The sequence below is a fragment of the Kaistella jeonii genome (assembly GCF_000812865.1).
GTDB classification, from domain to species: Bacteria; Bacteroidota; Bacteroidia; order Flavobacteriales; family Weeksellaceae; genus Kaistella; species Kaistella jeonii.
In genome coordinates this window covers 115,344-173,014 of sequence record NZ_JSYL01000007.1, presented here as the reverse complement: position 1 = coordinate 173,014, position 57,671 = coordinate 115,344, and the positions used below count along the sequence as shown (strand labels likewise).

Below are 57,671 nucleotides of genomic sequence, written 5' to 3'. Positions count from 1 at the left end.
TGATTCTCCAAGTATTGTGGCGAATCAGCTGAAAATGATTCTGGAAAAACACCATCTCTTAAATGAGAATAATCCAAAACCGAAATATCATTTTTATCTTTCAGACATCACTAAAAACTTCGAAAAAATCTCTAAGAAATTCTTTGGAAAAAGCATTGATTTAGAAATGAAGGTGCTCTAAAGTCTTTTAACCACAAAAGTCACAAAAGATAAAATTGATCAAAAGTTTAAGGTCAATCTTTAAAAAAGAACAAAAAACATTGGAAAATCTATAGATTTTCACTCTTGTACAAATTCCGTTTATAAGGTTGTCGAATCTTGTTCTTCTTCCGGATTGTTTGTTTCTGGTTGCTGTTCATTCGGTTTAAAGAAAGAAAAACTCACATTGCCATATTTTCGGGTGTCGATTAAATTGGAATGTTCCAATTTCGTGCGGCTTTGATGTTCTAAAATAAATACGCCATTTTCTTTTAGATAATTATTATTTAAAACCAAGGAAATCAATTCGTTGTACTTGATGATCTCTGTTTCGAAAGGAGGATCGGCAACGATGATTTCGTAAGATTTTCGCTTTCTATTTTTCTTTAAATACTCAAAAACATCAGCTCTCTGCACATTGATCTGCGATCCCATTTCCAATTCAGTTGCCGTAGAATTGATAAAAGCCGAATGTTTCGGATTCATTTCCACCGAAGTCACATCTTTACACTCTCTCGACGCAAACTCCAAAGAAATTGAACCAATTCCAGCAAACAAATCGAGCACGGAAATCGAACCGAAATCGAGTCGGTAACGGTTTTCAATAATACTGAACAAAGCTTCTTTTGCGAAATCAGTTGTTGGTCTCACATCGAAATTTTTCGGAGCGGAAATTCTTTTGGCTTTCCATTGGCCACTGATTATTCTGTACATGTTTTAGGTGCTGGATGTTAGGTGTTTGATGCTGGATGTTGGTGATTGATGCACGAGAAAGCAAATTTAATTTAATTTATTTCTAAAGGCGACGATATGATTGATAATTTTATATGATTCATTATACAGTTCTGTAAATGTTTCTTCTGTAATATATTTTCTGTATTTTGCTTTGTAAAGAAAGGTTACAACTTCTGCGATGGAACGAATTGAATATCCTAAAAATCTTCTAAACTCAGGATTACTTTGCAAAATGCTGCCTTCTGATATGTTTAAAGCGATAGAATCGGAAGCTCTTCTGATTTGTGAAATAAGATTAAAAACTTCATCTTTCGGAAATTTTGAGGAGCAATGGTAAATCTTTTCAGCGAAACTCATGGAGTCTTGCCAAATAATCAGCTTCTCAAATTTGAAACTCATCTTGTATTTTTATATAAAATTACAAAATCAAATTTAATACTCCGAAATTGTCACCCATCACCCATCACCCATCACCCAGCATTCAGCACAAAGTTCTTCCGCGGAATATTATCATAAACGATCTTCAGATTCTTCACAAACTTCTTTAATTCTGAAATAAAAGTTTCATTTTCTGTCGTTTCGCCATAGACAAAGAATTGGGTTTCGTCCGTTCCAAAACTGATTTTACTTAAGGTAAACATGATGAAATATAAAAAATCAACTTCCGAAGTCACGTCCAAATTGTTATAAAGAATCACTTTTCTCTGGTCAAAAGCGAAAAATTCACATTGATGGTGATAGAGGTTAATGTGGATCTCTTTTTTATTTTTTACAGAAATGTTATTCAGGAATTGTTCGCCTGAAAAATTAAACTTCGTCGGAATCGCCAGACTTTTAATTTGGTCATAGACAGATTTCGGAAAAGTATAATAAAACTGAACGCCAAATTTCTTATTGACGGATAGCATGAGCTCCTCTTTTTCCCGATCAACAGGTGCATTGAAAGCAATTAGATCGAATCCTAGATCATGCTGGGAAAAACCTTCCGGCATTAGCGTAAAATGATTCAGTGCAGAGATCACCGTAATTTCATTGAAATTTTTCTGCGCCAAAATTCCCTCCAGTTTTTCGGACAGGAAATTTTCAGGAGATTCTTCCTCTCTAAAAAAAGAATTTTCAGCGGAAACATTTTTGTTTCTTAAAATTTGGTTTTGAATACCGTCTTTTGTAAAAAGTAATTTGAGTTGTTCCATGCTTTACGAGCGCAAATTTATTAAAATTAATCGGCTTTTGAAATTTTCTCAATTTTAGATGCTTATGAGCAAAATCATTCCCTCTTTCAACAGGTAATTACTATCTTTACCAAGGACTAAAAGAAGTTGTTTTTTTAAATTATTACTAAAATTTATAGATTATGAAAAAAGTATTTTTTGTTTTTTTACTGATGTTTTCGGTAACCATTTTTGCTCAGAAAATCGAAAACCAAACTGTTGACGCGGCTTGCGGAATGTGTCAGTTCAAAGTGAAATCTGAAAAAGGTTGCGCAGTATTTGTAAAAATCGATGGCAATCTTTATCCTGTAGAAGGAATGGATAAAAAAGTTTTTGGTGATGCTCACGCTGATGACGGTTATTGCAAAATGATTAAAAAAGCAGTTGTAAGCGGAGAGATCAAAAAAGGAAAATTTTACGCAACCGCTTTTAAATTTGTGGAAAGTTAGAGGAGGGAAGAAGGGAGATGGGAGATGGAGGATTGAAGATCGTGAAATTGTCTGGTGAGAAGGGTTGCTTCGTCGTTTCTCCTCGCAATGACAGGTTTTTGCGACCCGAACCTCGGAATTCAACGAAAATAAACCAATACTGTACCTGATTGATGGTGCAGTATTTCTTTGTTATGAAACTCCAGATTGGTTTGGTTTTCTAAGACTTCATGGACCATTTGTTGCAATACGCCGTCACCAATTCCGTGGATGATTTCTAATTTTTTCAGGTTGTTTTTCCGGCAATAATCGATGGTTTGTATCAGTTTTTCTTTTTGGAGAAAAAGCCTTTCGAAAGAATCGTAATCAGCGTCCTTTTTTACGACATTTTCGAAATGGAGATCCAGAACGAACGGCTTTTTATCGTGTTTTTTAGAAATCGATTTTGAAACTTCTTTTTTCTGGATGGTTTTTATCTGGTCATAAATCGCTGCTTCCTGCAATACCAATTCCGATGAATGATATTCATATTCAAAACCATGTTCATCTTCGATGATCACTTTTTTTGCGTTTACCGCTACGATTTTTCCTTTCAATTGATCGTCAATAACGGAAACCAAATCTCCTATCTTCATGCTTAGCATTATTTCGCGAAAATAAGGAAAAAGCAAGATTTAAAACCACGAAAGTATTAAAACTTAATCCATATAAGAATTATTCACAGTGAAACAATCCTGGGGAATTTTCAGATCGCATTGATTAATTTTAAAAAACAACAGATCAAAATAATTGATCCAATCCTTGGTAATAGGTAATATTTGGTTGTAGCATCATCATCCATCATCCATCATCCATCATCCAACATCAACCATCCAACATCCATCATCCATCATCCAACATTTTCCGGCCTACTCCAAAATCTTCCCGAAAATTTCCATAAATTTGAATCTTCATTAAAGAAATTTAAAATAAAACATCAATTATACACTATGGATCCAATTTTTGACCTTATCGAACAGGAAAGACAAAGACAAACTCACGGCATCGAACTCATCGCCTCTGAAAATTTTGTTTCAGATAACGTGATGAAAGCAGTCGGAAGTGTGCTGACCAATAAATATGCAGAAGGATACCCGGGTAGAAGATATTACGGTGGTTGTGAAGTTGTAGATGAAGTGGAAACTTTGGCCATCGAAAGAGCAAAAGAACTGTTTGGTGTAGATTATGCCAATGTTCAGCCTCATTCCGGTTCTCAAGCCAATGCAGCGATCTACCTTTCCATATTGAAACCAGGTGATAAAATTTTAGGACTTGATCTGTCCATGGGAGGTCATTTAACTCACGGCTCATTTGTAAACTTTTCTGGAATTCAATACAGTGCAAATTTTTATGGTGTAGATCGCGAAAGTGGTTTGATAGACTACGATGCGATGCGTCAGAAAGCTTTAGAAGTAAAACCGAAAATGTTGATTGCAGGGTATTCTGCCTATTCCAGAGATTTAGATTTCAAAAAATTCCGTGAAGTTGCAGATGAAGTTGGAGCGACATTATGGGCAGATATTGCACATCCAGCCGGATTAATTGCTAAAGGATTATTGAGTTCACCCTTCGAACATTGCCACGTCGTAACGACTACGACTCACAAAACTTTGCGCGGACCAAGAGGTGGATTGATCATGATGGGCAAAGATTTCGAAAACACGTACGGACATAAAACTCCAAAAGGTGAAATTAAGATGATGAGTCAGGTTCTGGACAGTTCTGTATTCCCAGGAATTCAGGGTGGACCATTAGAACATGTCATTGCCGGAAAAGCGGTCGCATTTGCGGAAGCCATTGATCCGAAATTTGAAGTGTACGCGAAACAGGTTGTTGCCAATGCAAGAGCTTTAGCAAAAGCCATGATCACCAACGGATTTGATATTGTAAGTGGTGGAACTGATAATCACCTCATGTTGGTTGATCTTCGCAATAAAAATGTGAATGGTAAAGAAACTGAAAAAGCTCTGGTAAAAGCTGATATTACGTGTAACAAAAATATGGTACCGTTTGATGATAAATCAGCCTTCACCACATCCGGAATCCGTCTCGGAACTGCTGCTATCACGACAAGAGGTTTAAAAGAAGCCGATATGGAAATTCTTGCCGGCTTCATCAATGATGTCGTAATGAATATCAATGATGAGAACAAAATCGCTGAGGTTCGCAAAAAAGTAAATCAGATGATGGAAGGGAAAGCGTTGTTTAATTACTAGATTGAGGCGAGGTTGAGGTTAAGGTTGAGGTTGAGTGGGGAAGTTTTTTAAATTAAATTTTGGTTTAATTTACTTCAGCTGTTTTTTTTTGTGCATGATTATTAGATTTTTCAGTTTTCAACTCATTGTTTTATGTAAAAGTAGAGAGATTATCAATTGCTTTTGCAGGGGCTTCAAATATGGTATAAAGAATTGGGATTTGGAATTTTTATGTAATCCTTTAATTAAATAGGATTATTCTAAAATCTTATTAACCTTAACTTTATAACCTAAACCTAAACCTAAACCTAAACCTAAACCTAAACCTAAACCTCAACCTCAAATTATGTACACCGATTTTACTCAGATGCCGGTCTGGAAGAAAGGGATGGATATCGCTGTTGACGTTTTTTTTATTTCTAATTCGCTTCCGAGAAAAGAGGATTATGCCTTAACTTCCCAAATCAGAAGATCCGCGGAAAGTATTTCTGCCAATATTTCGGAAGGATTTGGCAGAGCTGAAACTAAGGATAAAACCATGTTCTATAAATTTTCCCGAGGTTACGAAACTAAAAATCACTTGATCTATGGGAATTTGGTAAGATATTTTGAGTTAGAGAAAACGCAAATTATTATCGCACAAATTGAGCGTTTAATACACGAACTTAATAAAATTATTAAAACCCTGGAAAGTAATCTCCCGCCCACTTCTCACCCTTAACCTCACCCTTAACCTTAACCTTAACCTCATCCTCAACCTTGGAAAAGAAATCCTACACTTTCCTGGAAATCAAACAGAAAATGGTCAACTACTGCGTTTACCAGGACCGTTGCCATCAGGAAGTGGAGCAGAAAATGTGGGATTTTCTACTGATCCCCGAAGCCAAGGAGGAAATTCTTCTCTATTTGATGAAGGAAAATTATTTGAATGAGGAACGTTTTACGCGAAGTTACATCCGAGGGAAATTTTATATCAAATCCTGGGGACGTAATAAAATTCGGAATCATCTTAAATTTAAAGGCGTTACGGAGAAATTAATTAACAGCTGTTTTGATGAAATTGAAGACGAGGATTACCATAAAACCGTGTCCAAACTCTATGATAATTATTATTCAAAAATAAAAGGGTTGCAACTCTATCAAAAAAAATCAAAAACGATCAAGTATTTGTTAGGTAAAGGATTTGAATATGAGGAGATCACGCAGATCATTAAGGAAAGAGAAGAGGAGTGAGGGGAGTTGGATGCTGGAAGATGGGTGTTGGAAGAGCCAAGGAAAAAGAGCCAAGGGAGGCAATGGTCAATGGTCAATAGTTGATAGATGTTGCATGTTGGGTGATGGGAGATGAAAGAGTCAAGGAAAAAGTAAAAAGAGCCAAGGGAGAAAAAAAAGTTGTGTTTTAGCAGCCCTGAAAGGGCGATGATCAAAAGCATAGGGCGCAGTCCTATGAGTCAATGATCCAGTAGTTAAGTAGCCCTGAAAGGGCGGAATCAAAAAAACACCCGTCTCCTTTTCCCCGATCTTAAACGTTAAGGTATTTAATTTTTTAGACGTGATTTATAAATTTTGTGTTGAAATGATTTTGGATTTATTTGAGCAAAGAAAAATCGAATTCCTTTTCCCCGACCCTAAAGGGAGGGAATTTTATTTTTTTTAGAAAAAAAAGTTGTGTTTTAGCAGCCCTGAAAGGGCGATGATCAAAAGCATAGGACGCAGTCCTATGAGTCAATGATCCAGTAGTTAAGTAGCCCTGAAAGGGCGGAATCAAAAAAACACCCGTCTCCTTTTCTCCGATCTTAAACGTTAAGGTATTTAATTTTTTAGACGTGATTTATAAATGATAGGGTTGAAATGATCTCGGAGTTATTTGCTTAAAGAAAAATCAAATTCCTTTTCCCCGGCCCTAAAGGGAGGGAATGTGATTTTTTTTTAGAAAAGAGGGGAGTTTCAGCAGCCCTGAAAGGGCGATGATCAACAGCATAGGATGAAGTCCTATGAATAAAAGAGTATCCTATAATTAGGAAGCCCTGAAAGGGCGGAATCAAAAAAACACCCGTCTCCTCCGATCTTAAACGTTAAGGTATTTAATTTTTTTTTAGAAAAAGAGGGGAGTTTCAGCAGCCCTGAAAGGGTGACGATCAACAGCATAGGATGAAGTCCTATGAATAAAATAGTATGCTAAATTGGGAAGCCCTGAAAGGGCGAAATCAAAAGAATAAATCTTGGAGATTTTCATATTAAGCCTATTAGTAAGTTTATAAAAAGGGTGAGAACGTTATTATTCCTAATGTTTTTAAATTAATTTTTAGAAAGGCTCTTCCATATTTAACCGGAGATTAAAAAAAATACCCCTTTAATTGAATAATTTTAATTAATTTGCACCGATATTTTATCCAACTAATAGCCATATCGATTAATCAATGAAGAAATTTAATATAATCATCGCCGTTTTCCTAATGATGATGGTAAGCGGACAGGAAACTTTCAAGTATGGAGTAACCGGTAATTTTCACAAGGGTTCTATTGTTGGCGTGCACGATGTTTCTAAGGGAGCTTATGGAGGCAGCTTAGGAATTTTTGCTCAATGGTCTCTCGTAGAAAATGATGTTTATGATTCTGCATGGCTTTATATTATGCCGCAGATCGAGTACAGCATGCAGGGCGAAATCGCAAAGGCTGAAGAAGACAAATTTGGAATTCAGGAATTTGATCACGATTATGTTGCTATGCAGGTTTATCTAAGGTATTTTTTCCACCAGGGAAATATGAAGAGGGATGTCTATCTTTTTGCCGGACCCCGAATTGAATACCTGGTCAGAGAGAAAAGAAAAGTAGATCCTGCCTACGATCTGGCTTACTTTAAATATAATTTAGATAACAAGTTAAATAAGTTTGGATACGGCGTATCTTTCGGTGTAGGCTTAAAACTGAGTCTGAAAATGGAAGCTTTTATCCGGTATGATCAAGGCTTTAGCAAGGTATATCCAAACAATAATAATAATTTCACCTACAACCGACTTTTAGCGGTGGGACTTAATTATTATCTGAATGAAAACTGGTGGTAGAAGTGAATTTGAGTTAAGATTACGCCCACCTAAATTATCTTTACTTTTGTAGTCTTAAAAATAAGAAATGAAAAAATACTTTCCAGTATTTACTGCTATAATTACAATCCTTCTCTTGTTCTCCTGTAAGCCGAAGAAAAATATCATTTACCTATCCAACAATAATTTTGAACAGGAGGTTTCTCAGGCCAAATATTCAGGACTTCATATTCAGGAAGGCGATAAGCTGCAGATTTTGGTATCAGCATTTGATGATATTGCAGTTCGTCCTTTTAATATGTCAACCGTTACTACCACTACAACCGCGGGAGCAGTTGGTAGTTCAGGGTCTTCTGGCACCAACGATTATATTGTCACTACAGATGGTACAATTATATTCCCGGTTTTAGGATCCATTTTTTGCAAAGGCATGACTAAACAGCAACTCAAAGCGGATTTAGAAAGCCGACTCAAAAGGTATCTGACTGATCCAATGGTTACCATCACCTTATCTAATTTTAACTTCAGCGTTTTAGGAGAAGTGGGAAGTCCGGGTCAGAAAACCAGTCCTTCCGAGAAACTTAATATTTTACAGGCTATGGCTTTATCGGGAGATATTAAATACGAAGGTAATAAAACCAATGTGAAACTGATTCGATATTCCGAGGAAGAAGCTAAAGATAAAGTGATCTCGCTTGATCTTTCAGAGGTCTCCATTGTAAACTCACCTTATTATTATCTTCAGCAAAACGACATTCTTTATGTAGAACCCGACCGCAACAAGCAGGTTTCTGTAAATACCAGTTCCAATGTTGATAACTGGATCAGGTATGGCGGTATCGGTTTAGGATTGCTCACTTTGATCTTTACATTAACCCGAAAATAAGAACTGATGGAACTGCTGGAAAATTCTGCCTCGCAGAAACGAACGAAGACGGTTAATATAAAAAAGGAAATTGGCAAGTATCTGAAGAAGTGGCCTTGGTTTCTTCTGAGTCTCGGGCTTTTTTATGGTGGGGCTAAAATCTATCTTAAATATACCCAGTCCCAATACAGTTCTAAAACCTCTCTCAAACTCCGCGAATCCAAAGGAAATGGGTCTGCTGCCCTCAGTGATCTGAAAAATCTGGGAATGGGCGTGAGTGGTGATAATGAATTGCAGGGTGAAACCACCATTATTGTTTCGAAACCGATTTTAGAAAACGTAGCACAAAACCTCAGTTTAGGCGTTAGTTTTTTCAGCCTGGGTAAGATCATAGAAGTGGAACTGTATAAAGACAGTCCCTTAACAGGTAAAATAATTAAAATTAATCAACCTGATCAGTTTGGTTCTGCGACTTATACCATTATCCCGGTAGGAAAAAATTCCTTTAAACTGGATGGTGCCAGTAGGCAATACCGTTTTGGAATGCCGGCTCAGTTTCCTTTTGGCACGGTGCAGATTGATGCAAAACCGGGTGTTAATTTAGCAGATCCTATTAAAGTGGTATTCAGAAGTTTGAAAAACGCCGTTGCGACTTTGGAAAACAGTATTTCTGTGAGCTTGCCAGAGAATAAAGGACTCCTCATGGACGTCACCATGGTAGGTCCTATCCCGAAAAAGTCTGAAGATATTTTAAATGAACTCGCGAAACAATACATCATCGATGGCGTGAATGATAAAAATCAGGAAGCGCAAAATACCCAAAATTTCATCAATGAACGATTAGAGGTGATTACGACTGATCTTTCCGGAATTGAGGGCGAAAAGGAAAGGTTTAAACAGACGAATCAGATCACCAATCTGGAAGCACAAGGTGGTTTAGCTTTGAGCAAAGCAGATGAAAGTACGAAACTCATTTTAACGCAGTCGATGCAGTTAGATTTGGTCAATTCGGTGCTCGCAGCAAGTGCAGGTGAACAACTTTTACCGTCTGGTATGGGATTATCAACGGGTGCAGAAAGCAGTATTGCAGAATATAATGCTCTTTTACTGACGCGCAACAGAGTCTTGAAACAGGCAACAGGCGAGAATCCGGCCGTTATCGAAATGAATAAACAGATCTCGGTGATCAAAAATTTACTTCGCAAGAATTTAGTCGAATCCCGCGAAAATTTACAGCTTCAAATCGCCCAGGCAAATGCGCAGCTCAATCTGGCCAAAGGAAATATCAGCAAATTTCCGACACAGGAAAAGATGTTCCGAAGCATTGACCGGCAGCAAACCCTAAAAGAGCAGCTTTATCTTTATCTATTACAGAAAAGAGAAGAAAACGCCATCACCTTAGCAGTGACTGCACCAAAAGCAAAAATCATCAATCCTGCCTATACGACAGGTATTGTAAAGCCGAATATCAAAAGGATCATGAATGGTTCGCTTACTGCAGGTTTTCTTTTGCCCCTCATCTTTTTCATCCTGTGGAATTCCTTAGATACGAAAGTGCATACGAAAGAACATATTTTAGCACTTATGCCTTCGTCCGCCGTGGTACTCGCAGAAGTTCCTGAAAAAAGTGAGGAAAATGAAGTCGTACATCCCAACGATTTCTCCACTTTTGCGGAATCGTTCCGAATTCTGAGTTCCAATCTCAAATACTTATTGAAAGCAAAAAAAACGGAGCAAGGTGATGTTGTTCTGGTCACTTCCTCTATTAAAGGGGAAGGGAAAACAACCATTTCTATTAATACTGCGCTGACTCTTGCTGGAAAGAATAAGGTGATCATCATCGGAGCGGATATCCGAAATCCGCAATTACACCGTTTTGTGAAAGGAAAAAATATCGGTTTAACCGATTATCTGGTCTCCGATAAAAATGTTCCGGATTCTTATATTATTAATTCCCGTGTGAATGAAAATCTGGATGTTCTGTTCAGTGGACAAATTGCGCCAAATCCAAATGATCTTTTAGACATGCCGAAATTTGCTGACATGATCACCTATTTGAAAACTAAATATGACTACATCGTTTTAGATTCCGCTCCCGTAATGCTGGTGAGTGATACTTTACAATTGGTTGATAAAGCTGATGTTTTAATCTACGTGGTCCGTTCTGAATTTACCGAAAAAGGAATGATCGATTTTGCAGCCGGATTTCAGATCGAAAATCAAATCGATAATATGGCCTTCGTGCTCAATAGTGTGAGACCCGAAAATACGAAATATGGCAAAAAATACGGCTACGGATATTATTCTTATACGCATGATGAAAAGCCGAAATGGTGGAAGAAATTTATTTGATGTGTTAATTTGATGATGTGCCGATGAAAATACGAAGTAGTAAATGGATAGCTAAGAAAACTAATGTGTTTAAAAATATTTAAACAGGCTTTAAATAGTGAACAATTATTTTTACAAGTTCACAACCACCATTCACTACCAATTTTTATATCAGTTATTGCGCAGAAAATGACCAGCGAAATGAGTAACTAGATATACAGCTAAGGGTGATTTCAGCTCTGCTCAACCACTATCAAAAGCAATTTTCCTTCACCGCCAAAAGTATTTCCCCGATAACTACTAACAGTTATTTCCCAATCAACACCAACAGTATTTCCTCTTCACCACCAAAAGTATTTAACAATCCACAATAAAGGATTTGAAAAATGCTGCCAAACGTCGTTCAGCAAAAAAATTAATACATAGAAATGCCGGAATAGAAAAAATAAAAACTATTAGGTTAACTTTCCTTACTTTTGCACAAAATAATAACTTTTAAGTATTGAGTGCTGTGACCTTCTAGAAAGTTGTTGAATTTGATTAACAAAGAGTAAACTAAGTCAGGCTTTCTAGCCTTTATAGAATGAAACAAAAAATCGCAATCATCGGTCTTGGTTATGTTGGCCTTCCTTTAGCCCGCTTATTCGCCACAAAATATCAGGTAGTTGGTTTCGATATCGACTCAAAACGGATCGCAGAGCTTAACAGCGGAACTGATAAAACCCTAGAGGTTGAAGACGAAATTTTGCAGGCGGTTCTGGTATCTGATTTTAAGGCTGCGGAAAAAGGTCTTATTTGCTCTTCTACGGTAGGAGATATTGCCGATTCTAATTTTTATATTATTACGGTCCCAACTCCTGTTGACAAAAATAACCGTCCCGATCTGACCCCTTTACAAAAAGCCTCACAGACCGTGGGAAAAGTTCTGAAAAAAGGCGACATCGTCATTTATGAATCTACCGTTTACCCCGGAGTTACAGAAGAAGAATGTGTACCTATTTTGGCAGAATGTTCGGGTTTAACCTTTAACATCGATTTTTTTGCCGGATATTCTCCGGAGCGGATCAATCCAGGTGATCGTGAAAAAACGGTGGAGAAAATTATGAAAGTTACTTCGGGATCCACTCCTGAAGTTGGCAAAATTGTAGATGATCTGTACCGATCCATTATTTTGGCAGGAACGCATTTGGCACCCACCATTAAAGTCGCTGAAGCTTCCAAAGTCATCGAAAATGCGCAACGCGATATCAATATAGCCTTTGTGAATGAGTTGGCGAAAATATTCTCCCTTATGGGTATTGATACCCATGAAGTCCTGAAAGCTGCGGGTACGAAATGGAATTTTCTTCCGTTTAAACCTGGCTTGGTCGGTGGACACTGCATTGGCGTAGATCCTTTTTATCTGGCCCAGAAAGCACAGGAAATCGGGTATTATTCTGAACTTATTTTAGCCGCGCGCCGTCTTAATGATTCCATGGGATCTTTTATTGCTTCCCGTGTGGTGAAACTCATGATCAAAAAAGGAATTCAGGTGAATGGTGCAAACGTTTTAATGCTCGGAATTACCTTTAAAGAAAACTGTCCCGACATTCGGAATACCAAGGTGGTCGATGTCATCCGCAGTTTAGAAGATTACGACATCAAGGTCACCATTTACGACCCATGGGCAAATCCTTCGGATATCAAACATGAATATGAACTTGAATGTCTCTCCGCTATTCCAGCCAATCAGTTTGATGCCATCGTTCTCGGTGTTGCCCATGACGAATTTCTGAAACTGGATGTGGAATCCCTAAAAAAAGAAAAAGCAGTTGTTTTTGATGTAAAAGGAATTCTTAAAAACGCAGATGCAAGACTTTAAATAAGTGAACGAGTAAGTAAGTGACCTTGTGAACAAGTCGTTTCTTTACAAAGTCTTAGCTTCACCCAATAAGAGAACAAGTGAACGGGTGAAAAAGTGAACTTGTGAACCAGTCGGAACTTTACAGCTTCACAAATCACAAAAAAGAAACCAAATCCTCTCCCATACTAATCCAAAAACGTAATCCAAAAACGAATTCCAAACCGGCCTAGGAGTTATTTGCGTAAAGAAAAGATGATATAAACTCAAATTCCTTTTCCCCAACCCTAAAGGGAGTGAATTTGAGTTTTTGTTACATTTGCATCAACGCAAACCATTGAAAAAGGTGTGCTGATTCAATTAGAATAATAAAAAGATGAAACAAAAGTAATTAAGAAAGAATAATTATTAAACGATAAGACTTACATAAACTAATTTCAAACCGACCCAGGAGTTATTTGCGTAAAGAAAAAATGAAATTTCTTCCATCTAAAATCTTCGATTAAAATAAAATAAAAATCCCCAGTGTTTGAGCGCGGAGAAATTTAAATTAGAATACCAACGTTTAATATCGCGCGAGTTTTGGGAATTTTCTCAGAAGAAATTTTATTTTTTTAGCTAATAAATCCAGTCTTGAAATCGAAGATTGGACGATTCAAATAAAAAGATAAAAATAAGGGAGTCAATTTTTGTTACTTTTGCATCAAGGCAAACCATTGAAAATGGTTCGCTGATTCAATTAAAATAATAGAAAGGATGAAGCAAAAGTAATTAAGAATGAAAAGAAGTAAAAATTTTTATTACAATGAGATTCTTCCTTCGTCATAATGACAAACCCCTTCAATATTTAAAAGCATTTCTAATCGACTTAGGAGATTTTTACGTTAAGAAAAAAGAAAAATTCTTCCAACAGTATTGATCAACTAACAAAAAATAAAAATCCCTTTTGTTTGAAGCGCGGCAATAAACTAAATACAAAAGCACAACTCTAGTATCCGCGCAAGTTGAGGGATTTTCTCAGAAGGAATTTACTTTTTTTAGTAAAAAGATCCAGGTCTTGATTTTTTGTTACTTTTGCATCAAGGCAAAAGTAAAAGAAAAAAAAAGAGATTAATTTTTATTAAATAGAGATTCTTCCTTCGTCAGAAATCGAAGATTCGGCGTAGCCAATGATAAATTCACCGCATGACAAACTCGGCGAAGCAAAAAAACCTTCCTTTAACTTTCCTTACTTTTACACCAAGCTAAAAGAGAAATAAGAAACTGAATTTCCTTACTTTTGCAACTCAGCAAAAAACTAATGTCAAAAGAAAACCACCCAACCTATTTCATCAACTCCAAACAATCCGTCTTTTCCCTCAATTTAAAAGAAGTTTGGGATTACCGCGATTTGCTGCTCATGCTGGTGAAGAAAGACTTCATCACCTTCTACAAACAAACGGTTCTCGGTCCGCTCTGGTTCATTGTACAGCCTTTGATGACCACGGTAATCTATATGATTCTTTTCGGAAGTATTGCCAAATTATCTACCGATGGCGTTCCTCAGGTTTTATTTTACCTCTCCGGAATTACGGTATGGAACTACTTCTCCGAAAGTCTCACCAAAACCTCTTCTGTCTTCACCGCCAATGCCGGAATGTTTGGCAAAGTCTATTTTCCGCGTTTGATCATGCCACTGTCTATCGTTGCCTCTTCTTTAATGAAATTTGCGGTGCAGTTTGCAATATTTGTTATTATCCTTTTATATTACGTGATTTTTACCAATACAGTGCATCCCAACTGGTGGATTCTTTTTACCCCTGTTTTAATTCTTTTGATGGCGATGTTTGCTTTAGGAATGGGAATGATCTTCTCTTCTTTAACCACCAAATACAAAGATTTAACTTTCCTCCTGACTTTCGGAATTCAGCTCTTTATGTATATTACACCGGTTGTGTATCCTGCGTCAGCATTACCCGATAAATTAAGATTTCTGGTTTTTTTAAATCCTTTATCCTCTATTTTTGAATGTTTCCGTTATGCTTTTTTAGGTTCCGGGAGTTTTGATCTCATGAATATTCTCTGGAGCAGTATTGTCATCACCGTACTTCTCATCGCAGGAACTGTAATTTTCAATAAAGTGGAGAAAAGTTTTATGGACACGGTGTAAAAGAGCCAGGTAAAAAGTAAAAAGAGCCACGTGGATGGAGTGCTTGGATTTTTGAGTATTTGGGTATTTGAGTAGAATTGGTACCGCAATTAATAAAATCAAATCCCTTTTCCCCGACCCTTACTTCGACAGGCTCAGCATAAAAAAGGGAGGTAATTTGATTTTTATAGAAAAGAGAGTGATTTTAACAGCCCTGAAAGGGTAGTCAGCAGCAGCATAGGATGCAGTCCTATGAATTAAAAATGATCCAGTAATTGCATAGCCCTGAAAGGGTGAAATTAAAAAGTTAAATTTCTTTTCCCCAACTCTTACTTCGACAGGCTCAGCATAAAAAAAGGAGGGAATTTGATTTTTATAGAAAAGAGAGTGATTTTAACAGCCCTGAAAGGGTAGTCAGCAGCAGCATAGGATGCAGTCCTATGAATTAAAAATGATCCAGTAATTGCATAGCCCTGAAAGGGTGAAATTAAAAAGTTAAATTTCTTTTCCCCAACTCTAAAAAGAGGGAATTTGATTTTTGTAGAATTGAAAGATTAGAATGATATTCAGTATTGAAAAGATAATGTGCGTTTCTAATTTTTCTGAAGGAAATCTTAATCATCTTACCACCTTAACCAAAAACCTAATGGTTAATCAAATTTGAATTTTTATCTTTGCGCTTAATTGTTCAAACCGCACCACTGAACCTCAACCTTAACCTTAACCCCACCTTGAACCCCAACACCGCTATCATCGCCGAAAACATTTCCAAACAATACCGTCTCGGTGAAGTCGGTACCGGAACAATTTCGCATGATTTAAATCGGTTTTGGGCAAAATTACGGGGCAAAGAAGATCCTTTTTTAAAAATTGGTGACAGTAATGATCGCAGTACTAAAGCAGAGAGCGATTATGTCTGGTCTTTAAAAGATATTAATTTTGAAATTGAAAAAGGCGATGCGGTGGGAATTATAGGCCGAAACGGGGCGGGAAAATCTACCCTTTTAAAATTATTGAGCCGGGTGACGAAACCTACGACGGGACATTTTGAAGTTCAGGGTCGTATTGCTTCTTTATTGGAAGTAGGAACGGGCTTTAATCCTGAAATGACAGGACGGGAAAACATCTATTTAAATGGAGCGATCTTAGGAATGCGCCGCCAGGAAATTAAAAGAAAATTTGATGAGATTGTAGATTTTGCTGGTGTAGAGAGATATATCGATACGCCTGTAAAACGTTATTCTTCGGGAATGTATGTTCGTCTGGCTTTTGCCGTTGCAGCGCATTTGGAATCTGAAATTCTTATTGTAGATGAGGTTCTTGCCGTAGGAGACGCCGAGTTTCAGAAAAAATGTCTGGGTAAAATGGGCGATGTTTCTAAAGGTGAAGGGAGAACGGTTTTATTTGTGAGTCATAATATGGCGGCGGTAAATGAACTTTGTAATACCGGAATTTTATTAGACGAAGGTTTGGTCACAATGCAGGGCGATATGAGTAAAATTATCGTTGAATATCAGAAAAAAAGTGGCAATATCTCTGATTATAATAATGCTGTAAATGATTTTAATATTGAAAATAAAAATATTACCGTTAATAAATATTCTGTTTCCCCAATTAATGGCGATGTTTTAAACATCAGTTCGGGAACTAAAATAGAAATTAATTTTACGAGCAGAATTAAAAATGAATCCCTTGATATTTCCTTCTATCTAAGAAATTCGCATGAAATTATCGTTCTAAGCACTGGATTTTTGGTGAGTGAAAAAGGAGAAATTGGTAACTATGATGTCTGCTTTGAAATCCCAGCAAATACTTTGAATGAAGACGGTTATTATTTCGATATGTTTTGGGGAGTTGACCGATCAAAAATTGCCTTTAAAACAGAGTTATTTGGTTTTGAAATTCATGGCGTAAGAAACCATAATGGTGCAGTTATTAAATCGCCCGGAGTAATTTTCCCTGAGATAAAATCTACAATTTCGAAAGTGTCTTAAAAGGTTAGACTACTAAACAAAATTTCACAAGATGCTTTTAAATATTATTTTTTCCTACAATCGTGTTCTTCAATTGGATTATTTATTGAAATCTGTAATAACGCGTCTTAAAATAGATTACAAAATAGTTATCCTCTACCACACAACAGGAGATCATAAAATCGGGTATGAATTACTAAAAGACAAATATTCGGATTTTAAAAACATATCATTTGTAGAAAGGAAGAAAGTGTTTTTCGATTGGGCGTTTATTCGGACTTTATACTCTCGAGAAAATATAGGTTTTTTCCGTACAAGGAATTTTTTTAAGCCAAAAGCAGATAATTTCAAATCTCTTTTACAAAATACGATAGCAAGAAGTGGTTGTGAGTTTGTAATGTTTAATACGGATGATGGATTTTTTTTTAAAGATGTAGTAATTGAGGATGAAATTTTTGAAATTATTAGAAATAATTCTGAAAATTCTTCATACAGATTGTATGTAGGTGAAAACTTAGAAGGTCAACCGAATTATGTTCACAAAAAAAACAATTATTATAAGTGGGACTATTACGCAGAGAAAAGTATTCATCATTGGACATTTCCTTTCTCTGTAGATGGTACAATCTACAATTCTTTTGGACTTCTAAAACATCTAAAAAGAATGGTCTACACTAATCCAGTAACTTTAGAAGAAAATGGTGTTCAATATATAATGCGAAATAAACTTTTTCGAATCGGTTTAAGTCCTATTGAATCACAATTAGTTTGCACCAAATTAAATAGAGTATCAGTAGATACTTTCAATCCGACAATCCACATTAAACCGAAATACTTAAACGAAAAATTTATTGAAGGGTATTCTTTAGAGTTAGTTATCCCTAAATATATTGACAATGCTAATATAGTTCCTACTAAAGTTTTCATTGTAAAAGGGAGTAAAAAAGAATTGATTTATACTTTAGACGATTATGGAAAAAAAGTTCAGGGTTTACTTGGTATTGAAGGAGCAAAAGAACAATTAGAATAAATCATGAAACCACACTTTATCTCCTTCAACAAAATAGGTGACCCAAGTTTGGGTTATATTTCCGTAGCAGAAATTTCAGATACTATTCCTTTTGAAATCAAAAGAGTTTATTGGACTTATTACACGCCGCAAGATGTTACGAGAGGCGGTCATGCTCATTACGACTTAGAACAAGTAATTGTGGCGGTTTCTGGAACAATTACTTTTACCACCGAAGATTTGGAGGGAAATAAAGATGAATTTATTTTAGACAGTCCAGACAAAGGATTATATCTGCCAAAATTGATTTGGCGGGATATCAAATTTTCACACAGTGCAGTGTTGCTTTGTTTGGCTTCTGAAAAATATATAGCTTCTGATTACATTCGTGAGTATAAAACTTTTTCAGCATTGTAAATATGGCAATCAATATTCATCAACTTGCAGAGGTTCAAACGGATCAAATTGGGGATCATACTTCTATTTGGCAATTCTGTGTGATTTTAAAGGGCGCCCAGATCGGTAATAATTGTAATATCAACTGCAATGTCTTTATTGAAAATCAAGTAGTAATTGGTAATAATGTCACCATAAAACCGGGTGTTCAAATATGGGATGGTATTACTTTGGAGGATGATGTTTTTATAGGACCAAACGTTACTTTTGCAAATGATCATTTTCCTAAATCACAAAACAAAGATTTTATATTGCGAAAAACACTTGTAAAAAAAGGGGCATCGATTGGTGCAAATGCTACAATTCTAGGAGGGATAACCATTGGTGAAAATTCGCTAATAGGAGCAGGAAGCGTGGTGACGAAAGATATCCCGGCAAATGAAATTTGGGTGGGGAACCCTGCTAAATTTTTAAGAAAACAACATGATTAAATTCCTAGACCTTCAAAAAATAAATCTTCAATATCAAGAAGAAATTGAAGCCAAACTTATAGATACCTTTCGCAGCGGTTGGTATCTTTTGGGGAATGAAGTGAAAAATTTTGAAACTAATCTTTCTAATTACATTGGTTCTCCAAATGCAATCGGTGTTGCAAACGGTTTAGATGCACTTCGTTTAATTTTTAAAGCCTATTTAGAATTGGGGCAATTGAAAGTTGGAGACGAAGTCATTGTTCCCGCAAATACTTATATCGCTTCACTTTTGGCGATTACAGACAACAGATTAAAACCTGTTTTTGCAGAACCCAGTATTGAAAACTACAATTTAGATATTTCCAAAATAGAAGCTTTAATTACACCGAAAACAAAAGCGATTATGGTGGTTCATCTTTACGGTCAAGTTTGTTGGTCAAAAGAGTTGGAAGCTTTAGCGAAGAAACACGATTTAAAAATAGTTGAAGATAATGCTCAAGCAATTGGGGCAGAATGGAATACTATTAAAACTGGTAATTTGGGTGATGCCGCTGGATTTAGTTTTTATCCCGGAAAAAATTTAGGTGCTTTAGGAGATGCAGGTGCTGTAACTTGTAAAGATGCACTTTTGGCAAAAACCATTATAACTTTAGCTAATTATGGTTCCGAAGAAAAGTACATCAATAAATATCAAGGAATTAACAGTCGCTTAGATGAAATGCAAGCTGGCGTTTTAGATGTGAAATTAAAGTATGTTGATGCTGATAATGAGAAGCGTCGAAAAATTGCGGAGAGATATTGTGCAGAAATCACCAATCCTAAAATTATTCTTCCTCAATTGCCAAAGAATTCTGAAGAACATGTTTGGCATTTATTCGTAATCAGAACGTCAAAAAGAGATCTGCTTCAAAAATACCTTCTGGAAAATGATATTCAGACTTTAATTCATTATCCAATCCCACCTCATAAACAGAAAGCTTACAAGTACTACAACCATCTATCTTTTCCAATTACAGAAAAAATTCATAAAGAAGTTCTAAGTTTGCCGATCAGTCCGGTGATGGAAGAGGGTGAAGTTCAAAAAGTAATTGAGGTGATTAATCAATTTTAGAAATGGAGCAACCATTAGTTACCGTTATTTGTGCTTGCTACAATCAAAGTAAGTTTTGCATAGAAAGTTTGGAAAGCGTTAAAAACCAAACTTATAAAAATCTGGAAATTATTATTTGGGATGATGCTTCAAAGGATAATTCAGTACAAATAATTGAAGATTGGATAAAGCAGAATTCCCACTTAAATATTCGCTTTATAAAGAATGAGGAAAATCAAGGAATTTGTAAATCATTAAACAAAGCATACAGTTTTGCAACAGGGAAGTATCTTCAAATTTTAGCACTGGACGATATTTTATTGTCTGATAAAGTAGAAAGACATGTCTCAATTTTAGAGAATAGTGGAGAAGAGGAAGCTTTAGTTTTTACAGACGCTTATTTGATGGATGATGAAAGTATTGCCTATCAAAATAAATTTATCGCACGTTACAAAAAATATCTAAGTTACAAATCTGGAAATTTTTTTGAGGAATTACTTATAGGAAATTTTATACCAGCAATGTCTGTACTTTATAAAACGACAGCTCTTGAAAAGGTTGGCTTATGGGACGAAAATTTAGTTTTTGAAGATTATGATATGATGTTGCGAATTGCGAGAGAATTTAATTTTATTTTTGATGAAAATTTATCGGCGAAGTATAGAGTTCACTCTAACAATACTCATAAAGTATTGTCTTCTGAAATAACAGATTCAATATTTAAGATGTATCTTAAATATATTGGTGCTAACGAAAGAATTAATAGTTTCTTAAAATACTATATTTTAGACAAATATAAAGTGAACCAGTTAAAAGGTGAGCAAATTTTATATTTTAAATACATTCCGCCGAAAAATTTCCGAGAAAGATGGATCATGAAAAATGAAAATATTAATCTTTACAAAATAGTCGATGTTTTTGTTAGAGCAAAAGATTTTCTAATCAAAAAATCTAATTTAAACAATTTCTAAAATATTTTTATTTTAAATTCATATTCAAAAAAATGCCAAATAAAATAAAGTTTCTCGCTTACTATCTTCCGCAGTTTCACGAAATTCCCGAAAATGATAGATGGTGGGGAAAAGGTTTTACAGAGTGGACCAACGTAAAAAAAGCGAAGCCTCTTTTTAAAGGTCATCAGCAACCAATTGAACCAGGTGAATTGGGATATTATGATTTACTTCATACACCAGATATCCAAAAAAATCAGGCGAAACTTGCGAAAGAATATGGTTTGCAAGGTTTTATCTATTACCAATACTGGTTTGGAAATGGAAAAATGCTCCTCGAAAAACCGGCAGAAAATATGCTGAAAGACAAAAGCATTGATATGCCATTTTGTTTTTGTTGGGCAAATGAAACTTGGAAAGGTATTTGGCACGGTTTGGATAATCCTGATACTTTAATTGAGCAAACTTATCCGGGTGAGAAAGACTATATTAATTATTTTAATTATTTATTGCCCTTTTTCAAAGATGAACGGTATATTAGAATTGATGAGAAACCCCTTTTTGTGATTTATGATTCAGTTGCACTTCCTGCCGGGTTTATTGAGCTATTTCAAAACTTAGCATTACGAAATAATTTAAAGGGAATTTATTTTATGGCAAGTAACAGAGGTCATAATAGTTATGATTATCAAGCAAAAGGCTTTGAGGCGAAAATCTCTGGTGATTATAATGTTTTACTTGATAAAGAATTATTTAAAATTAAAAACCCTGCTTTTATAAACAGAATTGTAAAAAAGCTTCGCAAAAATAGTAATCGACCAATGATATTGGATTATGAAAACTTTTTTAAAAAATTACATTATACAAATTCTAATGTAGAAACATTTCCAATGATTTTACCCAATTGGGATAATACACCAAGAAGTAAATATAAAGGATTTGTATTTGCGAATTCTTCACCTATTTTATTTAAAAAAGAAATACAAAAAGCGATCAAATTTGTTGCTGCACAAAGCTTTAAAGAAAAGTTTGTAGTCATAAAATCTTGGAATGAATGGGCAGAAGGGAATTATATTGAACCTGATGAAAAAGAAGGTAATGGTTTTTTAGAGGCTCTAAATATTTGAAAAATAAAAAATGAAACAAAATATTAAAGTAGGATATTTATGCTTTCAAAATCCTGAAAATAAAAGAATTTGGTCGGGAACGCATTATACTTTAATGATGGCCATAAAAAATGTTGGATTTGAAGTAGTAAATTTATCCCCGATCGAATTGCCCAGGAGTTATCATCGTTTATTGACCGTATATAATAAGATTCATCGCATTTTTTCAAAAAAACAAATTAACGAGGAGTATACTTTTCTACTTGCTTATTTTTCCTCACGTCACTTTCACAAAGTAATTGCGGCAAATAAGATAGATGTTTTGTTTTGTCCTGCAGCTACTGCTGCCATACCATTTTTAAAAACAAGAATTCCAATAATTTTTTTTAATGATACTACCTATGATCAATTAAAAAATTACTATTCAAATGAACCAAAATTCTCTAAATTTTCGGACTTTGAATCTTCTTTAGTGCAAAAACTTGCACTAAAAAAAGCTGATCGTGTATTGTTTTCATCAACTTGGGCTAAAAATTTTGCGGTAAGATTTTATAATTTACGAATTACTAAAGTTGATACAGCAATTCTAGGTTCTAATTTGCCAATTCCACCCATCATTATCAAAAAAGATTTTACAGAAGAAATTGTATTTCTTTTTGTTGGTGTGGTATGGGAAAGAAAGGGTGGTCAGATTGTTTTGTCCACATTAGAACACCTTTCAAATAAAGGCTACAATGTAAAAATGATCGTAGTTGGAGCTAAACCGCCGGTTGAATCACCATTAATTAAGTATGTTGGTTTTCTTGATAAAAACCTACCCGAAGACGAAAAAAAACTTTCAGAATATTTTAGAACATCTCATTTTTTATTTGTTCCAAGTAGAGCAGAATGTTATGGAATAGTTTTTAGTGAAGCATCTGCTTTTGGGCTTTTGGTGATCTCCACAGATACTGGCGGCATAAGTTCAATTATAAAAAATAAAAAAAATGGTTTTTTATTACCAATTAGTGCTGATTTTGTTGATTATTCACATTTAATTGAAAACCTTTTAACAAATCCGGTAGAATTACAAAAATTATCTTTGGAGTGCCGTGAAATTTATGACCAAAAATTAGATTGGCGAAATTTCGGAGCTACATTTACTACTTGCTGTCATGATATTTAATAAATGAAATGAAAAACTATCTTTACTTTATTTATTGGATTTTTAGAACCTGGCCTCTGCGCTGGAGTTTTCCTAAATATAAAATCCTGAATTTTGAGGAAACCATTGATGAAATTATTTTATCTAAAAAAAGCATCAGCCGTTTTGGGGACGGTGAGTTTCGTTTGCTTATAAAAGAACGAGGTATTTATTTTCAAAACCTAAGTAATACTTTAGCAGATCGTTTAAATGAAGTTTTAAATTCAAATTTGTCTAATCATTTAGTTTGCATTCCTTCAAGTTTTAGCCGACAGAAAAATTTAAAAAGGGAGGTCAAGATACATTGGTTGAATTTTATTAATCAAAAAGGGAATGCTATTAAAACAACGATAGAAAACCGTAATATATTTTTTGGAGATGCCCTGATTTCAAGATTCTATATGGATTATAAAAACAAACATAAAGTGCCATGGAAAGTTAATTTATTAAAGAAAATCTGGGAAAATCAAAACTTACTTATTATAGAGGGCGCAATGTCCAGATTAGGTATTGGCAATGATTTTTTCACTAATGCAAAATCAATCGAAAGAATTTTGTGCCCCTCCACAAATGCTTTTGAAAAATATGAAGAAATTCTAAGTGTATCAAAAAAGCATGGTAAAAATAAATTGATTATTATTGCATTGGGACCTGCGGCTACTATTTTAGCATACGATCTCGCAAAAGAAAATAAGTGGGCTTTGGATTTAGGTCATATTGATATTGAGTATTCCTGGTTTTTGCAAAAGGCAAAAACCAAAGTTCCAGTAAAAGGAAAGAAGTCTGCTGAGGTGAATGGCACTGAATCTTTTGAACTGAGTGATGTTGAAGAAAAAATATATAAGAAAAGCATTATTGCTGAAATTTTATGAAGCTTTCTATTATCATACCCGTTTACAATGCAGAAAAATATTTGCACAAATGTTTGCAAAGTGTCGTTCTACAAGATCTAGAGCAGAATTTTGAGGTCATTCTTATCAATGATGGTTCTACTGACAAGTCCTTGCAAATTGCGCAATCTTTTCAGGGTCAAATATCCAATTATCATATTTTCACACATAAAAATCAAGGTGAAGCTATTTCAAGAAATATAGCTCTACATATGGCAAAAGGTGAGTATGTCACATTTTTGGATTCGGATGATTATTATGAAGAGAGTTGCTTGGCAAAAGCGTTAGCAACTATTGAGCAAGATGATTTGGATATTTTATATTTACGACTGAAACAAGTAGATGAATCGGGCAATTTTTTACAACATTATGCAGACATGGGATTACCTGGAAAAGTACGATGCGGTCTGCGCCATGATAGAAGACCCTTTCCCGCTACTGTTTACAGAAAGACTTTGATAGGTACCACAACTTTTCCGCTAGGAATTATTGTGGGTCCGGATTCTGTTTTTAACGCAATTGTTCAATCTAAAGCACAACGTGTATCATTTACAAATAAATCAGTTTACAATTATACTTACAGAACAGATTCGTTAAGTAAGCAAGGGCAATCTGCAAAAGCTTTTGAAGGCTTTATGAGAGCAATTCGCGAAATTCACACGTACCAGCAGACCGATTGTAATGAAATACAAGACGCAAAAAACTATTTTGATAAAGTCTATGAGATATTTGTCACCAGAATTATTGAACTTAATATTATGCCTAATTGGAGTAAGGACAATTATCACCAGCTTCTAACTATCCTAAAAGAGCTTCATTTAATTTATATTTTAGATTTGTTTGCGTCAAAATACCCCTATGTTAATATTTCTTTTCTCTTCTTTAAAGGTTATCAAAAGTATCAAAAATTGAAGTCCATTATTTAAAATTAAATTTATAGTGCCTGAAGTTTCCATTATTATTCCCATCTACAATGCCTCCAAATATTTGCAGCAATGTCTGGAGAGTGTTATTGCACAAAATTTTCAGGATATTCAAATCATCTGCATTAATGATGGTTCCACCGATGTTTCTTTAGACATCTTAAAAGAATTTGGAAAGAGAGATGCTCGAGTTATCATTATCGATCAAAAAAACCAAGGGGTTTCCGCTGCAAGAAATGCCGGTTTGGAAATCGCCACTGGGAAATATATCGGTTTTGTAGACAGTGATGATACCATTACACCAGAATTTTTTCAAACACTTTATGAGATTTTAGTGGAGAATCAATGTGATGTGGTATTTTCCAGAAGTGTTTCTTCAGAAAGCATGCTTCAAAATAATAGAAAGTATTCCAGACAGGAAATAAGATCGCAAATCCTGCCGCTTTATTTTAAAGAAGACGGTTACAATGCAATCTGGAATAAACTTTATGCGGCATCTGTTATCAACACTAATAAAATTGTTTTTCCTATCGGAAAGACGCATGGCGAGGATGCAGAATTTAATATTAATTATTTGCTGTATGCTGAAAGCCTTTATAATTTAAATTATTCCGGCTATCATTATAGGGAGGAAGAAGGAAGTGTTACAAGAAATGTTGTAAAGTTTAATTATCTGCAAAATGCCGTAGAAACTTTTCAAAAAGATTGGTCGCATTTGACCCGTGAAGTGATTTCAGTTGAAAAAATGCATCATCTTAAAAAAGAGAGGTTTATTAATAATGTCATTTCCCAGATCTACATCCATGCAATTCCAAACAATGGACTTTCCATACGAAATAAACTGCGCAAACTTCATGAAATCATTAATAATGAAACCGCCAAAACGCTCTTTTCCGAAAATAATGAATTGTTAACCACTAATTTTTCAAAATATAAAAGCGAAGTTTACAAAGGAATAAAAACTAAATCGCTAATTAAACTATATTTGCTTTCCCTATACAGTTATTACCGAAATAAATGAGCGCAAAAAATTTAAAAATACTCCTCTTCTTTCATGGCGGAAGTGGCAATAGAGGTTGCGAAGCGATCATTCGTACTGCTGCAAAATTATTGAAAACCGACGACAGAATAATAAAAATAGGACTGGCAACTGGTGATCCCGATTCGGATCGTATGATTCCGAATATTGATGTTTTCCATTTGGATAAAAATTCTACTATTGATAAATTTTCACCCGCCGGAATCATCAGTGCGATAAAAGTGAAATTTTTTCATGATGAGCGTTTTGCCTTCCAAAAGATCCATGAAAGCATCATCAAACTCATTCCACAGTACGACCTGTTTCTTTCCATTGGGGGAGACAATTACTGTTATGGCGAACAGCCCGGTATTTATGAAATTGACAGACAGATTAAAAAAGCTGGTAAAAAACTCATCCTCTGGGGAGCATCTATTGGTAAAGAAGATCTTTCGGAACAGAAAATTAGGGATTTAAAATCTTTTGATTTAATCCTAGCCAGAGAAACCTTAACAGAAAAAAATTTAAAAGAAGCCGGTCTGAAAAATGTAGAATTAGTTGCAGATGGTGCTTTTTTAATGAAAACATCCGAACTGCCACTTCCGCCAAACTGGAAGGAAGGAAAAACGATTGGTTTTAATTTTTCTCCCTTGGTTTTCAAAAAAAATCCCGCGTCCAAAGCGGCTGCTTTTGCATTGATCCTGTATATTTTAGAAACTACCGATTATACCGTTTGTTTTTTGCCGCACGTCATTCTTTTTGGCAACGACGATTATGAAATTTTAAAAGAGTTTTACGAAAAATTTAAAGACAGCGAACGCGTGATTTTGCTTCCTAATAATTTAAACGCCACGGAATATAAAGGTTATATCGCCCGTATGAGATTTTTTATCGGTGCACGTACCCATGCAACCATTGCAGCGTATTCCAGTTGTGTTCCAACGATGGTTCTTGGTTACAGTGTGAAATCGAAAGGGATTTCGAAAGATATTTTCGGCGAAGAAAAACTCGTTCTCGATCTTTCGGAAATTTCAGATGCTGGAAAACTGATTGCAAAATTTGAAGAAATGATTAGTGAAGAGTTGACGTTAAGGGAAACGCTTCAATTGAGAATTCCTGAAATTAGAAAGAAGGCTGCAAAAGCGAGTGATTACGTTATGAATGTTGTATGAAGAAAAAAATCCTTTTTGTAATACCGAATCTCGCAGTTGGCGGAGCTGAGAAAAGTCTTGTAAATTTACTTAATGAATTAAATTATGCTCAATATGAAGTTCATTTATTCATGATGGCAAAAACCGGACTTTTTATTTCTCATTTACCAAAAGAGGTCATCATACTTCCTGAATCTTCAGCTTATCAAATATTTTCTAAGCGTTTTCCCATTGCATTGATGACGTTTTTATTACAAGGGAATTTTAAACTATTCTTGAATAAAATACGCTTTACTTTTTTTAACCGCACGATCAAAAACCCCATATTGGCAGAGCAGAAAAACTGGCAATTTTTGAGATATTTTTTTGATTCTTTCCCGCAAAAGTATGATGTTGCTATTGGTTATCTCGAGAAAAATGCTAATTATATTGTGGCCGATTGTGTACAAGCCGATAAAAAAATAGGATATATCCATACCGATTATAAAACCATGGGAATGTTTCCTATTTACGACCGCAGAGTCTTTAAAAAGTTAGACTTTGTCATTACCATTTCTGAGGGTTGTTTACAAACCTTAAAGAATATTTTCCCACCATTTGAAAACAAATTTCAATTAATACAAAATATCAGTTCGAAAAAGACCATTACGGAATTGGCTGCGGCTCCCATCAAAGAAAAATTAATACGGTTGTCCATTCTATCTGTTGGCAGACTCACTGCACTAAAAAATTTCGATTTGGCTATAGATACTGCAACTCTGTTGGTTGACAGAGGTTATGATTTTGAATGGAATATAATTGGTGAAGGAGATGAACGTCAGTATCTAGAAAAACATATTGCAAGCAAAAAATTGACAGGCATTGTGAAATTGTTAGGTCTGAAAGAAAATCCCTATCCTTATATAGCAAACTCGTTATTATATGTGCAACCGTCAAAATTTGAAGGAAAATCTATCGCCATTGACGAAGCTAAAATTTTACAGAAACCCATTGTTACTACCAATTTTCCAACCGTATTCGATCAGATTACACACGGCGAAACGGGTTTAATCAGTGAGATGAATCCTACCGCTTTAGCTGATGAAATCGAAAAATTATTCGTTGATGAAAATCTACGCAACAAATTCGCTGTCAATCTCTCCAAAGAAAATTGGGGAACAGAACTCGAAGTTGAAAAATTCTATCAATTAATAGAATCATAAAATTTCAATTTTCTTCGCATAATCTTCGGAAAATCGGTAAAAAAATTGCCCGATAGTGTTTGTATACTGCAAATTTTACTTCAGAAAAACATATTGATAACAAAAGATATTTACGACAAATACATGAAGATCCTTTTAATTTTTGGTGAAAATTTATACCATTATCAAAAGCAAGTTTTAATAGAGCTCCTGGAATTGAAAAATTTGGAGGTTTATCTATTATCCTGCAGTTATAGAATGAAAATTCCGACAGATTCCCACTTCATACGCGTAATCAACCAGAAGTTTCCGGTTCACAAAACAAACCCGTATTCATTTGAGCGAGCAGGTGATTTTATTAATGAAGCCATAGGGACAGAATTGTTTCATCCCCATATTCATTATGATTATGTGATCAACTTCTGCGATGAAACTGCTATTACAGATTTTGAAATTCAGTTTGGTTTTATTTTAAAACCTTCCATTGATGCAAAAAACTGGTATGGCGCAAGTATTAAACAAAATACTGATACCATCATCAATCTCCTGTTTTCCAGAGATAATAAAGATTTCATTCCTTTTAAATCAATGTCCTTTTCAACTGAATTGGGCACCTATAATAACAGAAACAAGGCTTTATACTATTTTTCTTATTTGATAAAAAGTGTATTTAACGCAAATGATTATGCGGTAACCAAATCAGATAAAAATGATTACTATTTTTTAAAGTACTGGTTATACTATTTTAAACTTTTAAAGATCATTTTTCTAAGAAAGTTTTCGAAAGTTCAATTTAACTGGAAGATCGCTGTTTTAGAAAATAATGTGCCGCGTATCATTACGCAGGAAGCCGGGGATTTTGAGGCAGATCCTTTTATTATCAAAGAGTTTAATAATAACTGGATATTTTTTGAGGATTTTGATCGTAAAACTAATTTAGGAAAAATTTCAGTGATCAATCTGCAGGAAAATAAGACCATAAAAAAGGAAACTGTTTTAGAAAAACCTTATCACTTATCTTTTCCAAATGTTTTTAAACTGGACAATCATTATTTTATGATGCCGGAAGAAAGTGAATCCGAAGAGCAGAATATTTATAAAGCGACCCAGTTTCCCTATCGATGGGAAAAACATAAGACGATTTTTAAAAATATCAAAATTGTTGATCCCGTTTTTATTTTTAGTGAGGGGAGATACTGGCTTTTTTTCAATAAAATTGAAAATTTTGAATACGAAAATAATGAGCGGTTATATTTGTATTCTTCCACTGATCTTTTTTCTGATGAATGGAAAAGTCACCCTCAGAATCCTGTGGTCATCGATAAAACGAGGGCAAGAAATGCTGGTAAAATACGAAAAGAAGACCAACACTTTATTAGAATCTCTCAAAATTGTAAAATCACTTATGGCAAAAATATTTGTAAGAATAAAATCACTTATCTTTCCCGTGACCGCTACACAGAAGAAAACCTAAGCTATGCTCCTAATTTTAACTCTTATTATGGGTTTCATACGCTGAATGTGGAGGATGATTTAGCGGTAATAGATTTGTTAATTAAAGAAACTGCCATAACTTAATTTAGAGTCTAAAAAAAATGATATACTTTTTACTGCTGATGACCATTGTAGGGATTTCAATTTTTTTAATTGATGCAATTCCCTTATTTACTGTTTGGCAAAGTCGGATAAAAATTGGGCGATTTGCAACTCCTGAAATGTGGCAAGAGAAGTTATTGGTCATTTCAAAAAAATGGCTGCAAAATATACCCACAGTTCCTCTTACTGATAACAGGAGGTTAATTGTGATTGATATGTTACAGGGTAATTACAAAAGAACAGCAATTCAGTCTTGGCAGGAAGCGGCCTTGATTTTGGGATTAACGGAATATATTAAAAGAACAGGGGATTCACAAACCCAAAAAGAAGTTGAAGACTTTTTATCCAGAAAAACAACCTCTTCCGGTACCTGGAAAGTGAAGCCTACTGAAAGCGATCAAGCTATGTTGGCGTATTCTTTTCTAAATATGGAATTGATAGATCACCAAAATTATAAACCTGCTTACGACGAAACCTATCAGATGATTCTTTCTTTAAAAGGCGAAGATGGTACAGTGGCTTATAAAAATCATGTGAAGGAATATCGCTTTGTTGATACTGTCGGTTTTATCTGTCCTTTTTTGGTGCTCTATGGTTTAAAATTCGGTGTGCAGGAAGCGATTGACCTTGCAGTAAAGCAGGTCACAGATTATCAAAAATATGGCATGATGCAAACGGCAAATATACCCTGTCATACTTATAATGTGCACACTAAAACTCCTACTGGCCTTTTTGGATGGGGGAGAGGTCTTGCTTGGTTTGCTATTGGATTGATCGATACGTGGAAATTATTGCCGACCAACCATCCCGATAAAAAAACACTACAGATAATCATTGCAGAAACTGCGAAATCAGCCACCAAATTTCAAAATAAAAACGGTAGTTTCTCCTGGTTGATTTTCGATCAAAAATCCCGTTCAGATTCCTCAGTGACTGCGACACTTTCCTGGTTTTTTAGCCTTGCCGCAGAAATCCCGGAAATAGCAGACAGCTGTAATACGGCGAAACAAAAATGCCTTCATTATCTGGAAACCGTTACACGTAGAGATGGTGCTATTGATTTTTCACAGGGTGACACCAAAGGAATTGGAGTATATTCGCAGAATTTTGATATATTGCCATTTACGCAGGGATATGCTTTGAGAACTCTTTTTTTTGTCAAATGAAGATATTATATTTAAAAATTCTGCTTACCAATATTTTTAATATTAAAGTAAGAAACTATTTTATTAATCAGATGATTAGTGGTGAAAGAAATGGAAATTCATTTATGGTTGCTTTCGGAAATTTCAAATATTTCACAAAAAGTAATTCTTTAATTAATATTGAAAATGGGGAATTGTGCTTTAATAAGATTTTCAGTAAACCTGATGTCGGAACAGGTATATTAAAGATGAATAAGAATTCTACGATCAATGTGAAAAATAGTTTTGATATTTTTTCAGGTCACCATATTATTCTCATGGAAAACGCTGTTTTAAATTTAGGAAGTGGTTATATCAATTATAATTTGAAAATTAGATGTTATCGTGAAATTAGTATTGGCGAAAATGTTGCTTTTTCAGAAAATTTAACCATTTGGGATTCTGATGTACATGAAATTTTAGGAAAAGAAACTCAAAAAACACAACCTGTACGAATAGGTAATCACGTTTGGATAGGAATAAACGTTACTATTTTGAAAGGAGTAACAATTGGAGATGGTGCCATTATAGCAGCTGGTGCAGTGGTGACAAATGATATTCCCGCAAAATGCCTGGCAGGAGGTGTGCCGGCAAAAGTAATTAAAGAAAATGTTGAATGGAAGTAAGGAATACTATATTAGATCAAAGAATCCCGAAAATCATCCACTATTGCTGGTTGAGTACCGATCCATTTCCGAAAGATATCGCTGCATTCGTAGCATCCTGGAAAAAACTTCTGCCCGATTATGAATTCATGTTGTGGGATTTAAAGCGTGATCACGTTGGTGAAAACAGGTGGGTGCGACAGTCATTTGAAGCAAAAAAGTATGCCTTCGCAGCTGATTATATCAGAATTTATGCATTGCACCAATATGGAGGTATTTATTTGGATACAGATGTAGAAGTACTTAAAAAATTTGATGATCTTCTCCATTTGCCCTATTTTGCGGGAACAGAAGGTGGTAAGTGGATTGAGGCAGCGATTTTGGGATCTATCAAAGATGCAGATTGGCTTAAAGATATTTTATTTTATTTTGATCAGCCTTTCGTGAATACCGACGGAAGTTTTGCAATGATCACTTTGCCACAGGTAATGAACCGGTATATTGAGAAAAAACGAAAAATTGTTGTGGCAGAGAAGGAGGAAATTTTGCAAAATATTAGCAGGAACTATAATTCCCACTTTTATATCTTTGAAAAAGATTTTTTCAGTCCAAAAGACATGGGAACCGGGGTTATTTCGAAAACAACTAATACGTACGCGATCCACCATTTTGCCATGAGTTGGATTCCTGCAACTGAAAAGTTTATTCCTAATCTTAAAAGAGCAATGATTAAATTATTTGGAGTGCATACGATTAATGCTATTATTAGATTAATAAAGAAATAGGTGTAATGAAAGTTCTTTATCTTACCGATCAAACATTTCTTCACGGGGGAGTAGAAAAAGTGCTTTCTCAAAAATCAAATTATCTGGCAAATATTTTAGGAGATGAGGTAACAATTGTTACGTACAGACAAAAAAATAAAAAACCGATCTACCATTTCAGTCCTAAAATAAAATTCATCGATCTGGATGTAAATTATGAAATCTCCGAAAGCTATTATCATCCTTATAATTTACAAAAAGTTCCTCATCATATTTTAGCTTTAAAGAAAGTTCTGAAGGGTTTAAAACCAGATGTGATCATTAGTTGCCATTTCGGCCCTGATTTTTATTTTATTCCATTTTTGGTGAGGCAAATTCCCAAAATAAAAGAGTTTCATTCTTCCCGCTATTTTTATGCAGCCGAGCCAAAAACCCTTAAAACAAAATTACTGCATCAATTGACTATATCAATTGAAAAGAAATACGATCAATTGGTAGTGCTTAACGAATCAGAACGTCAATTTTACAGAAGTGAAAACATCACCGTGATTCCTAACCCCGCAGAGATTTCCAGTATAAGAGCAGACCTCACTTCCAAAAAAATCATGGCAGCAGGGCGTATTTCGCCTGTCAAAAATTTTTGGGATCTTATAGAAGCTTTTGCCGGGGTGGCTAAAGATTTCCCCGGTTGGCAGTTGCATTTTTTTGGAGAGGATTATTCAGGAACGCAAGCCAAACTAGAGCAGAAGATTAGTGAATACGGTTTACAAAACCAAATTAAATTCATGGGTATTGCTCCAGATTTGAAAGTTGAAATGAAAGATTACAGCATTTATGCGATGACTTCTGAAAGTGAATGTTTTCCCATGGTTTTACTGGAAGCATTATCAGTAGGCTTACCGGTAATTTCGTACGATAGTCCTACAGGTCCCCAATATATTTTGAAAAATGAGGAAGATTCTTTTATTGTACCTTATAAAAATTTAGATATTTTTGTATCGAAATTAAAAGAGATGATGCAAAACGAAAATCTCCGCCACCAAATGAGTGCAAAAGGACGGGAAAACGTCCTGCGCTTCCGTATTGAAATCGTCATGCAGCATTGGACAAATTTATTCATTTCACTAATTAACAAAAAATAAGTTAACCTTAACCTACTTCCGTGTTTGACTGGATCCCCGCACAATCATATACCGCCATTTATTATAATGTATTGTTGATTATCGCATTACTCATATGCTTTCATGCCCTAATTTTTGATGTGAATGATGAACAGAGTATTAACTTCTTTTATTCTTTTGGATACGCAGTCGTATTAACTTTGATTTTGTATATGGGTTTACGACCTATAAATAACGATTATTTTGGAGATACTCAAAATTATGCGAGAGTCTACGATTTATTGCAAAAAGGTGTTGATGTCAAAATAAAAAGTGATTATTTATTTAATTATTTAATGAAATTCAGCAGTAATATCATGAGCATTAATAGTTTTTTTCTCATGGTAGATGTTATGTATGTAATTCCCTGCTTTCTTTTTTCCCGCAAATATTTTCCCCGTTATTGGTTCTTTGCAATGTTCATGATAATCAGTTCTTTTTCTTTTTGGTCTTACGGTACCAATGGATTGAGAAATGGATTGGCAACTTCTTTTTTTTTAATGGGCCTGTATTTTTACAATAAAAAATACTGGATGTACTTTTGGTTTGGTTTGGGTTTTTTCATGCACGCTTCTCTCGTTATTCCTATTGCAGCCTTTATCGTTTCGGGTATTTATAAAAATCCTAAAGTCTATATTTACATTTGGTTCTTAGCTATCCCTCTTTCTGTAGTAGGTGGGAGTTCTTGGTCTTCCCTGTTCGCAACATTAGGAATGGAAGACCGTACGAGCGGATATCTTAATAATGTGATCACCGCCGGAGACGAAGCTTCAGCCACAGGTTTTCGGTGGGATTTTCTGGTGTACAGTGGATCAGCAGTTTTTACGGGAGCTTATTTTATTTTCAAGAAAAAAATTACGGATCCCTTTTATGTCCATGTTTTTGGCATGTACTGTATCGCCAATGCGTTCTGGATTCTCGTGATCACGGCCGCATATAGTAACCGTTTTGCTTATCTTTCCTGGTTTCTTATGCCTGTTATATTTGCTTATCCTATGTTTCGTTATAAAATCTGGAAGGAGCAATACAAGATATTTGGTGCTATTTTATTCGTTTATTTTATGTTTACCTATTTTATGAATGTAATCAAATAAATGATGAGAAAATTAACCGTTTTTACACCCACTTTTAATCGGATTCATCTGCTTCCCCGATTGTACCAAAGTTTACAGGAGCAAACTGATAAAAATTTTATCTGGATGATCATTGACGATGGTTCCACCGACGCTACGGAAGATCTGGTGAAAATCTGGCAACAGGTGAATGCCATTGAGATCGTCTATTTGTATAAAAAGAACGAAGGCATGCATTCTGCCCATAATGTGGCCTATGAAAATATAACAACACCTTGGAATACCTGCATCGATTCTGATGATATGATGTCTGGGAATGCTATAGAAAGTATTTTAAATCATCTGGAGGACATTGAAAATGATGATGATTTCTATGCGGTAGTCGGTCTGGATGCAGATCAGAAAGGAAATCTCATCGGCACTCCCTTTCCGCAATATTTAAAAAAGATAAGGTTCAATGAAATTTATTTAAAATACCGCCTTACAGGCGATAAAAAAATTGTCTATAAAACAGAGATCATGAAAAAAGTTCCGCCATATCCTATTTATGAAGGTGAACGTTTAGTTCCCTTGGATTATAAATCTCTCTTGGCCGATCAATTTGCGTATATAAAACCAGTGAATGAAATTTGGTGCATCGTAGAATATCAGGAAGATGGTTCTACCCGAAATATGCTCAAACAATACCGCAGAAACCCACGTGGATTTGCCTTCTCCAGAATCTCCCGCATCGATTATGGACTTACTTTTAAAGAGCGATTTAAAAATGCAGTTCATTTGGTGTCCTCTAATTTATTTTCTAAAGACTTTGACTCTCTTTTTAAAACAAAACATACTCTCTTGGTTCTTTCAGCAATTCCACTCGGAATTTTACTTAACTTCTACATTCGTTTAAAAACGGAGAAAAATTGCTGATGAAAATCCTTCACATTATTAACAGTTTAGAAACCGGTGGTGCAGAAAAATTAGTCATCGAAACTTTACCACTGTATGAAGAGCATGGGATAACCGCAGATCTTCTATTATTAAATGGAACCAATCATCCTTTTTTGCAGGAACTCGTCGCTAAGAAATGTTGCCAAATTTTTACCCTAGGAACTTCCTCAGTCTATCATCCTAAAAATATTTTCGGCATTATTCCTTTCCTTAAAGAATACGACATTGTGCATGTCCATCTTTTTCCTGCACAACATTATGTCGCAATCGCTAAAATGCTTTCGGGTGCAAAATCTAAATTAATCTTTACAGAACATAGTACCTCTAACCGCAGATTTAAAAATAAGATATTTAAACCCTTCGATAAAATCATTTATAACCAATACCATAAAATCATTGCGATTACTCCAGCGGTAAAACAGAAGATTCTAGCCCATACTGACCTCAAAGAAGAAAAAATAATAGTTATTGAGAACGGGATCTCATTAGGTAAAATTCATGAAGCTTCTCCTTATCAACCAAATGAGATAGCATCTAACCTAAAACAATCAGATATTTTGATTTTACAGGTTTCCTCTTTTCAGGAGCCAAAAGACCAAGCGACGGTAATTAGAGCGTTGGTTGAACTTCCAGATCATTTTAAACTTGTATTTGTAGGAAACGGAATTTTAAGACAGAATGCTATAGATGTAGTCAATAGATTGAATCTGGGATTGCGAGTACTTTTCCTTGGTATAAGAAATGATGTACCTAGATTATTGAAAACCAGTGATATTATTGTCCTTTCCTCTAAATATGAAGGATTATCTTTATCCAGTATTGAAGGTATGGCTTCGGGAAAACCTTTTGTAGCGAGTGATGTTCCAGGTTTAAAGGAAGTGGTTTCCGGTGCAGGTATCCTTTTCCCTTTGGGAGATGAGAAACAGTTGGCAGAAGAAATTCTTCATTTGTCCAATGATGCAGACCATTATATTGCTACCGTGGAAAAATGTGTGGCCCGTGCAAAAGAATATGATATTTGCAAAATGGTGGCTGAACATATCAACTTATATGAAGAGATTCTCCGAACTAAGTAAGAACAATTTAACCAATACCTTCTTATGGTCGGCTGAACATTACTGCACGTAAATCTTTCAGCAAACACCTTCACCAGCGGAAGTAAGAAATACGCAGCAATGAAATGCAGTATATTCGGCTAAGCGAAATGGGTAGATTGCTTCATCACTCTTCCCCGTATTGATACGATTTCGATAACTTACTTGGATTCAGATTGCTTGCCTTTATTCCTTAGCCGAAACTCGTTATGCAAAAACAACCTCCGTTCAAAGAAATAATTTATCTTTGTTTTTGCTACTTTTACACTTAAGTTTACCCGCTGATCTATTTTACCCTTGAAAAAACTTTTTCGAATTTCCACCGTTCCCATTTCCCTTAATCTCTTACTGACAGGACAATTGCGGTATTTGAACCAGTTCTATGAAGTTACGGCTATTTCTGGAGAAGGAAGGGATTTGGAAGAGGTTGAGCAGAGAGAGAATGTTAAGGTTCATGCCCTCGAAATGGCCCGTGAAATATCACCATTTACTGATCTGGTTTCTTTGTATCGGTTGTACCGTTATTTCAGAAAAGAAAAGCCCGATATTGTCCATTCCATTACTCCAAAAGCGGGTCTGCTTTCTATGATTGCCGCACGGCTGGCGGGAGTTCCCGTAAGAATGCACACTTTTACGGGCTTAATTTTCCCTTCTAAAAAAGGTTTCTTTAAAATTGTTCTTATTTGGATGGACCGCTTATTGGCTGGATGTGCGACTAATGTTTACCCCGAAGGAATAGGGGTAAAGCAAGATTTATTACAGTACCATATCACAAGAAAACTGCTCAAAATAATAGCCAATGGCAACGTTAACGGAATTAATACTACCTATTTTAACTGCAATCAAATCTCAGAAAACCTGCAGAAAGACTTAAGAATTAGTCTTGGAATTTCGGAGAATGATTTCGTCTTTATTTTTGTAGGCAGACTCGTAAAAGACAAAGGCATTAATGAACTGGTCAGTGCCTTTAAAAACGTCGTTTCGACTCCGCTCAACGACCGCAGCCAACATTCAACATCCAACATCCAATATTCAACATCCAGCATTCAGCATTCCACAACTAAGCAATTACAACCTAAATTACTTCTTGTAGGCCCTTTAGAGCAACATCTCGATCCTCTCAATCCGGAAACTTTAAAAGAAATAGAGACCAATCCCCATATTCTTTCCGTGGGTTTTCAGCAAGAAGTTCGTCCTTATTTTGCAATAAGCGATGCTTTGGTTTTCCCAAGCTACCGCGAAGGTTTTCCGAATGTTGTACTACAAAGTTTAGCCATGAATATTCCCGCCATAGTGACGGATATCAATGGTTGCAATGAAATCGTCCAACACGAACGCAATGGTCTTATTGTGCCACCAAAAGATAGTCATTCCCTGCAGATCGCTATGGAAGAACTTCTCAATGATCCTGCTCTTTATCAAACTTTAAAAAGCAAAGCTCAGGAAAGTATTTTGCCTTACGAACAAAAGGCGGTTTGGGAGGCGATATTGGAGGAGTATCGGGAAGTGGAGAAGGAGCGTGTTTGAGAGGAGGAGTGACGCTTCGACTCTGCTCAGCGCAAGTGGGTGACGCTTCGACTTCGCTCAGCGACCGTTGCTGGTTAACGATGGTGGTACGATTTTAAAAGCGGTGGTATCGGTTTAAAATTCACAATATCATGATTGAGGATGGGCAGCAAAAAAGGTCTCCTTGTGGGAGACCCTTGTGGTAAGGATTACTTCATTTTTTTTCTGAGGTAATCGATGAGGTATTTCAGTCCGAGCGTGAAGACGTAACTGGCGGTACCTCCAATACCCGCCAACAGTACTGTTCTCACGATCTCTTCATTCTGTATCTGCACGAGAATAATGAGCACCATACCACAGGTGGTGCTGATGCGCTGTGCAGCATCAAACTGGATCACGGCTTTTCTTCTTTTATTACCGCCGTCTGACTCACTGCACTGGCGATACCACCGGCAAGGGCAGTATATCCGGCAATCGTGATGAGAACCGCGGGGAGGGGAATCACTGCAGTAGAAATTACTGCACTGATCCCTGTTAAAAGCAGACCGAAATTTCTGATTCGCCGAAAGAACCTTGGAGTGGGTTCCTGTAAACGACTGATGATCTTTTTCATTTCATCTTATTTTTTATGGTTAGCTGTAGTATTTGACCTTTATCCAGTATTGGATAGAGGCGATCTTTCATTCGTTCGAAGGCTATTCGAGAAGAAGTGCCTTTTCCTTCGCCGGTATGTTGCAAAACCGGAGCAATGCAGCCCTTGAGTTCGCGGGCGGCATCATTAGCGGGGTGCAGGAGTATCGCAGAGCGACCCGGAACGTTTGCCAATTCAAAATGCCATTTAAATTTCGGGCTGTACCTCTTACGCAAAACATATCTTCCTTCGGGTATGCAGGATATTCGTGGCATATTCTGTACCCAGGGCAGTTCGATGGTTTTGCATAATTCGCTACCATCCAGCAGCAGGACGCCATTGACGCCCTTGCTGTGGTAGGTTCTGAGCAGGCAGAGGTCCATCGCTATGGTGTTCCATCCACTTTTACGATCTGCAGGGCATTGTAAGCGCCATTTTTCAGCTCATAAAAGGTGCCGTTCACTTCCTGATAAAAGCTGATCCCGAAGACCAAAAACAAAGGATTGGTCGATGCCGTGGGCAGATTGTTATTCAACTGTAAGGGAGCCGTAAGTACTGAGCTTAAAGGAAGTACCGGTGTTTCATTTTTCTCGGAAGCAAAGGTTTCGCTTTCAAAATTAATGTCCATTGCTGCGGATACCATTTTGTAGTGGGTGCTTCCCGCGGGAGCAATTACGCTGTCGGTCGGAACATAGGCTTCAATATCGATGATCGCATCACCCGTCACCCTGTCCAAAGTTGCAGTAAAAGGCGCCACAATGGAGGTTCCCAGTTTTCCGCTGATATTGAATTCAAAACCCTGAAGCAACTCAGCTTCACCATCGATGACATTGCGCTGGCCGCGGGGATTGGTGGCATCCATCTGGATCACTTTCACCATTTCTTTGGTCAGTCTGCTCACCATTCTGGGGTCGGCAGCAGTGCGCAAGAGGCTCTGCATTGAATTTCGCAGTGTTTTGCCTGCCTTGCCTGCTCTTCCGAATTCTGCCATATTTTCCCGGGTGCGCTGAAACGCGGGATCGGTGCGCATTCTTTCTGCGGAGATTCCGCCTTTTTCCCGGGCCATGTAGCCATCTCTGGTACGATAGAAGGTGATATCACCCATCGTTCCTTTCAATTTAATAAGTCCTTTTTGTCGTGCCATTTTTTTGATTTTTATAAATTAAGAATCAGATGTTGAGGTACACCTGGTTAAACCTGTTGTGATCACTTGACAAAATTTGGCAATAAAATGATGTTATGCAAGTGTTCATGCCGGTTAGGGCTGTTTCTGCCGAAAGGGAATGTTTGTTCCGGATTCTGCGGGAAATGCCGGAAAATTGCCGAACTGCACCAGTATGCAGTTGGATTATGAGTAATTATTTCAGGACGGGTCAGATCGAAGACCTGACATCCGCTACCCCTCATTTACTTAACAGATGCTTCATAGATACTTCAAGGATACTTCATGGATAGTTCATGAAAAACATTTCCTTTTTTCTTAACGCAAATAGCTCCAAGGTCGGGCAAAATACTTTGAAGGTTGCTACTTTGAGAAGAAAGCTTCCACCCTTTTTTATGCTGAGTGCCATACTGAGCCTGCCGAAGTACCTGTCGAAGTAAGGGCTGGGGAAAAGAAGCTTTCTGATGGTCGGGATTGTTTGTATTCGTGGCGTTGAAGTAAGTAAATTCTTTTATTCTTCTTACTTTTTGTCTTGACACAAAAAGTAACAAAAAGGTCAAGACGGAATCTTTTTGCTAAAAAAAGAAAATTTCTTCTGAGAAAATACCCAAAACTCGGGCGGAAAGATGATGGCTTTTTGTGTATGGAATTTTTTGCCGCCACTCAAACAATGGGGATTTTTGTGTGGAGTTAGTTGAAGATTATTGATGGAAGAAATTTCCTTTTTTCTTTACGTAAAAATCTCCTGGGTCGGTTTGCAATACTTTTAAATTTATTCATATAGTTTCTTTTTTGACACAAAAAGTAACAGTCCCGAAGTTTTAGGGTAATATTGGATTTTTTTGCCTCATCATTTTGACGTTTTATTTGAATTGGCGAATCTCTTTGAGATTTCTTAACGCAAAAATCTCCGAGGTTGATATTGGTTAATTTACTAAAGGCCTACTAGTGGCTGAGCCTGTCGAAGCCACGTGATTTAGAAGTAATTTTAATATTAATTTCTTCTTACTTTTTGTCTTGACATAAAAAGTAACAAAAAGGTCAAGACGGAATCTTTTTGCTAAAAAAAGAAAATTTCTTCTGAAAAAATCCCTCAACTAGCGCGGATTGAGAAGTTTCGCTTCGGATTTGATCCTTCGCCGCGCGTCGGACAAAAGGGATTTTTATTTTTTGCTTGTTGAAAAGGTTTGTTGGAAGAAATTTCCTTTTTTCTTTAACGCAAATAGCTCCCAGGTCGGGCAAAATACTTTGAAGGTTGCTACTTTGCGAAGAAAGCTTCCACCCTTTTTTATGCTGAGTGCCATACTGAGCCTGCCGAAGTACCTGTCGAAGTAAGGGTTGGGGAAAAGAAGCTTTCTGATTGAGTTGTACGTTGGGGGAGCTGGTTAGTTGCGGATGAAGGGTTGCACTGATTCGTAGGATAAACCCATGTAGGTGCAGAATTCTTCGACGGTGAGGAACTGATGATCCGGCTTATGGAGAATGGTCTTGATTTTATGAATCAGATCACGACTGTACCTTTCGCTTTTTCCCGTGATGCACTGGATGTCTTTGGGGTAAATGCAGAGGCGGATCGGTCTTGGTTTCATCGTTTTCTGTGTTTGAAACACAAAGGTTGTAAAATACAAAATGTATTTTACATTAGGTTTTCGGTAGTACGAGAGAAAAAGTTATGAACATTTATTTGCGGGGTTCGAGAAGAAGGGAAGCAGGAAGATGGGGAGTGGGAAGATGGGAGTGTGATGACGGTGGGGAGAGGTTGGTTCGTCGTGCCTCCTTGCAATGACGGGGTTGCTTTGTCGCTGAGCTCCTTGTAATGAGGGTGTAGAAATTATTTATTCGTCAAAGCTTTCTAAATAATTGGTGAGGTTTTCGGTGAGAAGGTGGAGGAATTTTGCTTTATCGTTTTTCCTGCTTCTGATTTCGATCATGGTTTTGTGGTAATTGCCTAAGTCGATATCAAAACTGGTTTCGAACCATTTTACGGTTTCGGAAAGATCCTTATTTCCGCCATTTAAACAGCGGGTTTGGTGCAGTGCAACTACTAATTCGGTGAGGGCGACTTTTGAGGCCGACCATTGAATGGTGCTGTGGGATTTTTCTTCTTCGGTATGGTTATTTTTAATTTTGCTCAATTCTGCACGCAAGAATTTTTCATAACAATCATTGGCAAGAATTTGTGAAGCCAAATGATCATGGGAGGAGGAGAATCGGTCATCGTAGCTGTGGATATCAATTGACAATTTTACATCTAAATCATATTTGAACCGCAGGAAATATTTGCTGTCCAAATAGGTTGCATTTCTTCTGTAGTAGCTTATAAAGTCTTTGTTTTCCAAGGAAAAATACTGCAAATGTTCAAATTCGTTTTCATATACTTTTCTTTTTAATTTGTCACCTGAGGAAGGAAGCGCGGAGAGAAAGGAGACTAATCTGGAATAGTAAATAAAAGAACCAATAAATTTTGGCTTTATAATTTTAAAAAAGGTGATTTCATTTTCCCAAGACGAAAAATCGTGTATGATGACCCATGCTTTCACCGTACGAATCGCTTCATCGGTTTCCATGAGCGCATATTGGGCATATTCCAAAGGAGTGCTTTTCTCCACTTTGAGACGCTGAATTTTTTGTTGAAGAACCTCCCAGAGCTGGGTGGTCTGTTGAAGCAGGTGTTTGGAGTCCATAAGCAAGTTCAGTTAAGAGTATGAGATGTGGAATGCGTCAGGGCATGTTCAATTCTCTTTTCTTTTGTTCTATAAAATCTGAAGGTCTAATTTTATTGTATTGGTAGAATAGTTTGGAAAAGTGCTGACGATGTTTAATACCGCAGCTATCAGCCAAAATATCGGTTGTATATTTAAGATATTGCCGATCTGTATTCATGAGATTGGTGATGTAATGTATCCGCAAAGAAGCGATATAGTTATGGAAATTTGTTTTTCGGTGTTCATTGAGAACATAGGATAAATGATTTTTGTTGGTTTCGAATAATTTTGCCAATTTTTCGAGGGTAAGATCAGGATCAGTAAAGAGGGTTGTTTTTTCAAACTGATACAATTTTTCTAAAAGTTCAGTCACAATTTCATCCGCGTAGGTCATTTTTCGACCCTGATTGTGGGGTTGAGAAGAGGGAAGGGATGTTAGTTCGCCAGTCGCTAATTTTTTTTGAAGCGAGCGGTAATTTTTAGCTATTTTCCGATGCCGCATTATTAATAAAAACATAAAAATCAGACCCGCGGTGCCGCCTCCAAGGAGGAGGGTTTGAATGGTATTCAATTTTTTATTGCCCTTTTGTAATTTTTCTTTTTCGTTACGGAGATCCTGTACATCATATTCCAAATGTATTCTGGAAGAGAGATGGGGCATCTCGGTCTGAAGGATATGGTCTGCCTTGAGAAGCTGATCGATGTAAAAGTTGCGATCTTCCGAAGTGGAGGGAAAATTTCTGTTTTTCAGAAGGAGTTCGTAGGTCTTCAAGACTTCTGGAGAGACTGTTTCGTTTCCTGTAAATAAAGAATCGACCTTTTTTAAATAAATAAAAGCACGATCCCGCTCGTTCATATTCAGATAAGCATTACCAAGATAATAGTAGGTTACAGAAAGATGACCTTCTTCTTTGCGGAACTGCAACAATTTTTCAGCACGCAGAAGTTGCTCAATGGCCTGCGGAAAATTGCCGTGCTGAAAGTCGAGAATGCCGGACTCTTTTAGATTATACCCTTTTTCCTGGGTAAAATTCGGCTCATTCATATAAGGTTTCATCCGAAGCAACAAGTCCTGAGCCTGATCGTACCGCTGAAGATTTCGTTGGCAGATGCTCATCTGATGAAGCGTATTCAGATACCCACGCGTATTATTGTAGCGGAGGTTCGGATGTAGGTCTTTTTTAAGATTGGTTTCAAAAAAAAGAAGACTTTCCGTAAAACAGAGCATTGCATCTTCATAATAGCCTACATAGCTTTTTACCACACCGATCTGATATTTAATCTTAAATTTTAGATAATCATTATCGGTCTGTGCCGCATTTTTTGCGGCAAGAAGATACAAGTCAAGTGCCTGATCATATTTTCGAAAGTTGAAATAATAGACAATTCCTTTACCCAGATATGCCATACTGAGCAATGAGGGATCCTTCGTTTTTTGGGCGGTCAGTATGCAGCTGTCTGCATATTTCAATTTTTCCAGACGTTGGGGCGAGGAGAATGCGGCATCTTCATAGGCGTGAAGTAAATGCACAAAATCTTGTGATTTTTTTGCGGAGGCAATACTTCTGGTAATGAATTGGAGTGCACGTGTGTCATTTTCCGGAAAATTGCTGTATTCTTTTTTGAGATCATCATAGCCCACACTGCTTTTTTGCGCAGACCCGGTGATACTGCACAAGAAAACGGTACAAAAAAGCAGAATGTTTCTACGCATGCCCCCACTTTTTGAATTAAGATGAACCGTAAGAGCGCACTGTATTCGCTTTATAGCCTTTGGTTCTAATTCGATGTCCTAAGTTACACAAAAAGTAAATACCATGCCTGTTCTCCCGCTAAAAATGAAGGAGATAAGGATCTATTGCGACGTCTATATACATCCTTATCCCCTTCAAGTCCTTTTTTTTAACAGTGTGAGTTTCTAATTTCGGGTTAGAATTCTATCACAATCGACCGGCGCCGGATTAACTTTTTAAAGATTAAAAATTATGAAAAAGTCAATCGCAATTTTAAGTATCGTGGTAATCCTTTCATTTCAAACAAGTATGAAGGACCACGAATGCAGTCTTCCTAAAACTGGAAGCTTTTCTGCAACAAGTTTATTACCGGAGCACATTCCGGCTTTATCCTTTGCTTGTTTTAAAATGGACGGAGCAGAAAGTCCGCCATGGAAAGACCCATGGCAATGGTTCAAGATCTTTCGGAAATTCTGGGAATTTTGAAAATGAGCCGGTATGTATAAAAACACCGCATTCAATAGCCTGACTGCATCCAGCGGAGAACAGTGCCCCTGTAGTGGGGAGTGGGAAATCTTAGGCACGGTATGTACAAGTGCCGTTTTTTCGAAGGGAAAAGTGATGCCGGAGTATTATGGGAAAAAGGTAGTTTGGATGATGGTGAGGAGGGGGTGACGCTTCGACTTGGCTCAGCGCAAGTGGGTGAGGTTGCTTCGTCGCTTCGCTCCTTGCAGTTAATGGGTGACGCTTAGACTCCGCTCAGCGCAAGTTGGTGAATGGGTGAGGTTGCTTCGTCGCTTCGCTCCCTGCAGTGAAAGCGTGAATGAGCAACCGGTAATGAGGAATGATTGATAAGCAATTTGAAGACTTTAATGAATACTATCATTTATTATGAAATCAATTTTTAAATGGACGGTGACCGTGGTGGCGTATTTTTTTGTGGTGCTGTTTGTTTATGCTGCTGCAAGTAAAATTTTCGATTTTGAAAATTTTCAGGTGCAGTTGGCGCAGTCGCCACTGCTGAGTGCCTACGCGGGATTTATTTCCTACGCAGTGATTATTTTGGAACTGGGGATTGCTGGAATTCTCCTCTTCCCGAAAACCCGAAAGGTAGGTCTTAATGCATCATTCGGGCTCATGGTAGCTTTTACGGTGTATATTTATCTTATCCTGAATCATAGTGATTTTGTACCCTGCTCCTGCGGTGGAATCTTAGAAAAAATGGACTGGACACAACATTTGGTTTTCAATATTGCCTGTGTTTTGCTGGCCATAACCGCTATTGTTTTCATTGAGAAAGAAAGGGCGATTCATTTTCGCAGAACCGCTGCTATGAGCAGCCTTATCCTGGTGGTAAGTGGTGGCGGAATGGTCGCCCTCTTTCTTTCTTCGGAGCATATGATGAAAAAGGAGAATAATTTTACGAGGAGGTTTCCACATCATCCCATTCTGGAGGACCAATCGTTTGATCTGAAAGTCAACTCCTATTATTTTGTGGGGAGTCACGGCAATGATGTTTATCTCGGAAACCCAAGCGCTCCTTTCAGAATATTAAAAATAGATGGACCATTCCTGAAAACAGATACCATTGACTTGGTTCCCAGTACCGAACATCATTTCCAAAATCTTCGGTATCAGGTGCAAAATGATTATCTGTATGCCTATGACGGATCCGTACCTGTGATTTATGCCTCTCATCTGGATTCTCTAAAGTATCCCTTACGGGAAATCAGCAGCAAAGACGCTTTTTTTGATCAACTGGTTCCTGTTTCTCCAACCCAGTTCATGATGCGGGTAGAAGATAAACCCTCTCAAAAAACAGCTTTGGCAACCCTTACTTTAGGCAAACCACACCAGGTTCGCATCAACAGTTCAGTGTTGACGGAAAAAGCTGATGGAGGTTTTGATGCTGATGGGCAACTATTATATGATGCCGAACTGGGTGATTGTTTTTACCTGTTTTATTATAGAAATCAGATTCTTAAAATCAATAACTCTTTAAAGTTGGTTGGACGGATGAAAACCATCGATACGGTCACCACCGCTCACCTAAAGATAAAAATTTTAACGGACGGGCGGAAGAAAATGATTGCACCTCCCTTATTGGTGAATAGAAATATGACCATTCATCAAGGTTTAATTTTCAATGAATCCAATTTAGTTGGCAAACACGAATCACAAGAGATGTGGAAAAAAAACACTGTTGTAGATGTATATACAACAACACCTGCTGGTTACTGGGGCAGCATCTACGTTCAGAACCGCGGAAAGAACAAAATGTCCCAGATGTTAGTTACCGACACCTACTTCTATATGATGTCGGGTAATGAAATCATACGTTACCGTTGTGCACAAACGCTAACCGACCATTTCATGTATGGGAGAAGCCGAAAACCCATTTCAGAGTAGGCGAAATCTATTAATATTTTTTATTATGAAAAATTTAAAAACACTCCTTTTACCGGCTATAATGGTGCTGGCGGGAGCAGGAAGTGCGTATGCAACGCACCTTACCAAAGACGATTCCAAAGTGACGCGAACAGGCTATGCTTTTCATCCTGGTGAAACTCCAAAATGTGTACAGTCAAGTAAACTTTGTGATACAAACGGTTCTGTGATCTGTACCGGAAATGTGGGTATGGGTTCAGAAACGCTGTACGACATTAATGGTACTTCCTGTCCTAATGTACTCAAAGAACGGATTGTTAAATAATTAAAAAAAGGGATGCTCCAAAGAGCATCCTGTTTTTTTATCAGTACATTTCGTCGATCCATTCCTTTTTTACCCCTTTCAGATAATAGTCAAACCAATGCGAAATCCGCAGAAACAGATCTTCGCGGTTCGCTTTATTCCCAAAGCTGTGTCCTTCATCGCCATAGAAAAGCGCAATTACTTCTTTATGATTTCTTCTCAGACCTAAATAAAACTCCATCGTCTGCTCCCATAGAATATTCTGATCTTTAGTTCCTGTCCAGAGTAGAATTGGACGGCTTACCTTTTCCGCATAATAAATCGGGCTGTTGTCGATATATAGATTTTTATCTTCGGCGAATGATTTGAACATCCTGTATTGCTGCTCCTCAAATTGCCAGTAGAAAGGAGAAAAATAATCGTAATTAAAGGAATGGTAAGACCTTACCAGATCACTGTTTCCTGCTCCTCCTACATACGTGGCAAATTTGTTGCTCTGCGTTGCAATATAATTGGTTTCATAGCCTCCGTGAGAATGCCCCATGAGACCGACTTTTTCAAAGTCAATGGAAGTTATGGGTGCAAGCGCATTCATACCAGAATCTACACAGTCCAGCGCAGAACGCCCTGTTCCTCTTCCGTCATATACAATATCGGGCAAGTAAATAAAGTAACCCCGGTCTAGATAATAACGGATGTTCATTCCTTCAACCCTGCCCCACATTCCATCTCTTAAATACTGGTTGCTTTGGTTTCTCATTAATTCGTAAATACCTACCACCATCGGATATTTTTCAGATGTTTTGTAGTTCGAAGGATAGTATAACAAACCCGTAAGCGGTACCCCTTTCGAATTGGTATATGAAATTTTCTCCATCCTCACTTCACGCACGCCGTGATCCTTGGGATTGGTTTTGAAAAGCACCTGCTCTTTGAAATTTTTATTCATTACCAGCACGGGCGGTGCGTTATAATTTCTTTTCACGTACAGGTACTTTTTTTGCTGGGGAAATGATACGGACATGGTTATATATTCGGGACCCGTTTTACACAGTTGCTGAAATTTTCCCTTACTGTAAACTCCTACCGCCTGTTTCGAAGTAGCATTATTGGTTATTTTAATTGCCAGCGGTTCGGAAGGTTCATACGATGTTCGGTAGAATTTATTTTCAAAATTCAATACTTCGTTCGTTCCGCCTGCAATCTCAGCATCATATCCCGCCGGTATTTTTATTCGGACTATCTTTTTGGTTTTTAAGTCATAGGTAATCATCTTCTCGTGGTCTGGAAATAGAAGCTGATCCCCCTGTACACTGAAAAATGGAGTAAGATCACGGGCAGCCTTAATAGTGCTTTTTTCTCCAGTATCGATATTGTACAGCACCCAGTTCAAATTATCATGAGACAGCAGATACTTCCCTTCTTTGTCCGTGTACATATAAATACCGGTTAATCCCAGTTCCTCATACCGATCCAGTTCAGTATCGTACCGGTACACCCTCTGCTGAATTCTTTCGAAAGTGTAATCCTGATTTAGGGCAGGATCATAAGCCAGCAGGTAGCGCCCGTTCCCGGTATCCGTATGTTTCGGAAAACGGTGATGGTCGAGCGTAACTACTTTATGGTTTTGAGGAGTCCAAAGAATATAGGTGAATGTTTCATCATTATAAAATTTCTTCCCAAGATTATGATCATTGGGATACCATACATCCACTGAAGTATTTTTCGGCACTTTTGGGTTTTGAGTAGCAAAGGTTACAAGATAGCTGCCGTTCTTCAGTGCGGAAACGCCCACTGGAACTTGGGGAGGACCCTGACTGTTGCCCGGGAACGCCACCGTTATTCCCGTAGAATTATCAGCATAATACAGTTTTGAATTTCCATCAAGGTTTTCGTGAAAAAGGCATTTGGTTCCGGCTAAATAATCAATAAAAAAACTTCCCGCAGCTCCTTTGGCCAGAAGCAGGTTCCCTTTGGGGGTCCACTCTTTCAGCGAAAAGTTTTCGTCATTGCGCTGGGTATAAAATAAACGGTGCTCTTTTTCCTGCACCGAGACGACCTCTTTGATTTCTTCAAGTATTTCTCCTGCCGAATTAAGGATCTGCAGATTTTCTTTTTTTAGCAGTACAATAGTTTGGTACTGTTCCAGAAAGAAAGCCCTGTTGAGCTCTTCCCATACTTGCGGTTTCATCGTGATGAGGTTCACTAATTGGGCTGTTCGGGATCCACTCATAAAAACCGCTCCTCTTTTCGTGTATTTTACAGATATGGGATAAACATCTGGTGTCTGAAAAAGAATTTTATCGGGATGCTTCGTCGATACGAGCGCCAGCGTATCAGACGAATAATCGTATATTTTTTGGAACGTTATAAATTTCATGTCCGCAGAGGGTATAATCCAGTCAATATCATAGGTCTTTCCTTCAAAAGGACTGTTGGGGGTCAACTCGTCTTTTTGGGCAGAAACAGAAGCAAAAATCATGAGCGTAAAAAATAACCAGAAATTTATTTTAATAGCCATTGTTTTGGGGATTGAGGTTAGGATTGAGAATCAGTTCTGAAAAAGGAAGCGGCCATAACTGGTGATGCTGGTTCCACTGTGGCTTAGTAAGCGTAAGTTCATTGAGGCGGTTCGCTCTTTTAAGAGTGATAAACCTAATGCCACGCTCTGTAAAAAATTCTTTACGGTTTTCGTCGAGAATTTCCTGCAACAGCTCCTCTTTGGTAGCCGTGGGAGGGGCTTGCGCGATGCCTGCCTTTTGTTTCACCGCATTCAGGTAAGGCAGGGCTTCGCTGCGTTTATTTTGTTGCACGAGTGCTTCCGCCAATAACAGATAGACTTCTTCCAGACGGAAAACGATGGAGTATTCATCACTGTTCTCAACCATGTTCTTGTACTTATCGGCACGGTAATAATTTTGCTGCCCGATAGTGACTTCTTTCACCCATTGCTGCTTCCTAAGATCGTCTGGCGTAAAAGAGGCGACAAGCTCATCGGAAAGAGCATAGTTATTAGGAAGGGCACTTTCAAAATAATACAACAAAACTTCATTCGTGGCATCATTTGGATGCAGTGGCTTCAGTTGCCACAGGATATGGCTTCCTGATTTTTTGAATGTTTTAGTAACGTCAGGCTCCCATTGATAAAGCGGAAACTGCACCACACCCCGCAACAATTCCTCCGCTTCGGGATACTGATGACGCGTCATCAGCACGGTGGCCAGGATCATTTCAGCCGTTTTACGGTTCGGATAGATGCGCTCAGTATTGCGGTACTCATCACTCAGAAGACCCACCGCCTCCCGCACGTCATTCTCAATCTTCAGCAAAACCTCCTGCGAAGCGGTTTTGGCAATTGATTTATTCACCATATAATCTGTCGTAATGGGGTAAGGGATATCCCCAAACAGCTGGTTGAGGTAGAAATAGATCAGGGATCGTACTACAAGAGCCTCCCCTTTGATTCTTTTTTTGTCCACCTCCGGGATCGCCTGGCTTTTTTCAATCCCTTCGAGGAGGGCGTTGGCGGTGTAGATTTCGCTGTAGGCATTGGTCCACACGGCTTTTATGCTCCTATTCGATGACCCCTGTACATTGTGATAGAGATCCATATCACCATTTTGTGTATAAACATCATAACTGATTAATTCATCGGTATAAGTTCCCAGCAGGGCGCCTGCGCCCGCTGCCGAACCACTGAAGAGCGAGTAGGCTTGCACTTCGGTGTAAAGATGGCTCAGCGCAGCATCGGCGGTGCCCACCGATTCAAAAACCTGGCCCGTACCAATCTGATCAATGGGTGCGTCGACCTCTAAAAGGTTCTCACAGGACTGCAGGCTCAGTGCAAGAAGTGCCGCCATTGTTAGCGTATAGAAGACGTGGTATTGTATTTTCATGAGGAATGGTTTTAAAAGGTTAATTGAAATCCCAGAGAAAGGGTTTTTAATGGCGGTAAGAATCCTGATGTCACAAATTCTGGATCAAGACCGAAATACTTTGTCCACGTCCACAGGTTTTGACCCTGCAAATACACCGTAGCATCGTGTACCAGTGTATTGTGCATCGGGACGCGGTAATTCAACTGAATATTTTTCAGCCGTAGGAAGGAGGCGTCACTTACGGCTGCGGTACTGTTCATCAAATGTTCTGTCAGCGCATTCGTAACCGCATCGTTGCCCGGTGTGTAAGGCATGATGATGCCGCCGGTGTTGGAAGGTGACCATACATTCAGCAATTCTGCGGGCTGGTTTACCATCAGTCCTGGCGTAGACATCGTGTGGAAATAATTCCATCCTTCCTGCTTCACAAATTGCAGGAGAAAAGCCAGACTGAAGTTGTGGTAACTCAGGGTGTTCTGCAATCCTCCAAAATATTGGGGACCTAAGGTTCGTACCATCTGGGCATCATCGGGCGATACAATTTTTCCGTCGCCGTTAAAGTCCTTAAAGGTATAATGACCCGTGGCGTCAATACCCTGATAATCCAGAAGTTTCACTGCATAGATTGACTCTCCGATTACATACCGATTGGCATAGGTAGAACCTTCCAGTCCCGGAAAAGCCAAGAGCTTATTTTGCGGCAGGCTGATGTTAAAGGAGGCCGTCCATTTCCAGTCCTTGCTTTTCAGCGGCGTAGTATTCAGTTCAAATTCGAACCCTCGATTTTCTACTGTGGCACCTAAGTTGGCGAGGATGGATGTAAAACCTGTAGTGGCGGGCAGGGGAGTACCCACCAGCTGATTCGACGACCGGTTGCGGTACCAAGCCGCAGTCAAGTTGATGCGCTCTTTGAAAAGCGAAACTTCAAGTGCTGCTTCTGTCTTGTCGGTTTGCTCCCACGAGAAATCCGGATTATACAGTCGCGACGGATAAAGGCCGGGCATACCGTCGTAGGCATTATAGCCGATGCTGTACGTGTCGGTGAACTGAAAATCGCCGATGGCGTCGCTTCCCGTGCGCCCGTAACTGCCTCTCAACTTTGCGAACGATAGCCACGGCACTTCTTTCAGGAATTTTTCCTCTGAAAGAATCCAGGCAGCACCCAGCGCACCGAAATTGGCAAACCGGTGACTCGGCCCGAACCGGCTCGAGCCATCTCTTCGAGCCGTGAGGTTCGCAATATACCGGTTCTTGTACTGATAATTGATCCGCCCAAAAACCGCGGCATAACGGTACTGATTCTCCTTGGAAGGTGAAACAGTGACGGTGGTCGCAGACGCAACATTGTCGAGCAGGGCATTGCTTGCAAACCCATACCCGTTGATGGCGGAATTCTGCGTGATGCTTTGCTGGAAGGTGATTCCCGATAGCAAACTCCACTCGCTGCTGCCATATTTTTTCACCCACGTCACCTGCGGTTCAAGCAGGTAAGAAAATGCATCGCTGCTGGCTTGCGAGGAGGAGGAATAATCGGTTGTCAACCCGTAAGCAGGGTTATAAATCGTATTCGGAATCTGTGAACGTTCGTCCAGATGTTCCAGTGTAAAACCAGCGTTCAGTTTCACCGTGAAATCGTGACCTATCCTGTACGAAGAAGTCAGGTTCTGATTCAGGTGTTTTGTTCTGTTCATATACCGTGCATTCAGCTGCGCCAACGGATTATTGAACGTATTTTTTTCCCAGTTCAGGTGGCCGGTGTTATCGTACAGTGCCGGTGCAGTGGGCGACAGTCCCAGTGCTTTGTTGGTGAGATCTAAATTAAGCGTTGTATTTCCCGTCACCGTAAAGTTGTTGCTCAAGCCCAGGTTGAATCGCTGATCCGCAGAGCGGTGGTCGAAATGCGAAGAGAACGTATTGGTTTTATAATGCTGATCGCCCGGAAATACGGAAGTTTGGTCGGCATATCCTGCACTTACCGAAAAAGTGTTCTTTTCCGATCCTCCGGATACCGATGCGAGTACATTGGTGTTTACTGCCGTGCTACCTATAAGTTCCTGCTGCCAGTCGGTGTATCGCGTCTGGTCCCATGCACCGTTGAGGTCATACGCATTGGCAGGATAGGAAACTGTACCCACATTGGCATATGCCTGTTGGCGCATGGCTGTATATTCCGCACTGTTCATCATCTTCAGTTTACTGCCTACCTGACTGAAGCTTTGGTTGCTGTTCACGGTAAGCCTTACTGGTGAAGCCTTTCCTTTCTTGGTCGTCACCAGAATTACCCCATTGCCGCCCCGGCTTCCATAGATTGCCGTGGCATCAGCATCTTTCAGTACTTCAATGCTTGCAATATCATTTGGATTGATGCTGTTTAATGGGTTGATGCTCTGCAGGGGCAGTGCTCCCGCCGAAAGGGTCGAGCTTAGAGAGGTGGCGGCAGGTACGCCGTCGATAATGTACAGCGGAGCATTCCCGTCTGTCATACTGTTCAGCAGATTTCGTAAACTGTTCCTTCCTCTGATCTGAACATCGTATCCTCCTCCCGGCGTTCCGCTGTTCTGCGTTATACTCACTCCTGCTATTCTGCCCTGTATTGTAGAAAGCACATTGTTCACGGGCTGATTTTCAATATCCTTCGCCAACACTTTTGCGATGCTGCCCGTGCTTTCTTTGGCTTTTACATTGTAGTATCCAGCGTTCAGCACCACTTCTTCGATTGACTTCACTTTTTCGGTAAGAGCAATAGTGAAATTAGTTTTTGCATCCAGAAGGATTTTTTGCTCGTTGTATTCAGGATGCCTGATGATGAGTACGGGATTTTCTCCAATAATTTGAAGCGTGAATGCGCCAGATGATGAGGTGGTGGTCATTTGGGTAGTATCCTGCTGAGCGATTGTTGCTCCTGCAATGGGTTTTTCTCCATTGTTTACCTGTCCCGTGACTATGCGGGTTTGTGCCTTGACCTGCGCGTGTACGGCAGAAAATATCAGGCAACAGGAAACAAGTCCTATGGGTGATAGGATTTTTTTCATAGTTTTGTAATGGTTTTTAGTTAGACTTTAATTAAATACTGTGCTCTTTCCTGTGGGGTCTGCAAACTTTAGGGAGAGGGCTTTTTTGTTTTCGGGGTGCGGGTTACGGAATCCGAGTTTCGCGGTGTTCTAATGTAGATTTTATACCATTTGTTTTTTTATTAAAAAGTTGATTATTATTCCTTGTTTTAAAATCGGATTGTCTCAGGGGAAAGAGGGTAGAAACACCTTATGAAGTGGGGCACTTTCCCGCTGAAGACGAATCCTTTTTATTGATGGATGTTGGGTGATGCTTCGGCAAGCTCAGCACAAGTGGATGATGGATGTTTGAGTTATTTATACGTTATTGGTTCTGCTTTCTTTTTTATCAGACTTGCTTTAGAGGAAAGCGAGACTACACAAATGATGAAAAAAAGTGCTTTCCTGCTAAAGGCAAATCCGCTGAAAAAAAGTGATATGAAGTGCTTTTTTTGTACAATGTACAATGTCGGATGTATGATCTTACGGGTCGTTGAAGTGGAGGATGAATTTTTTCATGATTTGGAGCATGAAGGTTAGTTTATATGAGGGTTTTTGAAAGAACCCAATTTCCCGCGAAGCTGTGAAGCCGCAATGGTTTTGGAACCATTGTAAGTGTCGTTCAACTATGTGTTATAGAAAGCGGGCTTAGTAATTGAGAAATCTGAATACAAAACAGCGTGGGTCTCAACATATCCGCACTAGAGGTACTGGTATACCCACACACGTGATAAGTGAGCCCACGCCGAAGCGTGAGCTACTTTACTTATCATCTTGCGTGTTTAAAAATTACCAGTTTTCTAGTACAAGATTCTAAGCAATAGCTTCTAATATTCTTTGAAGTATCGCAAAATTACATCTTTAGATATAATCATAAGACAAATATAATAAAAATATTAGAAGTAAAGCATATGATTTACCATTTATTTTAAAATATTAGCAAAATTGCTAAATGCCAAAATTGAGTGAGGAAGATAAAGCTTTAAGAAAAAAGATTATCTTAAGGATAATTGAGTTACGCGGTAATAAAACAGATAAGCAAGTAGAATTTGCTCATGAGTTAGGTGTTGATAAACAGCAAATAAATAGTTGGGAAAGCCTCTCTAATAATAGAGGCATATCAATTTACAGTATAAATAAAATATGTAAAGGACTTGATAAAACTCTTAAAGAATTTTTTGATAGTCCAATTTTCATTGATGAGAATTAAATCCTAAGACGAGCTCTGTCTTTTTCTTTACTTTCCGATTGCTTTATAATATCTATCTGAGCCTTGTTGCAGAATTTCTTCAGTTTCTTTTAAATCTTTTTGAAGATTTACGACCCAAGCGCAAAGTACGATTATGATTATTACTGCGATGATGTTATAGATTTTAAGGGTTTTCATGGGATTGGTTTTTGCAAATATATCATTGAAAAACTTTGTATAGAAAGGGTGTAAAGACCCTTTTTTTGTGTTTTTTGGGAAAGCTTAAGGTACTTATATAGAATAATAATATATTTGGAAAGTAATACATATAACTTCACCCAAAACCAATAAATTACTTTAAATTATGGCACGATGTACAGCCCCCGCTGCCGCGCCCCCCCGCTGCCGCGCGAATCCTTTCGCGTGGTCCCCCGCTGCCGGAATCCCTCCCCCGCTGCCGCGCGAATCCTTTCCCCCGCTGCCGCGCGATTGCATCGCGTGGTACATTGTAACTATTATACCTTTGATAATTGCTGCAGCCATCGTTAGCCCCCGCTGCCGCGCGAATCCTTTCGCGTGGTCACCATAAATAAATTTCTGTATTTCAAATAATTTCTGTCTTTTAATGGGATAAACAGTATTTTTACTTAACCCCCGCTGCCGCGCGAATCCTTTCCGTGGTCACCATAAATAAATTTCTATACTTCAAATAATTTCTGTCTTTTAATGGGATAAACAGTATTTTTACTTAACAAAAACCAGCAATGAGTAGAAATTATAAATTCCATAATCCAGAAGGGCTTTATTTTATCAGCTTCGCAGTGGTGGGGTGGCTCGATATCTTTATAAGGAATGAGTATAAGGATCTGTTTCTGGAAAGTGTCAGGTTCTGCCAAAAAGAAAAAGGATTAGAAATCCACGCTTGGTGCATAATGAGCAGTCATGTTCATTTTGTTTTTAGAAGTGTAAAAGGTCAGAAACCCGAACTGCTGATCGGTGACTTGAAGCGATTTACCAGTAAAGCAATTGTAAAAGCGATTATAGAAAATCCTAAAGAAAGCCGAAAAGAATTCTTACTCGAATTTTTTAGAAAAGAAGGTGCGAAAAGTTCAAATGTCACTCAGTATCAGTTTTGGCGTCATGATAATAAACCGATTGAATTGTGGAGCAACAGCGTAATTAAACAAAAAATCGATTATGTTCATCAAAACCCTGTGGAAGCGGGCTTGGTTTTTAGGGCGGAGGATTACCGATACAGCAGTGCGATTGATTATGCCGATGAAAAGGGACTTTTAGAAAATATTGAAGTATTTAGATATTATGGGATTTAATAGAGAAGACCACACGAAAGGATTCGTGCGGCAGCGGGGGAAACCGTAATTGAGATTAGAATTTTCTGAGCAATGATTACTGTTTTTACAAAAACAGGCATAAAAATTTGCACATAATTATTTAATTAATTATATTTGCAATATAAATCCCCTGCATGCCTCTGATATAAGCACACTTTGCAGGGCTTATTTTTTTTATGAAGTACGCAAAAGAGCCATATGCTAACATTGAACATATTAAACTTCTTAGAGAAAGAGGGTTAATTATTGATGATGAGCACAGAGCTGAAAAGTATTTAGATTCCATTGGATATTATAGATTAACTGGATATATGTTTCATTTACAAGATAAAAATGATAATAATAAATTTGTTACCAATAGCAATTATGATGAAATTATAAATTTATATAAATTTGATAAAGCTTTAAGAGGTATAATCAGTGAATACATTGAAAGAATCGAAGTTTGTGTACGTGCAAAACTATCGAATAAATATTCTATTAAATATGGTTTTTACTGGTATCTAGACCAAAATCTATTTGCAGATCATAGATCGCATGAAATTATTATAAATGAAATATTTAATGCATTTAGTGATCCAAAAGAACGTTTTTTAATTTCATTTAAAAGAAAGTATTCAGGTGAAAAATATCCGCCTTCAAATATGGCGTTAGAAATATTATCATTTGGAAAACTTGCGAGACTTTATTCCGCTTTAAAAAATGAAGAAATAAAAAATGAGATTGCTAATGAATTTAAACAAGTCTCATCTATTTTATCTGGATATTTAATTTATATCAATAACGTAAGAAATATTTGTGCTTCAAGACTGTGGAATAAAAAAGTAACTGCCGACAGACCTGCTATTCCAAGTAGAAAAAAATATAATTTTAAAGGAAATATACCTGATGATTTCAATACAACTGTATATGGAATTGTATCCATCATACATAGACTTCTTGAACCATTTAATCCATCTAACAAGTTTACTCAAAGAATTGCAAAATTAATAAAGGAGTACAAA

General features: G+C 37.4%; 51 protein-coding genes (2 of these 51 cut by a window edge). 38 read left to right on the top strand and 13 right to left on the bottom strand.

Features of this window, described 5'->3' with window-relative positions; genetic code table 11:
• On the top strand, positions 1 to 181 hold the 3' portion of the coding sequence (gene murI, locus OA86_RS10985) for a glutamate racemase (protein WP_039352961.1). Its footprint begins 650 nt before the window's first position; the window shows 181 of its 831 coding nt (coding positions 651-831); the start codon falls outside the window, past its left edge; its stop codon occupies positions 179 to 181.
• A gap of 119 nt (positions 182 to 300) precedes the next feature.
• On the opposite strand, the gene rsmD is transcribed toward murI, so the two are convergent.
• From rsmD to OA86_RS10970, 3 genes are all read right to left on the bottom strand, one after another.
• Entirely contained in the window at positions 301 to 912 is a 612-nt protein-coding gene (gene rsmD, locus OA86_RS10980) for a 16S rRNA (guanine(966)-N(2))-methyltransferase RsmD (RefSeq protein ID WP_039352958.1), read from the bottom strand.
• A gap of 66 nt (positions 913 to 978) precedes the next feature.
• A complete protein-coding gene (locus tag OA86_RS10975; RefSeq protein WP_039352955.1) occupies positions 979 to 1,332 on the bottom strand; it encodes a four helix bundle protein in 354 nt (117 codons plus the stop codon).
• Between the two features lie 71 nt (positions 1,333 to 1,403).
• Complete coding sequence (locus tag OA86_RS10970; protein ID WP_039352953.1) at positions 1,404 to 2,126, bottom strand: DUF3822 family protein; 723 nt, start codon at positions 2,124 to 2,126, stop codon at positions 1,404 to 1,406.
• Positions 2,127 to 2,287: 161 nt separating this feature from the next.
• Here OA86_RS10970 and OA86_RS10965 point away from each other — a divergent pair, with 161 nt between their 5' ends.
• Positions 2,288 to 2,593, top strand: coding sequence for a DUF6370 family protein (locus tag OA86_RS10965; protein ID WP_039352950.1), 306 nt, complete (start codon positions 2,288 to 2,290; stop codon positions 2,591 to 2,593).
• A gap of 119 nt (positions 2,594 to 2,712) precedes the next feature.
• On the opposite strand, the gene OA86_RS10960 is transcribed toward OA86_RS10965, so the two are convergent.
• Complete coding sequence (locus tag OA86_RS10960) at positions 2,713 to 3,207, bottom strand: Smr/MutS family protein (RefSeq protein WP_039352948.1); 495 nt, start codon at positions 3,205 to 3,207, stop codon at positions 2,713 to 2,715.
• Positions 3,208 to 3,561: 354 nt separating this feature from the next.
• Here OA86_RS10960 and glyA point away from each other — a divergent pair, with 354 nt between their 5' ends.
• The 30 genes from glyA (at position 3,562) to OA86_RS10810 (ending at position 38,296) form a co-directional block, all read left to right on the top strand.
• Positions 3,562 to 4,827: a serine hydroxymethyltransferase gene (gene glyA, locus OA86_RS10955; RefSeq protein WP_039352945.1), complete on the top strand. Its 1,266-nt coding sequence runs from the start codon at positions 3,562 to 3,564 to the stop codon at positions 4,825 to 4,827.
• A gap of 325 nt (positions 4,828 to 5,152) precedes the next feature.
• On the top strand, positions 5,153 to 5,527 hold the full coding sequence (locus tag OA86_RS10950; protein WP_039352942.1) for a four helix bundle protein: 375 nt from the start codon (positions 5,153 to 5,155) through the stop codon (positions 5,525 to 5,527).
• Between the two features lie 80 nt (positions 5,528 to 5,607).
• Positions 5,608 to 6,039 (top strand): regulatory protein RecX, encoded by a 432-nt coding sequence (locus OA86_RS10945; protein WP_039353127.1) that lies wholly within the window; start codon positions 5,608 to 5,610, stop codon positions 6,037 to 6,039.
• 1,187 nt (positions 6,040 to 7,226) lie between these two features.
• Positions 7,227 to 7,871: an outer membrane beta-barrel protein gene (locus tag OA86_RS10940; protein WP_074781419.1), complete on the top strand. Its 645-nt coding sequence runs from the start codon at positions 7,227 to 7,229 to the stop codon at positions 7,869 to 7,871.
• Positions 7,872 to 7,938: 67 nt separating this feature from the next.
• Positions 7,939 to 8,736 carry a polysaccharide biosynthesis/export family protein gene (locus tag OA86_RS10935; RefSeq protein WP_039352935.1) on the top strand — a complete coding sequence of 266 codons (798 nt, stop codon included), beginning with the start codon at positions 7,939 to 7,941 and terminating at the stop codon, positions 8,734 to 8,736.
• A 6-nt stretch (positions 8,737 to 8,742) separates the two neighbouring features.
• On the top strand, positions 8,743 to 11,067 hold the full coding sequence (locus tag OA86_RS10930) for a GumC family protein (RefSeq protein ID WP_039352932.1): 2,325 nt from the start codon (positions 8,743 to 8,745) through the stop codon (positions 11,065 to 11,067).
• A 562-nt stretch (positions 11,068 to 11,629) separates the two neighbouring features.
• Positions 11,630 to 12,907: a nucleotide sugar dehydrogenase gene (locus OA86_RS10925; protein ID WP_039352929.1), complete on the top strand. Its 1,278-nt coding sequence runs from the start codon at positions 11,630 to 11,632 to the stop codon at positions 12,905 to 12,907.
• Between the two features lie 1,279 nt (positions 12,908 to 14,186).
• The gene (locus tag OA86_RS10920; protein WP_039352926.1) at positions 14,187 to 15,035 is read left to right on the top strand and encodes an ABC transporter permease; all 849 of its coding nucleotides are present in this window, start codon (positions 14,187 to 14,189) and stop codon (positions 15,033 to 15,035) included.
• A gap of 710 nt (positions 15,036 to 15,745) precedes the next feature.
• Positions 15,746 to 17,008: an ABC transporter ATP-binding protein gene (locus OA86_RS15570; RefSeq protein ID WP_082017329.1), complete on the top strand. Its 1,263-nt coding sequence runs from the start codon at positions 15,746 to 15,748 to the stop codon at positions 17,006 to 17,008.
• A gap of 31 nt (positions 17,009 to 17,039) precedes the next feature.
• Positions 17,040 to 18,017: a hypothetical protein gene (locus OA86_RS10910; RefSeq protein ID WP_039352924.1), complete on the top strand. Its 978-nt coding sequence runs from the start codon at positions 17,040 to 17,042 to the stop codon at positions 18,015 to 18,017.
• Between the two features lie 3 nt (positions 18,018 to 18,020).
• The gene (locus OA86_RS10905) at positions 18,021 to 18,413 is read left to right on the top strand and encodes a sugar 3,4-ketoisomerase (RefSeq protein ID WP_039352921.1); all 393 of its coding nucleotides are present in this window, start codon (positions 18,021 to 18,023) and stop codon (positions 18,411 to 18,413) included.
• A gap of 2 nt (positions 18,414 to 18,415) precedes the next feature.
• A complete protein-coding gene (locus tag OA86_RS10900; protein WP_039352918.1) occupies positions 18,416 to 18,883 on the top strand; it encodes an acyltransferase in 468 nt (155 codons plus the stop codon).
• The gene (locus OA86_RS10895; protein WP_039352915.1) at positions 18,876 to 19,976 is read left to right on the top strand and encodes a DegT/DnrJ/EryC1/StrS family aminotransferase; all 1,101 of its coding nucleotides are present in this window, start codon (positions 18,876 to 18,878) and stop codon (positions 19,974 to 19,976) included. The genes OA86_RS10900 and OA86_RS10895 overlap by 8 nt, the downstream gene beginning before the upstream one ends.
• Positions 19,977 to 19,978: 2 nt before the next feature.
• Positions 19,979 to 20,926: a glycosyltransferase gene (locus OA86_RS10890; RefSeq protein WP_074781418.1), complete on the top strand. Its 948-nt coding sequence runs from the start codon at positions 19,979 to 19,981 to the stop codon at positions 20,924 to 20,926.
• A 32-nt stretch (positions 20,927 to 20,958) separates the two neighbouring features.
• Positions 20,959 to 22,032 carry a glycosyltransferase WbsX family protein gene (locus OA86_RS10885; protein ID WP_039352910.1) on the top strand — a complete coding sequence of 358 codons (1,074 nt, stop codon included), beginning with the start codon at positions 20,959 to 20,961 and terminating at the stop codon, positions 22,030 to 22,032.
• A 10-nt stretch (positions 22,033 to 22,042) separates the two neighbouring features.
• Entirely contained in the window at positions 22,043 to 23,176 is a 1,134-nt protein-coding gene (locus OA86_RS10880; RefSeq protein WP_039352907.1) for a glycosyltransferase family 4 protein, read from the top strand.
• A gap of 8 nt (positions 23,177 to 23,184) precedes the next feature.
• Positions 23,185 to 24,066 (top strand): GT-D fold domain-containing glycosyltransferase, encoded by an 882-nt coding sequence (locus OA86_RS10875; RefSeq protein WP_039352904.1) that lies wholly within the window; start codon positions 23,185 to 23,187, stop codon positions 24,064 to 24,066.
• The gene (locus OA86_RS15385; protein WP_052257492.1) at positions 24,063 to 25,010 is read left to right on the top strand and encodes a glycosyltransferase family 2 protein; all 948 of its coding nucleotides are present in this window, start codon (positions 24,063 to 24,065) and stop codon (positions 25,008 to 25,010) included. Before OA86_RS10875 ends, OA86_RS15385 begins: the two co-directional genes overlap by 4 nt.
• 13 nt (positions 25,011 to 25,023) lie before the next feature.
• Positions 25,024 to 26,028 (top strand): glycosyltransferase family 2 protein, encoded by a 1,005-nt coding sequence (locus OA86_RS15380; protein WP_052257491.1) that lies wholly within the window; start codon positions 25,024 to 25,026, stop codon positions 26,026 to 26,028.
• Positions 26,025 to 27,197 (top strand): polysaccharide pyruvyl transferase family protein, encoded by a 1,173-nt coding sequence (locus OA86_RS10860; protein ID WP_039352902.1) that lies wholly within the window; start codon positions 26,025 to 26,027, stop codon positions 27,195 to 27,197. Before OA86_RS15380 ends, OA86_RS10860 begins: the two co-directional genes overlap by 4 nt.
• Positions 27,194 to 28,378, top strand: a complete 1,185-nt coding sequence (locus OA86_RS10855; RefSeq protein ID WP_039352900.1) for a glycosyltransferase — start codon at positions 27,194 to 27,196, stop codon at positions 28,376 to 28,378. The genes OA86_RS10860 and OA86_RS10855 overlap by 4 nt, the downstream gene beginning before the upstream one ends.
• 123 nt (positions 28,379 to 28,501) lie before the next feature.
• Positions 28,502 to 29,935, top strand: a complete 1,434-nt coding sequence (locus OA86_RS15375; RefSeq protein WP_126340490.1) for a glucosamine inositolphosphorylceramide transferase family protein — start codon at positions 28,502 to 28,504, stop codon at positions 29,933 to 29,935.
• A gap of 17 nt (positions 29,936 to 29,952) precedes the next feature.
• Entirely contained in the window at positions 29,953 to 31,119 is a 1,167-nt protein-coding gene (locus OA86_RS10845) for a glycoside hydrolase family 88 protein (RefSeq protein ID WP_039352897.1), read from the top strand.
• Positions 31,116 to 31,763, top strand: a complete 648-nt coding sequence (locus tag OA86_RS16105; protein ID WP_074781417.1) for an acyltransferase — start codon at positions 31,116 to 31,118, stop codon at positions 31,761 to 31,763. The genes OA86_RS10845 and OA86_RS16105 overlap by 4 nt, the downstream gene beginning before the upstream one ends.
• Positions 31,754 to 32,527: a glycosyltransferase family 32 protein gene (locus tag OA86_RS10835; protein WP_039352894.1), complete on the top strand. Its 774-nt coding sequence runs from the start codon at positions 31,754 to 31,756 to the stop codon at positions 32,525 to 32,527. Before OA86_RS16105 ends, OA86_RS10835 begins: the two co-directional genes overlap by 10 nt.
• 5 nt (positions 32,528 to 32,532) lie before the next feature.
• Positions 32,533 to 33,648 (top strand): glycosyltransferase family 4 protein, encoded by a 1,116-nt coding sequence (locus tag OA86_RS10830; RefSeq protein ID WP_039352890.1) that lies wholly within the window; start codon positions 32,533 to 32,535, stop codon positions 33,646 to 33,648.
• A gap of 20 nt (positions 33,649 to 33,668) precedes the next feature.
• Positions 33,669 to 34,760 carry an EpsG family protein gene (locus OA86_RS10825; RefSeq protein ID WP_039352888.1) on the top strand — a complete coding sequence of 364 codons (1,092 nt, stop codon included), beginning with the start codon at positions 33,669 to 33,671 and terminating at the stop codon, positions 34,758 to 34,760.
• Entirely contained in the window at positions 34,761 to 35,654 is an 894-nt protein-coding gene (locus tag OA86_RS10820) for a glycosyltransferase family 2 protein (RefSeq protein WP_039352886.1), read from the top strand.
• Positions 35,654 to 36,751 (top strand): glycosyltransferase, encoded by a 1,098-nt coding sequence (locus tag OA86_RS10815; protein WP_039352883.1) that lies wholly within the window; start codon positions 35,654 to 35,656, stop codon positions 36,749 to 36,751. The genes OA86_RS10820 and OA86_RS10815 overlap by 1 nt, the downstream gene beginning before the upstream one ends.
• Before the next feature lie 315 nt (positions 36,752 to 37,066).
• Complete coding sequence (locus OA86_RS10810) at positions 37,067 to 38,296, top strand: glycosyltransferase family 4 protein (RefSeq protein ID WP_039352880.1); 1,230 nt, start codon at positions 37,067 to 37,069, stop codon at positions 38,294 to 38,296.
• A gap of 373 nt (positions 38,297 to 38,669) precedes the next feature.
• Here the strand turns inward: OA86_RS10810 and OA86_RS10805 are convergent, their stop codons facing one another.
• The 5 genes from OA86_RS10805 to OA86_RS10770 form a co-directional block, all read right to left on the bottom strand.
• The gene (locus OA86_RS10805; protein WP_039352878.1) at positions 38,670 to 38,888 is read right to left on the bottom strand and encodes a hypothetical protein; all 219 of its coding nucleotides are present in this window, start codon (positions 38,886 to 38,888) and stop codon (positions 38,670 to 38,672) included.
• Entirely contained in the window at positions 38,885 to 39,289 is a 405-nt protein-coding gene (locus OA86_RS10800) for a DUF5675 family protein (RefSeq protein WP_039352875.1), read from the bottom strand. Before OA86_RS10800 ends, OA86_RS10805 begins: the two co-directional genes overlap by 4 nt.
• Before the next feature lie 2 nt (positions 39,290 to 39,291).
• Positions 39,292 to 40,050 carry a hypothetical protein gene (locus tag OA86_RS10795; RefSeq protein WP_039352873.1) on the bottom strand — a complete coding sequence of 253 codons (759 nt, stop codon included), beginning with the start codon at positions 40,048 to 40,050 and terminating at the stop codon, positions 39,292 to 39,294.
• 1,853 nt (positions 40,051 to 41,903) lie between these two features.
• Entirely contained in the window at positions 41,904 to 42,752 is an 849-nt protein-coding gene (locus OA86_RS10775; RefSeq protein ID WP_039352859.1) for an RteC domain-containing protein, read from the bottom strand.
• A gap of 37 nt (positions 42,753 to 42,789) precedes the next feature.
• Positions 42,790 to 44,487: a helix-turn-helix transcriptional regulator gene (locus tag OA86_RS10770; RefSeq protein ID WP_126340491.1), complete on the bottom strand. Its 1,698-nt coding sequence runs from the start codon at positions 44,485 to 44,487 to the stop codon at positions 42,790 to 42,792.
• Between the two features lie 271 nt (positions 44,488 to 44,758).
• Here OA86_RS10770 and OA86_RS10765 point away from each other — a divergent pair, with 271 nt between their 5' ends.
• The 3 genes from OA86_RS10765 to OA86_RS10755 all read left to right on the top strand — a co-directional run bounded on the left by OA86_RS10765 (position 44,759) and on the right by OA86_RS10755 (position 47,219).
• Positions 44,759 to 44,992, top strand: coding sequence for a hypothetical protein (locus OA86_RS10765; RefSeq protein WP_039352852.1), 234 nt, complete (start codon positions 44,759 to 44,761; stop codon positions 44,990 to 44,992).
• A gap of 405 nt (positions 44,993 to 45,397) precedes the next feature.
• On the top strand, positions 45,398 to 46,915 hold the full coding sequence (locus OA86_RS10760; RefSeq protein ID WP_039352847.1) for a MauE/DoxX family redox-associated membrane protein: 1,518 nt from the start codon (positions 45,398 to 45,400) through the stop codon (positions 46,913 to 46,915).
• A complete protein-coding gene (locus OA86_RS10755; protein WP_143071375.1) occupies positions 46,884 to 47,219 on the top strand; it encodes a DUF6520 family protein in 336 nt (111 codons plus the stop codon). Before OA86_RS10760 ends, OA86_RS10755 begins: the two co-directional genes overlap by 32 nt.
• 40 nt (positions 47,220 to 47,259) lie before the next feature.
• Here the strand turns inward: OA86_RS10755 and OA86_RS15370 are convergent, their stop codons facing one another.
• The 3 genes from OA86_RS15370 to OA86_RS10740 are packed head-to-tail and all read right to left on the bottom strand — an operon-like array spanning position 47,260 to position 54,108.
• Positions 47,260 to 49,719, bottom strand: coding sequence for an alpha/beta hydrolase family protein (locus tag OA86_RS15370; RefSeq protein WP_052257488.1), 2,460 nt, complete (start codon positions 49,717 to 49,719; stop codon positions 47,260 to 47,262).
• On the bottom strand, positions 49,709 to 51,094 hold the full coding sequence (locus OA86_RS10745; RefSeq protein ID WP_039352841.1) for a RagB/SusD family nutrient uptake outer membrane protein: 1,386 nt from the start codon (positions 51,092 to 51,094) through the stop codon (positions 49,709 to 49,711). The genes OA86_RS15370 and OA86_RS10745 overlap by 11 nt, the downstream gene beginning before the upstream one ends.
• An 11-nt stretch (positions 51,095 to 51,105) precedes the next feature.
• Positions 51,106 to 54,108 carry a SusC/RagA family TonB-linked outer membrane protein gene (locus tag OA86_RS10740; protein WP_039352838.1) on the bottom strand — a complete coding sequence of 1,001 codons (3,003 nt, stop codon included), beginning with the start codon at positions 54,106 to 54,108 and terminating at the stop codon, positions 51,106 to 51,108.
• A 970-nt stretch (positions 54,109 to 55,078) separates the two neighbouring features.
• On the opposite strand from OA86_RS10740, the gene OA86_RS10730 reads away from it, so the two are divergent.
• Positions 55,079 to 55,336: a helix-turn-helix transcriptional regulator gene (locus OA86_RS10730; protein WP_039352832.1), complete on the top strand. Its 258-nt coding sequence runs from the start codon at positions 55,079 to 55,081 to the stop codon at positions 55,334 to 55,336.
• A 27-nt stretch (positions 55,337 to 55,363) separates the two neighbouring features.
• On the opposite strand, the gene OA86_RS15795 is transcribed toward OA86_RS10730, so the two are convergent.
• On the bottom strand, positions 55,364 to 55,513 hold the full coding sequence (locus OA86_RS15795) for a hypothetical protein (protein WP_169743954.1): 150 nt from the start codon (positions 55,511 to 55,513) through the stop codon (positions 55,364 to 55,366).
• Between the two features lie 566 nt (positions 55,514 to 56,079).
• Here OA86_RS15795 and OA86_RS10720 point away from each other — a divergent pair.
• Both OA86_RS10720 and OA86_RS10715 read left to right on the top strand, forming a co-directional pair.
• Entirely contained in the window at positions 56,080 to 56,646 is a 567-nt protein-coding gene (locus tag OA86_RS10720) for an REP-associated tyrosine transposase (protein ID WP_039352827.1), read from the top strand.
• Positions 56,647 to 56,843: 197 nt separating this feature from the next.
• Positions 56,844 to 57,671 carry the 5' portion of an Abi family protein gene (locus tag OA86_RS10715; RefSeq protein WP_039352824.1) on the top strand. The gene runs 63 nt beyond the window's last position, so 828 of the gene's 891 nt are visible here — the first part of the coding sequence; it begins with the start codon at positions 56,844 to 56,846; its stop codon lies beyond the right edge, outside the window.

Excerpts from the sequence above, each read along its gene's own strand:
- OA86_RS10880 (WP_039352907.1), top strand. The coding sequence starts at position 22,043 with ATGAAACAAAATATTAAAGTAGGATATTTATGCTTTCAAAATCCTGAA.
- OA86_RS10930 (WP_039352932.1), top strand. The coding sequence starts at position 8,743 with ATGGAACTGCTGGAAAATTCTGCCTCGCAGAAACGAACGAAGACGGTT.
- OA86_RS10970 (WP_039352953.1), bottom strand. The coding sequence starts at position 2,126 with ATGGAACAACTCAAATTACTTTTTACAAAAGACGGTATTCAAAACCAA.
- OA86_RS10815 (WP_039352883.1), top strand. The coding sequence starts at position 35,654 with ATGAAAATCCTTCACATTATTAACAGTTTAGAAACCGGTGGTGCAGAA.
- OA86_RS10925 (WP_039352929.1), top strand. The coding sequence starts at position 11,630 with ATGAAACAAAAAATCGCAATCATCGGTCTTGGTTATGTTGGCCTTCCT.
- OA86_RS10935 (WP_039352935.1), top strand. The coding sequence starts at position 7,939 with ATGAAAAAATACTTTCCAGTATTTACTGCTATAATTACAATCCTTCTC.
- OA86_RS10800 (WP_039352875.1), bottom strand. The coding sequence starts at position 39,289 with ATGGACCTCTGCCTGCTCAGAACCTACCACAGCAAGGGCGTCAATGGC.
- OA86_RS10820 (WP_039352886.1), top strand. The coding sequence starts at position 34,761 with ATGATGAGAAAATTAACCGTTTTTACACCCACTTTTAATCGGATTCAT.
- OA86_RS10890 (WP_074781418.1), top strand. The coding sequence starts at position 19,979 with ATGGAGCAACCATTAGTTACCGTTATTTGTGCTTGCTACAATCAAAGT.
- OA86_RS10730 (WP_039352832.1), top strand. The coding sequence starts at position 55,079 with ATGCCAAAATTGAGTGAGGAAGATAAAGCTTTAAGAAAAAAGATTATC.
- OA86_RS10775 (WP_039352859.1), bottom strand. The coding sequence starts at position 42,752 with ATGGACTCCAAACACCTGCTTCAACAGACCACCCAGCTCTGGGAGGTT.
- OA86_RS10895 (WP_039352915.1), top strand. The coding sequence starts at position 18,876 with ATGATTAAATTCCTAGACCTTCAAAAAATAAATCTTCAATATCAAGAA.
- OA86_RS15795 (WP_169743954.1), bottom strand. The coding sequence starts at position 55,513 with ATGAAAACCCTTAAAATCTATAACATCATCGCAGTAATAATCATAATC.
- OA86_RS10855 (WP_039352900.1), top strand. The coding sequence starts at position 27,194 with ATGAAGAAAAAAATCCTTTTTGTAATACCGAATCTCGCAGTTGGCGGA.
- OA86_RS10965 (WP_039352950.1), top strand. The coding sequence starts at position 2,288 with ATGAAAAAAGTATTTTTTGTTTTTTTACTGATGTTTTCGGTAACCATT.
- OA86_RS10860 (WP_039352902.1), top strand. The coding sequence starts at position 26,025 with ATGAGCGCAAAAAATTTAAAAATACTCCTCTTCTTTCATGGCGGAAGT.
- OA86_RS15385 (WP_052257492.1), top strand. The coding sequence starts at position 24,063 with ATGAAGCTTTCTATTATCATACCCGTTTACAATGCAGAAAAATATTTG.
- rsmD (WP_039352958.1), bottom strand. The coding sequence starts at position 912 with ATGTACAGAATAATCAGTGGCCAATGGAAAGCCAAAAGAATTTCCGCT.
- OA86_RS10770 (WP_126340491.1), bottom strand. The coding sequence starts at position 44,487 with ATGCGTAGAAACATTCTGCTTTTTTGTACCGTTTTCTTGTGCAGTATC.
- OA86_RS10875 (WP_039352904.1), top strand. The coding sequence starts at position 23,185 with ATGAAAAACTATCTTTACTTTATTTATTGGATTTTTAGAACCTGGCCT.
- OA86_RS10975 (WP_039352955.1), bottom strand. The coding sequence starts at position 1,332 with ATGAGTTTCAAATTTGAGAAGCTGATTATTTGGCAAGACTCCATGAGT.
- OA86_RS10755 (WP_143071375.1), top strand. The coding sequence starts at position 46,884 with ATGGGAGAAGCCGAAAACCCATTTCAGAGTAGGCGAAATCTATTAATA.
- OA86_RS10845 (WP_039352897.1), top strand. The coding sequence starts at position 29,953 with ATGATATACTTTTTACTGCTGATGACCATTGTAGGGATTTCAATTTTT.
- OA86_RS10740 (WP_039352838.1), bottom strand. The coding sequence starts at position 54,108 with ATGAAAAAAATCCTATCACCCATAGGACTTGTTTCCTGTTGCCTGATA.
- OA86_RS15375 (WP_126340490.1), top strand. The coding sequence starts at position 28,502 with ATGAAGATCCTTTTAATTTTTGGTGAAAATTTATACCATTATCAAAAG.
- OA86_RS10795 (WP_039352873.1), bottom strand. The coding sequence starts at position 40,050 with ATGGCACGACAAAAAGGACTTATTAAATTGAAAGGAACGATGGGTGAT.
- OA86_RS10885 (WP_039352910.1), top strand. The coding sequence starts at position 20,959 with ATGCCAAATAAAATAAAGTTTCTCGCTTACTATCTTCCGCAGTTTCAC.
- OA86_RS16105 (WP_074781417.1), top strand. The coding sequence starts at position 31,116 with ATGAAGATATTATATTTAAAAATTCTGCTTACCAATATTTTTAATATT.
- OA86_RS10940 (WP_074781419.1), top strand. The coding sequence starts at position 7,227 with ATGAAGAAATTTAATATAATCATCGCCGTTTTCCTAATGATGATGGTA.
- OA86_RS10945 (WP_039353127.1), top strand. The coding sequence starts at position 5,608 with ATGGTCAACTACTGCGTTTACCAGGACCGTTGCCATCAGGAAGTGGAG.
- OA86_RS10900 (WP_039352918.1), top strand. The coding sequence starts at position 18,416 with ATGGCAATCAATATTCATCAACTTGCAGAGGTTCAAACGGATCAAATT.
- OA86_RS10765 (WP_039352852.1), top strand. The coding sequence starts at position 44,759 with ATGAAAAAGTCAATCGCAATTTTAAGTATCGTGGTAATCCTTTCATTT.
- OA86_RS10950 (WP_039352942.1), top strand. The coding sequence starts at position 5,153 with ATGTACACCGATTTTACTCAGATGCCGGTCTGGAAGAAAGGGATGGAT.
- OA86_RS10920 (WP_039352926.1), top strand. The coding sequence starts at position 14,187 with ATGTCAAAAGAAAACCACCCAACCTATTTCATCAACTCCAAACAATCC.
- OA86_RS10805 (WP_039352878.1), bottom strand. The coding sequence starts at position 38,888 with ATGAAAAAGATCATCAGTCGTTTACAGGAACCCACTCCAAGGTTCTTT.
- OA86_RS10830 (WP_039352890.1), top strand. The coding sequence starts at position 32,533 with ATGAAAGTTCTTTATCTTACCGATCAAACATTTCTTCACGGGGGAGTA.
- OA86_RS10905 (WP_039352921.1), top strand. The coding sequence starts at position 18,021 with ATGAAACCACACTTTATCTCCTTCAACAAAATAGGTGACCCAAGTTTG.
- glyA (WP_039352945.1), top strand. The coding sequence starts at position 3,562 with ATGGATCCAATTTTTGACCTTATCGAACAGGAAAGACAAAGACAAACT.
- OA86_RS10760 (WP_039352847.1), top strand. The coding sequence starts at position 45,398 with ATGAAATCAATTTTTAAATGGACGGTGACCGTGGTGGCGTATTTTTTT.
- OA86_RS10910 (WP_039352924.1), top strand. The coding sequence starts at position 17,040 with ATGCTTTTAAATATTATTTTTTCCTACAATCGTGTTCTTCAATTGGAT.
- OA86_RS15370 (WP_052257488.1), bottom strand. The coding sequence starts at position 49,719 with ATGGCTATTAAAATAAATTTCTGGTTATTTTTTACGCTCATGATTTTT.
- OA86_RS10960 (WP_039352948.1), bottom strand. The coding sequence starts at position 3,207 with ATGAAGATAGGAGATTTGGTTTCCGTTATTGACGATCAATTGAAAGGA.
- OA86_RS10720 (WP_039352827.1), top strand. The coding sequence starts at position 56,080 with ATGAGTAGAAATTATAAATTCCATAATCCAGAAGGGCTTTATTTTATC.
- OA86_RS10745 (WP_039352841.1), bottom strand. The coding sequence starts at position 51,094 with ATGAAAATACAATACCACGTCTTCTATACGCTAACAATGGCGGCACTT.
- OA86_RS10835 (WP_039352894.1), top strand. The coding sequence starts at position 31,754 with ATGGAAGTAAGGAATACTATATTAGATCAAAGAATCCCGAAAATCATC.